The 54974-nt window shown below is 68.2% G+C and carries 59 protein-coding genes and 1 pseudogene (2 of these 60 running past the window's edge); 41 read left to right on the top strand and 19 right to left on the bottom strand.

Annotation, left to right across the window (positions count from 1 at the left end; translation table 11 throughout):
- Positions 1 to 85: the 3' portion of a lipid-transfer protein gene (locus K3U93_RS08500; protein ID WP_083010017.1), read on the top strand. 1106 nt of this gene lie to the left of the window's left edge; 85 of the gene's 1191 nt are visible here — the last part of the coding sequence; its start codon lies beyond the left edge, outside the window; the stop codon is at positions 83 to 85.
- 7 nt (positions 86 to 92) lie between these two features.
- A complete protein-coding gene (locus K3U93_RS08505; RefSeq protein WP_083010018.1) occupies positions 93 to 1331 on the top strand; it encodes an acyl-CoA dehydrogenase family protein in 1239 nt (412 codons plus the stop codon).
- Positions 1332 to 1429: 98 nt separating this feature from the next.
- On the opposite strand, the gene mntR is transcribed toward K3U93_RS08505, so the two are convergent.
- Complete coding sequence (mntR, locus tag K3U93_RS08510; RefSeq protein WP_071510210.1) at positions 1430 to 2134, bottom strand: manganese-binding transcriptional regulator MntR; 705 nt, start codon at positions 2132 to 2134, stop codon at positions 1430 to 1432.
- A gap of 184 nt (positions 2135 to 2318) precedes the next feature.
- Here mntR and K3U93_RS08515 point away from each other — a divergent pair, with 184 nt between their 5' ends.
- From K3U93_RS08515 to K3U93_RS08535, 5 genes are all read left to right on the top strand, one after another.
- A complete protein-coding gene (locus tag K3U93_RS08515) occupies positions 2319 to 3299 on the top strand; it encodes a bifunctional riboflavin kinase/FAD synthetase (RefSeq protein ID WP_071510209.1) in 981 nt (326 codons plus the stop codon).
- Between the two features lie 118 nt (positions 3300 to 3417).
- A complete protein-coding gene (rpsO, locus tag K3U93_RS08520; protein ID WP_071510208.1) occupies positions 3418 to 3687 on the top strand; it encodes a 30S ribosomal protein S15 in 270 nt (89 codons plus the stop codon).
- 381 nt (positions 3688 to 4068) lie between these two features.
- Entirely contained in the window at positions 4069 to 6378 is a 2310-nt protein-coding gene (locus tag K3U93_RS08525) for a polyribonucleotide nucleotidyltransferase (RefSeq protein ID WP_083010019.1), read from the top strand.
- Entirely contained in the window at positions 6356 to 7705 is a 1350-nt protein-coding gene (locus tag K3U93_RS08530) for a M16 family metallopeptidase (protein ID WP_083010020.1), read from the top strand. The genes K3U93_RS08525 and K3U93_RS08530 overlap by 23 nt, the downstream gene beginning before the upstream one ends.
- A 4-nt stretch (positions 7706 to 7709) precedes the next feature.
- Positions 7710 to 8729, top strand: a complete 1020-nt coding sequence (locus K3U93_RS08535) for a nitronate monooxygenase (protein WP_071510205.1) — start codon at positions 7710 to 7712, stop codon at positions 8727 to 8729.
- Here the strand turns inward: K3U93_RS08535 and ald are convergent.
- Positions 8726 to 9841, bottom strand: a complete 1116-nt coding sequence (gene ald, locus K3U93_RS08540) for an alanine dehydrogenase (RefSeq protein ID WP_071510204.1) — start codon at positions 9839 to 9841, stop codon at positions 8726 to 8728. The genes K3U93_RS08535 and ald overlap by 4 nt on opposite strands.
- Before the next feature lie 86 nt (positions 9842 to 9927).
- Here ald and K3U93_RS08545 point away from each other — a divergent pair, with 86 nt between their 5' ends.
- The 3 genes from K3U93_RS08545 to K3U93_RS08555 are packed head-to-tail and all read left to right on the top strand — an operon-like array spanning position 9928 to position 13677.
- Positions 9928 to 10845 carry a metal-dependent hydrolase gene (locus K3U93_RS08545; RefSeq protein WP_071510203.1) on the top strand — a complete coding sequence of 306 codons (918 nt, stop codon included), beginning with the start codon at positions 9928 to 9930 and terminating at the stop codon, positions 10843 to 10845.
- Between the two features lie 4 nt (positions 10846 to 10849).
- Positions 10850 to 12598 (top strand): SDR family oxidoreductase, encoded by a 1749-nt coding sequence (locus tag K3U93_RS08550; protein ID WP_071510202.1) that lies wholly within the window; start codon positions 10850 to 10852, stop codon positions 12596 to 12598.
- Between the two features lie 2 nt (positions 12599 to 12600).
- Complete coding sequence (locus tag K3U93_RS08555) at positions 12601 to 13677, top strand: PDR/VanB family oxidoreductase (RefSeq protein ID WP_071510201.1); 1077 nt, start codon at positions 12601 to 12603, stop codon at positions 13675 to 13677.
- Here K3U93_RS08555 and K3U93_RS08560 read toward each other — a convergent pair.
- Together K3U93_RS08560 and K3U93_RS08565 are read right to left on the bottom strand one after the other, a co-directional pair.
- On the bottom strand, positions 13664 to 14176 hold the full coding sequence (locus K3U93_RS08560; protein ID WP_071510200.1) for a GNAT family N-acetyltransferase: 513 nt from the start codon (positions 14174 to 14176) through the stop codon (positions 13664 to 13666). The genes K3U93_RS08555 and K3U93_RS08560 overlap by 14 nt on opposite strands.
- A 10-nt stretch (positions 14177 to 14186) precedes the next feature.
- Complete coding sequence (locus K3U93_RS08565) at positions 14187 to 14750, bottom strand: TetR/AcrR family transcriptional regulator (RefSeq protein WP_230981662.1); 564 nt, start codon at positions 14748 to 14750, stop codon at positions 14187 to 14189.
- A 160-nt stretch (positions 14751 to 14910) separates the two neighbouring features.
- Here K3U93_RS08565 and K3U93_RS08570 point away from each other — a divergent pair, with 160 nt between their 5' ends.
- Together K3U93_RS08570 and K3U93_RS08575 are read left to right on the top strand one after the other, a co-directional pair.
- A complete protein-coding gene (locus K3U93_RS08570) occupies positions 14911 to 15933 on the top strand; it encodes an aromatic ring-hydroxylating dioxygenase subunit alpha (RefSeq protein WP_071510198.1) in 1023 nt (340 codons plus the stop codon).
- A gap of 6 nt (positions 15934 to 15939) precedes the next feature.
- Positions 15940 to 17028, top strand: coding sequence for an NAD(P)H-dependent amine dehydrogenase family protein (locus K3U93_RS08575; protein ID WP_071510197.1), 1089 nt, complete (start codon positions 15940 to 15942; stop codon positions 17026 to 17028).
- A 7-nt stretch (positions 17029 to 17035) separates the two neighbouring features.
- Here the strand turns inward: K3U93_RS08575 and K3U93_RS08580 are convergent.
- From K3U93_RS08580 to K3U93_RS08590, 3 genes and pseudogenes are all read right to left on the bottom strand, one after another.
- A pseudogene (locus tag K3U93_RS08580) lies at positions 17036 to 17350 on the bottom strand (DUF222 domain-containing protein); the annotation flags it as partial.
- Between the two features lie 90 nt (positions 17351 to 17440).
- On the bottom strand, positions 17441 to 17776 hold the full coding sequence (locus K3U93_RS08585) for a hypothetical protein (RefSeq protein WP_071510195.1): 336 nt from the start codon (positions 17774 to 17776) through the stop codon (positions 17441 to 17443).
- Complete coding sequence (locus K3U93_RS08590) at positions 17773 to 18084, bottom strand: hypothetical protein (RefSeq protein ID WP_083010021.1); 312 nt, start codon at positions 18082 to 18084, stop codon at positions 17773 to 17775. The genes K3U93_RS08585 and K3U93_RS08590 overlap by 4 nt, the downstream gene beginning before the upstream one ends.
- A gap of 280 nt (positions 18085 to 18364) precedes the next feature.
- Between K3U93_RS08590 and K3U93_RS08595 the strand changes: the two genes are divergently transcribed.
- The 4 genes from K3U93_RS08595 (at position 18365) to K3U93_RS08610 (ending at position 20351) form a co-directional block, all read left to right on the top strand.
- Positions 18365 to 18601, top strand: coding sequence for a UPF0158 family protein (locus K3U93_RS08595; protein WP_139796830.1), 237 nt, complete (start codon positions 18365 to 18367; stop codon positions 18599 to 18601).
- A 100-nt stretch (positions 18602 to 18701) separates the two neighbouring features.
- Positions 18702 to 19436: a 4-hydroxy-tetrahydrodipicolinate reductase gene (gene dapB, locus K3U93_RS08600; RefSeq protein WP_083010023.1), complete on the top strand. Its 735-nt coding sequence runs from the start codon at positions 18702 to 18704 to the stop codon at positions 19434 to 19436.
- Positions 19433 to 19903, top strand: a complete 471-nt coding sequence (locus K3U93_RS08605; protein WP_071509089.1) for a hypothetical protein — start codon at positions 19433 to 19435, stop codon at positions 19901 to 19903. Before dapB ends, K3U93_RS08605 begins: the two co-directional genes overlap by 4 nt.
- Positions 19896 to 20351: a flavodoxin family protein gene (locus K3U93_RS08610; RefSeq protein WP_071509088.1), complete on the top strand. Its 456-nt coding sequence runs from the start codon at positions 19896 to 19898 to the stop codon at positions 20349 to 20351. The genes K3U93_RS08605 and K3U93_RS08610 overlap by 8 nt, the downstream gene beginning before the upstream one ends.
- Positions 20352 to 20429: 78 nt before the next feature.
- On the opposite strand, the gene K3U93_RS08615 is transcribed toward K3U93_RS08610, so the two are convergent.
- Positions 20430 to 20912, bottom strand: a complete 483-nt coding sequence (locus K3U93_RS08615) for a MarR family winged helix-turn-helix transcriptional regulator (protein WP_083010024.1) — start codon at positions 20910 to 20912, stop codon at positions 20430 to 20432.
- Between the two features lie 97 nt (positions 20913 to 21009).
- On the opposite strand from K3U93_RS08615, the gene K3U93_RS08620 reads away from it, so the two are divergent.
- Positions 21010 to 21633 (top strand): NADPH-dependent F420 reductase, encoded by a 624-nt coding sequence (locus K3U93_RS08620; RefSeq protein WP_083010025.1) that lies wholly within the window; start codon positions 21010 to 21012, stop codon positions 21631 to 21633.
- A gap of 168 nt (positions 21634 to 21801) precedes the next feature.
- On the opposite strand, the gene K3U93_RS08625 is transcribed toward K3U93_RS08620, so the two are convergent.
- Positions 21802 to 22554, bottom strand: a complete 753-nt coding sequence (locus K3U93_RS08625; RefSeq protein ID WP_420915409.1) for a thioesterase family protein — start codon at positions 22552 to 22554, stop codon at positions 21802 to 21804.
- A gap of 220 nt (positions 22555 to 22774) precedes the next feature.
- Between K3U93_RS08625 and K3U93_RS08630 the strand changes: the two genes are divergently transcribed.
- Both K3U93_RS08630 and K3U93_RS08635 read left to right on the top strand, forming a co-directional pair.
- Positions 22775 to 23176: a nitroreductase family deazaflavin-dependent oxidoreductase gene (locus K3U93_RS08630; RefSeq protein WP_071509084.1), complete on the top strand. Its 402-nt coding sequence runs from the start codon at positions 22775 to 22777 to the stop codon at positions 23174 to 23176.
- Between the two features lie 615 nt (positions 23177 to 23791).
- Entirely contained in the window at positions 23792 to 24928 is a 1137-nt protein-coding gene (locus K3U93_RS08635; RefSeq protein WP_139796832.1) for a hypothetical protein, read from the top strand.
- A gap of 297 nt (positions 24929 to 25225) precedes the next feature.
- Here K3U93_RS08635 and K3U93_RS08640 read toward each other — a convergent pair whose 3' ends face one another.
- Positions 25226 to 25555 (bottom strand): PE-PGRS family protein, encoded by a 330-nt coding sequence (locus tag K3U93_RS08640; protein ID WP_083010028.1) that lies wholly within the window; start codon positions 25553 to 25555, stop codon positions 25226 to 25228.
- Positions 25556 to 25700: 145 nt separating this feature from the next.
- On the opposite strand from K3U93_RS08640, the gene K3U93_RS08645 reads away from it, so the two are divergent.
- From K3U93_RS08645 to K3U93_RS08655, 3 genes are read left to right on the top strand one after another with little or no spacing between them, the layout of a single operon-like run.
- Entirely contained in the window at positions 25701 to 26465 is a 765-nt protein-coding gene (locus K3U93_RS08645) for an SDR family oxidoreductase (protein ID WP_083010029.1), read from the top strand.
- A complete protein-coding gene (locus K3U93_RS08650) occupies positions 26462 to 27640 on the top strand; it encodes an acyl-CoA dehydrogenase family protein (RefSeq protein ID WP_083010030.1) in 1179 nt (392 codons plus the stop codon). Before K3U93_RS08645 ends, K3U93_RS08650 begins: the two co-directional genes overlap by 4 nt.
- Entirely contained in the window at positions 27637 to 28725 is a 1089-nt protein-coding gene (locus tag K3U93_RS08655) for an acyl-CoA dehydrogenase family protein (protein WP_083010031.1), read from the top strand. The genes K3U93_RS08650 and K3U93_RS08655 overlap by 4 nt, the downstream gene beginning before the upstream one ends.
- Before the next feature lie 67 nt (positions 28726 to 28792).
- On the opposite strand, the gene K3U93_RS08660 is transcribed toward K3U93_RS08655, so the two are convergent.
- Positions 28793 to 29533 (bottom strand): dienelactone hydrolase family protein, encoded by a 741-nt coding sequence (locus tag K3U93_RS08660; protein ID WP_071509078.1) that lies wholly within the window; start codon positions 29531 to 29533, stop codon positions 28793 to 28795.
- Between the two features lie 154 nt (positions 29534 to 29687).
- Here K3U93_RS08660 and K3U93_RS08665 point away from each other — a divergent pair, with 154 nt between their 5' ends.
- The 9 genes from K3U93_RS08665 to K3U93_RS08705 all read left to right on the top strand — a co-directional run bounded on the left by K3U93_RS08665 (position 29688) and on the right by K3U93_RS08705 (position 39043).
- Positions 29688 to 30488 carry a thymidylate synthase gene (locus K3U93_RS08665; RefSeq protein ID WP_071509077.1) on the top strand — a complete coding sequence of 267 codons (801 nt, stop codon included), beginning with the start codon at positions 29688 to 29690 and terminating at the stop codon, positions 30486 to 30488.
- Positions 30485 to 30970, top strand: coding sequence for a dihydrofolate reductase (locus K3U93_RS08670; RefSeq protein ID WP_071509076.1), 486 nt, complete (start codon positions 30485 to 30487; stop codon positions 30968 to 30970). The genes K3U93_RS08665 and K3U93_RS08670 overlap by 4 nt, the downstream gene beginning before the upstream one ends.
- Positions 30971 to 31063: 93 nt before the next feature.
- A complete protein-coding gene (locus K3U93_RS08675) occupies positions 31064 to 31741 on the top strand; it encodes a DivIVA domain-containing protein (RefSeq protein ID WP_083010032.1) in 678 nt (225 codons plus the stop codon).
- A 51-nt stretch (positions 31742 to 31792) separates the two neighbouring features.
- Complete coding sequence (locus tag K3U93_RS08680) at positions 31793 to 33022, top strand: winged helix-turn-helix domain-containing protein (RefSeq protein WP_083010067.1); 1230 nt, start codon at positions 31793 to 31795, stop codon at positions 33020 to 33022.
- Positions 33022 to 34422, top strand: coding sequence for a class I SAM-dependent DNA methyltransferase (locus K3U93_RS08685; protein ID WP_083010033.1), 1401 nt, complete (start codon positions 33022 to 33024; stop codon positions 34420 to 34422). The genes K3U93_RS08680 and K3U93_RS08685 overlap by 1 nt, the downstream gene beginning before the upstream one ends.
- The gene (locus tag K3U93_RS08690; protein WP_083010034.1) at positions 34419 to 35468 is read left to right on the top strand and encodes a restriction endonuclease subunit S; all 1050 of its coding nucleotides are present in this window, start codon (positions 34419 to 34421) and stop codon (positions 35466 to 35468) included. Before K3U93_RS08685 ends, K3U93_RS08690 begins: the two co-directional genes overlap by 4 nt.
- A 92-nt stretch (positions 35469 to 35560) precedes the next feature.
- Positions 35561 to 36313, top strand: a complete 753-nt coding sequence (gene thyX, locus K3U93_RS08695; protein ID WP_083010035.1) for an FAD-dependent thymidylate synthase — start codon at positions 35561 to 35563, stop codon at positions 36311 to 36313.
- Between the two features lie 123 nt (positions 36314 to 36436).
- Positions 36437 to 37339: a 4-hydroxy-tetrahydrodipicolinate synthase gene (gene dapA / locus K3U93_RS08700; RefSeq protein WP_083010068.1), complete on the top strand. Its 903-nt coding sequence runs from the start codon at positions 36437 to 36439 to the stop codon at positions 37337 to 37339.
- Positions 37340 to 37357: 18 nt separating this feature from the next.
- Complete coding sequence (locus K3U93_RS08705) at positions 37358 to 39043, top strand: ribonuclease J (protein WP_083010036.1); 1686 nt, start codon at positions 37358 to 37360, stop codon at positions 39041 to 39043.
- Positions 39044 to 39053: 10 nt separating this feature from the next.
- Here the strand turns inward: K3U93_RS08705 and K3U93_RS08710 are convergent, their stop codons facing one another.
- Genes K3U93_RS08710 through K3U93_RS08720 form a run of 3 tightly spaced genes read right to left on the bottom strand, consistent with a single transcriptional unit; the run spans position 39054 to position 41077 of the window.
- Complete coding sequence (locus K3U93_RS08710) at positions 39054 to 39926, bottom strand: SAM-dependent methyltransferase (protein WP_071509071.1); 873 nt, start codon at positions 39924 to 39926, stop codon at positions 39054 to 39056.
- Between the two features lie 3 nt (positions 39927 to 39929).
- Positions 39930 to 40763 (bottom strand): mycofactocin-coupled SDR family oxidoreductase, encoded by an 834-nt coding sequence (locus tag K3U93_RS08715; RefSeq protein ID WP_083010037.1) that lies wholly within the window; start codon positions 40761 to 40763, stop codon positions 39930 to 39932.
- A complete protein-coding gene (locus K3U93_RS08720; RefSeq protein WP_083010038.1) occupies positions 40763 to 41077 on the bottom strand; it encodes a putative quinol monooxygenase in 315 nt (104 codons plus the stop codon). Before K3U93_RS08720 ends, K3U93_RS08715 begins: the two co-directional genes overlap by 1 nt.
- 144 nt (positions 41078 to 41221) lie before the next feature.
- Between K3U93_RS08720 and K3U93_RS08725 the strand changes: the two genes are divergently transcribed.
- Positions 41222 to 43720, top strand: coding sequence for an FtsK/SpoIIIE family DNA translocase (locus tag K3U93_RS08725; RefSeq protein WP_083010039.1), 2499 nt, complete (start codon positions 41222 to 41224; stop codon positions 43718 to 43720).
- Positions 43721 to 43788: 68 nt separating this feature from the next.
- Here K3U93_RS08725 and K3U93_RS08730 read toward each other — a convergent pair whose 3' ends face one another.
- On the bottom strand, positions 43789 to 44328 hold the full coding sequence (locus K3U93_RS08730; protein WP_071509067.1) for an amino-acid N-acetyltransferase: 540 nt from the start codon (positions 44326 to 44328) through the stop codon (positions 43789 to 43791).
- Positions 44329 to 44393: 65 nt separating this feature from the next.
- On the opposite strand from K3U93_RS08730, the gene pgsA reads away from it, so the two are divergent.
- The 4 genes from pgsA (at position 44394) to pspM (ending at position 47198) form a co-directional block, all read left to right on the top strand.
- On the top strand, positions 44394 to 44966 hold the full coding sequence (pgsA, locus tag K3U93_RS08735) for a CDP-diacylglycerol--glycerol-3-phosphate 3-phosphatidyltransferase (RefSeq protein ID WP_071509090.1): 573 nt from the start codon (positions 44394 to 44396) through the stop codon (positions 44964 to 44966).
- Positions 44967 to 45070: 104 nt separating this feature from the next.
- A complete protein-coding gene (gene clgR, locus K3U93_RS08740; protein ID WP_071509066.1) occupies positions 45071 to 45409 on the top strand; it encodes a transcriptional regulator ClgR in 339 nt (112 codons plus the stop codon).
- A gap of 136 nt (positions 45410 to 45545) precedes the next feature.
- Positions 45546 to 46367, top strand: coding sequence for a phage shock protein PspA (pspA, locus tag K3U93_RS08745; protein ID WP_083010040.1), 822 nt, complete (start codon positions 45546 to 45548; stop codon positions 46365 to 46367).
- 18 nt (positions 46368 to 46385) lie between these two features.
- On the top strand, positions 46386 to 47198 hold the full coding sequence (gene pspM / locus K3U93_RS08750; protein WP_071509064.1) for a phage shock envelope stress response protein PspM: 813 nt from the start codon (positions 46386 to 46388) through the stop codon (positions 47196 to 47198).
- A gap of 14 nt (positions 47199 to 47212) precedes the next feature.
- Here pspM and K3U93_RS08755 read toward each other — a convergent pair whose 3' ends face one another.
- A complete protein-coding gene (locus K3U93_RS08755) occupies positions 47213 to 47608 on the bottom strand; it encodes a DUF5313 domain-containing protein (protein WP_071509063.1) in 396 nt (131 codons plus the stop codon).
- A 13-nt stretch (positions 47609 to 47621) separates the two neighbouring features.
- The gene (locus K3U93_RS08760; protein WP_071509062.1) at positions 47622 to 48053 is read right to left on the bottom strand and encodes a limonene-1,2-epoxide hydrolase; all 432 of its coding nucleotides are present in this window, start codon (positions 48051 to 48053) and stop codon (positions 47622 to 47624) included.
- 52 nt (positions 48054 to 48105) lie between these two features.
- On the opposite strand from K3U93_RS08760, the gene K3U93_RS08765 reads away from it, so the two are divergent.
- Positions 48106 to 49272, top strand: coding sequence for a glycosyltransferase (locus tag K3U93_RS08765; RefSeq protein ID WP_083010041.1), 1167 nt, complete (start codon positions 48106 to 48108; stop codon positions 49270 to 49272).
- A 22-nt stretch (positions 49273 to 49294) separates the two neighbouring features.
- The gene (locus tag K3U93_RS08770) at positions 49295 to 49489 is read left to right on the top strand and encodes a DUF3046 domain-containing protein (RefSeq protein WP_420915384.1); all 195 of its coding nucleotides are present in this window, start codon (positions 49295 to 49297) and stop codon (positions 49487 to 49489) included.
- An 84-nt stretch (positions 49490 to 49573) separates the two neighbouring features.
- On the opposite strand, the gene K3U93_RS08775 is transcribed toward K3U93_RS08770, so the two are convergent.
- On the bottom strand, positions 49574 to 50224 hold the full coding sequence (locus K3U93_RS08775; protein ID WP_083010043.1) for a (2Fe-2S)-binding protein: 651 nt from the start codon (positions 50222 to 50224) through the stop codon (positions 49574 to 49576).
- 185 nt (positions 50225 to 50409) lie between these two features.
- Between K3U93_RS08775 and recA the strand changes: the two genes are divergently transcribed.
- The gene (recA, locus tag K3U93_RS08780) at positions 50410 to 52770 is read left to right on the top strand and encodes an intein-containing recombinase RecA (protein WP_083010044.1); all 2361 of its coding nucleotides are present in this window, start codon (positions 50410 to 50412) and stop codon (positions 52768 to 52770) included.
- Positions 52742 to 53257 (top strand): recombination regulator RecX, encoded by a 516-nt coding sequence (recX, locus tag K3U93_RS08785; protein WP_083010045.1) that lies wholly within the window; start codon positions 52742 to 52744, stop codon positions 53255 to 53257. Before recA ends, recX begins: the two co-directional genes overlap by 29 nt.
- Positions 53258 to 53260: 3 nt before the next feature.
- Here the strand turns inward: recX and K3U93_RS08790 are convergent, their stop codons facing one another.
- Positions 53261 to 54127 (bottom strand): SDR family oxidoreductase, encoded by an 867-nt coding sequence (locus tag K3U93_RS08790; protein ID WP_083010046.1) that lies wholly within the window; start codon positions 54125 to 54127, stop codon positions 53261 to 53263.
- Between the two features lie 120 nt (positions 54128 to 54247).
- On the opposite strand from K3U93_RS08790, the gene K3U93_RS08795 reads away from it, so the two are divergent.
- Positions 54248 to 54974, top strand: partial view of an Lrp/AsnC family transcriptional regulator gene (locus K3U93_RS08795; protein ID WP_176219919.1) — the 5' portion only. The gene runs 320 nt beyond the window's last position; only the first 727 of its 1047 coding nucleotides appear in the window; its start codon is at positions 54248 to 54250; its stop codon lies off the right edge, out of view.

A 54974-nucleotide genomic window follows, 5' to 3' on the forward strand; every position in this document is an offset into this window, starting at 1 on the left:
CGACAACGTCACCGCCGCGCTGCAGCACAACATCGGGCTGGGCGGCGCCGCCGTCGTGACCGCGTACCAGCGGGCCGAGCGCTAAGGGCGCCATGTTCGAATGGTCCGACACCGACCTGATGGTTCGGGACGCGGTTCGCCAGTTCGTCGACAAGGAGATCCGTCCGCACCTGGACGAGCTGGAAACCGGTGCGCTGTCGCCCTATCCGATCGTCCGCAAGCTGTTCGCCCAGTTCGGTCTCGACGCGCTGGCCGCCGAGTCGGTCGCAAAGATGCTCGACCGCGAACGAAGTGGGCAGAACGAAAAGCAAGGAGACACAGGCGATTTCGGGGGTATGGGCGCCCAGGCGTCGATGGTCGCGGTGCTGGTCTCCGAAATCGCCGCCGTCAGCATCGGGTTGCTGAGCACCGCGTCGGTCAGCCTCGGCCTGGGCGCGGCGACCATCGCGAGCCGCGGCACGCTGGCCCAGAAGGAACGCTGGCTGCCCGACCTGATGACGCTGAAAAAGATCGCGGCGTGGGCGATCACCGAGCCGGACTCGGGCTCGGACGCGTTCGGCGGCATGAAGACCCACGTCAAGCGCGACGGTGCGGACTACATCCTCAACGGGCAGAAGACGTTCATCACCAACGGGCCCGACGCCGACGTGCTGGTGGTCTACGCCAAGCTCGCCGACGACGGGCACCCCGCCCTGGACCCCCGCAACCGCCCGGTGCTGGTCTTCGTGCTGGACGCCGGCATGCCGGGCCTGACGCAGGGCAAGCCGTTCAAGAAGATGGGCATGATGTCCTCGCCGACGGGCGAATTGTTCTTCGACAACGTGCGGCTGACCCCCGACCGCCTGCTCGGCGAGAACGAACGGCACGCCGACGGCGACGGCCGCGACAGCGCCCGGGCCAATTTCGCGGCCGAGCGGATCGGGATCGCGATGATGGCGCTGGGCATCATCAACGAATGCCACCGGCTGTGTGTGGATTATGCGAAGACCCGCACGCTGTGGGGCCGCAACATCGGGCAGTTCCAGCTGATCCAGCTCAAGCTGGCCAAGATGGAAATCGCGCGAATGAACGTGCAGAACATGGTGTTTGCGACCATCGAGCGTCAGCGGGCCGGTAAACCGCTGACGCTGGCCGAGGCCTCGGCGATCAAGCTGTACTCCTCGGAGGCGGCCACCGACGTCGCGATGGAGGCCGTGCAGCTGTTCGGCGGCAACGGCTACATGGCCGAGTACCGGGTGGAGCAGCTGGCCCGCGACGCCAAGTCGCTGATGATCTACGCCGGCAGCAACGAGGTGCAGGTCACCCACATCGCCAAAGGCCTGCTGGGCTAGGCACCAAGCGGCAGCGCCGAGCGTGCTCTCAGGGCGAAAAAAGGTGCGAAATCTCGCCCTGACGTCACGCTCGGCGAAAGAAGGCGGCGAACGAAAGGCTAGGCCACGACCCAGATCGCCCGGGCGGCCGGGCTGCCCAGATCGACGGTGTTCTCGGTGCCGTCGGCGGATTCGATTGCCACCGAGATCATTCCGGCGAACTCCCGGCGGGTCAGCACCCGTAGCCGGGAGTCGAGATTGATCCCGACGCTGTCGAAGTAGCGCAGCATCTCCGGGTCGGCGTCGGAGATTCGGGCCACCGTCCCGGTGTCCCCGTCGCCGCATGACCACAGCTGACGCGCCGGCGGTGTGGGCACCCGCCCGTCGGAGGCCGGGATCGGGTCACCGTGCGGGTCGCGCCGCGGGAACCCCAGCTTGGCGTCGATGCGGGCCACCAGGCGATCCGACACCGCGTGCTCGAGCACCTCGGCCTCGTCGTGAACCTCGTCCCAGCCGTAGCCGAGCTCATTGACCAGGAACGTCTCCAGCAGCCGGTGCCGGCGCACCATCTCTAGTGCCGCCCGGCGGCCCGCCTCGGTCAGGGTCACGGCGCCGTACTTCTCGTGGTCGACCAGGCCCTGTTCGGCGAGCTTGCGAATCGACTCCGACGCCGTGCTGGCCGACACCCCGATCTTCTGGGCCAGCATCTTGGTGCTGACCTTCGCGGTGTTCCCGTCCGTGGACCACTCCTGGGCATTCCAGATGACCTTCAGATAGTCCTGGCCGACCGCGGTGATACCGCCAGGCTCGTCGTCAGCCCTCACAAGCAGAAAGTTTAGGCAAACCTACGTGGATCCGCTGCGCTGCCCGGCCTCGAGTCTGCGGTGAGGGTGCGCCCAAGCGGACAAGTACGACGCCAGGCGCAGTTTCGGCGCCCTCAGCGCAGGCTCGACGCCCGCGGGATTGCCGGCACGCCGTGTCGCCCCTGCGCGCCGTAGGCTTGCGGTCGTGCAGCGGTGGCGCGGCCAGGACGAAATTCCCACGGACTGGGGCAGATGCGTGCTCACCATCGGGGTGTTCGATGGTGTGCATCGCGGCCATGCCGAGCTGATCGCGCATGCGGTGAAGGCCGGCCGCGCGCGCAACGTGCCAACCGTGCTGATGACGTTCGACCCGCACCCGATGGAAGTGGTCTATCCCGGCAGTCACCCGGCGCAGCTGACGACGCTGACGCGGCGCGCCGAGCTCGTCGAGGAAATGGGCATCGACGTCTTCCTGGTGATGCCGTTCACCACCGATTTCATGAAGCTCACCCCGGACCGCTACATCCACGAGCTGCTGGTGGAAAACCTGCATGTGGTGGAGGTCGTGGTGGGGGAGAACTTCACCTTCGGCAAGAAGGCGGCCGGCAACGTCGACAACCTGCGGCGCGCCGGCGAGCGGTTCGGGTTCGCGGTGGAGGCGATGTCGCTGCTGTCCGAGCATCACAGCAACGAGACCGTGGCGTTCTCCTCCACGTACATCCGCTCCTGCGTGGACGCCGGCGACGTGGTGGCGGCCGCGGAGGCGCTGGGCCGCCCGCATCGCGTCGAAGGCGTGGTGGTCCGGGGTTACGGGCGAGGCGCCGAGTTGGGCTTCCCCACCGCCAACGTGGCGCCGCCGATGTATTCGGCCATTCCGGCCGACGGCATCTACGCGGCCTGGTTCACCGTGCTCGGGCACGGTCAGGGGGCGGGGGCCCCCGGGGCGATCGTCCCGGGGGAGCGCTACCAGGCCGCGGTGTCCGTCGGCACCAACCCGACCTTCTCCGGACGCACCCGCACCGTCGAGGCGTTCGTCCTGGATACCGCCGCCGACCTGTACGGACAGCACGTGGCGGTGGACTTCGTCGCGCGCATCCGCGGCCAGCGCAAGTTCGATTCGGTGAAGGATCTCGTCGCCGCGATGGGTGTGGACACCGACCGGGCGCGTGCCCTGCTTACCGACTGACGATTCGGGTGGCGCACGGCCCGGCTGCTAAACTGCCGGACGACATCGGCGCGTGCTGCGGTTCGCGGTGGCCGCGCGTGGACACTCATGATCGCGGACCAATCGATGGAGACATTTCGTGGCGCTGACAGCCGAGCAGAAAAAGGAAATTCTGGGCCAATACGGCCTGCACGACACCGACACCGGGTCCCCGGAGGCCCAGGTCGCGCTTCTGACCCGGCGGATCGCCGACCTCACCGAGCACCTCAAGGTGCACAAGCACGACCACCACTCGCGGCGGGGGTTGCTGTTGCTGGTGGGGCGCCGGCGCAGGCTGCTCAAGTACGTGTCCCAGATCGACGTGGAGCGTTATCGCTCGCTCGTCGAGCGGCTGGGTCTGCGTCGCTGAGCTACCCGACAAACCCCTCGCTAGCAGGCCGAGTTCGCCCGTGTAGAGTGGGGGCGTTCTGGGTCGGTTTCGACCCGAGCAAACGGTGCGGTACGCGCAGATCCGCGCGTGCCGTTCCAGCGTGTCACGCGCATGTCGCGAGGGAGCGGCCCAGTCTGCATCGGGCGGTCTTCGGTAGTGGCGGCCGGGCTCTCCGGATCTGGGGCAGGTCGGCCGCTTCGATCGATGGCCGTAGCCGCATTCAGGCATTTAGCTCTAAGGAGCCCATGGGCAAGCTCTCAGGGTGACTCACGGACCCGTCGGGGCCGGTGGGTTGTCCCGCGAAGTTGCGCGTGACGACGCAAAAAAGCTGAATAACCGAGAGAGGCCGTACGGACACCCATGTCTGTAGCTGAAATTGAAGAGGGCGTGTTCGAGGCAACCGCCGTTATCGACAACGGGAGCTTCGGCACCCGGACCATCCGTTTCGAGACCGGCCGCCTGGCCCTGCAGGCCGCCGGCGCCGTCGTCGCCTATCTGGACGACGAGAACATGCTGCTGTCGGCGACCACCGCCAGCAAGAACCCCAAGGAGCACTTCGACTTCTTCCCGCTGACCGTCGACGTCGAGGAGCGGATGTATGCCGCCGGCCGCATCCCCGGTTCGTTCTTCCGCCGCGAGGGCCGGCCGTCGACCGACGCGATCCTGACCTGCCGGCTCATCGACCGCCCGCTGCGCCCGTCGTTCGTCGACGGCCTGCGCAACGAGATCCAGGTCGTGGTGACGATCCTGAGCCTGGATCCCAATGACCTGTATGACGTGCTGGCGATCAACGCCGCGTCGGCGTCCACCCAGCTGGCTGGTCTGCCGTTCTCGGGACCGATCGGTGGTGTGCGGGTCGCGCTGATCGAGGGCACCTGGGTGGCATTCCCGACCGTGGAGCAGCTCGAGCGTGCCGTCTTCGACATGGTGGTGGCCGGCCGCATAGTCGGCGACGCCGACAAAAAAGACATCGCGATCATGATGGTCGAAGCCGAGGCCACCGAAAACGTCATCGCGCTCGTCGAGGGGGGAGCCCAGGCGCCGACGGAAAGCGTTGTGGCCCAAGGGCTGGAGGCGGCCAAGCCGTTCATCGCGGAGCTGTGCAGGGCACAGCAGGAGCTGGCCGACGCGACCGGAAAATCGGGGAAGCCAACCGCCGAATACCCGACGTTCCCCGAGTACGGCGAGGACGTGTACTACTCGGTGTCCTCGTTGGCCACCGACGAGCTGGCCGCCGCCCTGACCATCGGCGGCAAGGCCGAACGCAACGACCGCACCGACGAGCTCAAGGCCCAGGTGCTCGCGCGGCTCACTGGGGACTCTGCAACCTACGCGGGCCGTGAGAAAGAGGTCGGCGCCGCGTTCCGCTCGCTGACCAAGAAGCTGGTCCGCCAGCGCATCCTGACCGACCATTTCCGCATCGACGGCCGCGGCATCACCGACATCCGCGCGTTGTCGGCCGAGGTCGCCGTCGTCCCGCGCGCGCACGGCAGCGCGCTGTTCGAGCGCGGCGAGACCCAGATCCTCGGCGTCACCACGCTGGACATGGTCAAGATGGCCCAGCAGATCGACTCGCTGGGTCCGGAAACCACGAAACGGTATATGCACCACTACAACTTCCCGCCGTTCTCCACCGGCGAGACCGGCCGGGTCGGCTCGCCCAAGCGGCGTGAGATCGGGCACGGCGCGCTGGCCGAGCGGGCCCTGGTGCCGGTGCTGCCGAGCGTCGAGGAGTTCCCGTACGCCATCCGACAGGTGTCCGAGGCGCTGGGCTCCAACGGCTCGACGTCGATGGGGTCGGTGTGCGCGTCCACGCTGGCGCTGTTCAACGCCGGAGTGCCCCTCAAGGCGCCGGTGGCCGGCATCGCGATGGGCCTGGTGTCCGACGACATAGAAGTTGAGGCCGGCAAGACCGAGCGCCGCTTCGTCACCCTGACCGATATCCTCGGCGCCGAGGACGCGTTCGGCGACATGGACTTCAAGGTCGCCGGCACCAAGGACTTCGTCACCGCGCTGCAGCTCGACACCAAGCTGGACGGCATCCCCTCCCAGGTTCTGGCGGGCGCCCTCGCGCAGGCCAAGGATGCCCGGCTGACCATCCTGGAGGTCATGGCCGAGGCCATCGACGCGCCCGACGAGATGAGCCCGTACGCGCCGCGGGTGACCACCATCAAGGTCCCGGTGGACAAGATCGGTGAGGTCATCGGCCCGAAGGGCAAGGTGATCAACTCGATCACCGAGGAGACCGGGGCGCAGATCTCCATCGAGGACGACGGCACCGTGTTCGTCGGCGCCACCGACGGCCCCTCGGCGCAGGCGGCGATCGACAAGATCAACGCCATCGCCAATCCGCAGCTGCCGACGGTGGGCGAGCGGTTCCTCGGAACCGTGGTCAAGACAACGGATTTCGGTGCGTTCGTGTCGCTGCTGCCCGGTCGTGACGGTCTGGTGCACATTTCCAAGCTCGGCAAGGGCAAGCGCATCGCGAAGGTCGAGGACGTCGTGCACGTCGGCGACAAGCTGCAGGTCGAGATCGCCGATATCGACAAGCGGGGCAAGATCTCTCTGGTCCTGGTGGCCGACGACGATTCAGCAGACAGCTCGGCCCCCGCCGATGCCGGGGCTCCCCAGGAGGCCGCACCAGCCGATGCCGCGACGGCCAACAGCTGATCCCGCGCTGCGGCGGGGGCTACGGACCGCCGAAGCCCAATCCCCGGCCGCACTGCGCCGCACCACCCTGCCGGGCGGCCTGCGGGTGGTCACCGAATACCTGCCCGCGGTGCGCTCCGCGTCGGTCGGGGTCTGGGTGGGCGTCGGATCGCGCGACGAGGGTGCCACCGTGGCCGGGGCGGCGCACTTCCTCGAGCACCTGCTGTTCAAGTCGACCCCGACCCGCACGGCCGTGGGCATCGCGCAGGCGATGGACGCCGTCGGCGGGGAGTTAAACGCGTTCACCGCCAGGGAGCACACCTGCTACTACGCGCACGTGCTCGACAGCGACCTGGAGCTGGCCGTCGACCTGGTCGCCGACGTGGTGCTCAACGGTCGCTGCGCCGCCGGCGACGTCGAGCTGGAGCGCGACGTGGTGCTCGAGGAGATCGCGATGCGCGACGACGACCCCGAGGACGCGCTGGGCGACATGTTCCTGGCGGCGCTGTTCGGCGACCACCCGGTGGGCCGCCCGGTGATCGGCACCGCGCGGTCGGTGTCGGCGATGACGCGGGCGCAGCTGCACTCGTTTCACGTGCGGCGCTACACGCCGGAACGGATGGTCGTCGCGGTGGCCGGCAACGTCGACCACGACGAGGTGGTCGCGCTGGTGCGCGAGCATTTCGGGTCGCGTCTGGTGCGCGGACGGCAGCCCGCCGCCCCCCGCAAGGGCGCCGGGCGGGTGCCCGGCCACCCCGGACTGGCGCTGGTCCACCGGGACGCCGAGCAGACCCACGTGTCGTTGGGCGTGCGCACCCCCGGGCGCGGCTGGGAGCATCGCTGGGCGCTGTCGGTGCTGCACACCGCGCTGGGCGGCGGCCTGAGTTCCCGGCTGTTCCAAGAGGTTCGCGAGCTGCGCGGGCTGGCCTACTCGGTCTACTCGACGCTGGACATCTTCGCCGACAGCGGCGCGCTGTCGGTGTACGCCGCGTGCCTGCCGGAGCGTTTCGCCGAGGTCATGCGGGTGACCGGTGAGGTGCTGCAGGCGGTGGCGCGCGACGGCCTCACCGAGGCCGAATGCCGCATCGCCAAGGGCTCGTTGCGCGGCGGGCTCGTCCTGGGCCTAGAGGATTCCAGCTCCCGGATGAGCCGCCTCGGCCGCAGCGAATTGAACTACGGCAAACACCGCAGCATCGAGCACACCCTGCGGCAAATCGACGGGGTGACCGTCGAGGAGGTCAACGCCGTGGCCCGCCGGCTGCTGGGCAAGCCCTACGGCGCCGCCGTTCTGGGTCCGTACACCTCGAAACGATCACTGCCCCAACAACTTCGGGCGATGGTACATTAGCCGGATGGTACTGGGCTTCTGGGACATCATGGTGCCCATCGTGGGTGCGCCGATGGCCGGCGGCCCCGGCACCCCGGCGTTGGCCGCCGCGGTGTCCAACGCGGGCGGGCTCGGTTTCATCCCCGCCGGATACATCAGCGCGGAGCGGTTCGCCGACGACATCGCCGCCGCCCGCGCCATGACCACCGGCCCGCTGGGTGTCAACCTGCTTGTGCCCCAACCCAGTGTCGCCGACTGGGTGGCACTGGACTACTACGCGGACGAACTCGAAGGCATCGCCGAGTACTACCAGGTCGAGGTCGGCCGGCCCGAGTACGGCGACGACGACGACTGGGAACGCAAGCTCGAGGTGGTGGCCGACGTGCGCCCGGAGCTGGTCTCCTTCACCTTCGGTGTGCCGTCGCCCGATGTCCTTCGGCGGTTGAGCGCGCTGGGCCTGTTGGTGATGGTCACGGTGACGTCGGCCTACGAGGCCGGGGTGGCCATCGCCGCCGGCGCCGACAGCCTGGTGGTCCAGGGTCCCGGCGCCGGCGGGCACCGCGGCACCTTCGCGCCCGACATGGAACCCGGCACCGAGTCGCTGCGCGATCTGCTCGCCCGGATCCGCAGCGCACACGACGTCCCACTCGTCGCGGCCGGGGGTTTGGGCACCGCCGAGGATGTCGCGGGCGTGCTGGACAGGGGGGCGGTGGCCGCCCAGGTCGGCACGGCGCTGTTGCTCAGCGACGAGGCGGGCACCAACCCCGCGCACCGCGCCGCCATGAAGAATCAGCTCTTCGCCAACACCATCGTCACGCGCGCGTTCTCGGGCCGGTACGGGCGGGGCCTGGAGAACGAGTTCATCCGCCTGCTCGACAACGTGGCGCCGCTGGGCTACCCGGAGGTCAACCAGATGACGTCGCCGATACGGGCGGCGGCGGCCAACCTGGAGGACCCCAACGGGATGACGCTCTGGGCCGGAACATCGTTCCGGAAGGCGCAATCCGGGCCGGCGGCCGACATCATCGCCGGCCTCACCGGTTAGGCCAACACGCTGGCCGGGTCGGTGCACGGCAGGCCGAGGTCGGCGGCCACCCGTTCGGACAGCAGCGCCCCGTCGTGCGTCGAAAGCCCATGGGCCAGAGCGGGATCCGACCGGCATGCCGCTCGCCAGCCGTGGTCGGCGAGTTTGAGCACGTACGGCATCGTCGCGTTGGTCAGCGCGAAGGTCGACGTCTTCGGCACCGCGCTGGGCATGTTCGCCACGCAGTAGAACAGGGTGTCGTGCACGGCGAACGTCGGGTGATCGTGGGTGGTGGGCCGGGAGTCCTCGAAGCAGCCGCCCTGGTCGATGGAGATGTCCACCAGCACCGCGCCCGGCTTCATCTGTGCGACAAGCGAATTCGAGATGAGTGTGGGAGCCTTGGCGCCGGGCACCAGGACGGCGCCGATCACCAGGTCGGCGCGCTTGACGGCGCCTTCGAGCTCGTACGCCGACGAGTAGCGGGTGCCGATCCGGCCGCCGAACTCCGCGTCGAGCAGCCGCAGCTTGTTGATGTTGACGTCGAGCACCATGACGGACGCCCCCATGCCGCCGGCGACGCGGGCGGCGTTGTAGCCGGCGGTGCCGGCGCCGATCACCACGACGTCGGCGGCCTTGACGCCCGGCACCCCGCCCATCAGCACGCCGCGCCCGCCTTGGGTCCGCATCAGGTGATAGGCCCCGACCTGGGCGGAGAGCCGGCCGGCGACCTCGCTCATCGGGGCCAGCAGCGGCAGCGTGCCGTCGGCGGCCTGGACGGTCTCATACGCGATCGACGTTGCGCCGGAGGCCAATAGCGCATCGGTGCACGCGCGGGAAGCGGCCAGGTGCAGGTAGGTGAACAGGATTTGGCGGCGTCGCAGGAGGCCGTACTCGGCGGGTATCGGTTCCTTGACCTTGAGCAGCAGGTCGGCCTCGGCCCACACCTGTTCGGCCGTGCCGGTCAGCTGGGCGCCCGCCGCCTTGAACTCCGCATCGGCGATCGCCGACCCTTCCCCGGCGCCGGCCTGGACGAGCACCTCGTGGCCGCGGTGGGTCAGTTCGGCGACGCCGGCGGGGGTGATGGCCACCCTGAATTCGCTGTTCTTGGTCTCGGTGGGAATGCCGACGCGCATGCCTCAAGTGTGAAGAAAGTTCGGCAGGCCGGCAAACGTGCGACCGCGTTCTATACTGGCCAGCGGTCGAAGGGTAGGGGGCCACGATGTTCACCGTCGACGATCAGGCAGCGGGTCCGCATTCGAGGCTAGGGGCGTCCCTGGACCACGAGCGTTTGGTCCTCGAGGCCCGCGACGTCGACTTCGACTGGTCGAAATTGCCCTTTCACTATGTGCCCGGTGAGCCGTTCGTCACCCACATGCTCAACGTCCTGCACCTGCTGCTGCCCGCGGGCGAGGAGTTTTTCGTCGACGTGTTCAAGAAGGCGCTGCCGCTGATCAAGGACGATCAGCTGCGGCTGGACGTGCAGGGATTCATCGGCCAGGAGGCCCTGCATTCCCAGGCACACTCGAAAGTGCTCGCCCACTTCGCCGCCCGGGGCGTCGACCTGACCCCGTACACCGACCAGATCGGGTGGCTGTTCGAGAAGCTGCTGGGCCCCAGGCCCGGCTGGGGCCCGCGACGGCAGCACAGCTGGCTGCTCGAGCAGGTTTCGTTCGTGTCGGCCATCGAGCACTACACCGCCATCCTGGGCGAGTGGGTGCTGAACTCGCCGGCCCACGACGCCATCGGCACCGACCCGGTGATGCTGGACATGCTGCGCTGGCACGGCGCCGAAGAGGTCGAGCACAAGGCCGTCGCGTTCGACACCATGAAGCACCTCCGCGCCGGCTATTGGCGGCGGGCGCGCGCCCAGCTGGTCGTGGGGCCGGCCATGCTGCTGCTGTGGATCCGCGGGGTGCGATTCCTGTACTCGGTGGACCCGTACCTGCCGCCGGGGACCAAGCCGCGCTGGCGCGACTACTTCACGGCGGCGCGCCGGGGCTTGGTGCCCGGCCCGATGAAATTCGTGCGGGGCGTCGGTGCCTACTACCGGCCGGGTTTCCACCCGTCGCAGCTGGGCGGGCTGGGGCTGGCCGTCGACTACCTGGCCGTCTCACCCGCCGCGCGCGCCTCGCACTGAGCCCATGACCGTCACGTCCCGCATCACCGCCTCCGACGGCGTCACCCTGGCCGTCCACCGCTACACCGAGATCGATCCGGCGCGCCCGACCATCCTGGCCATTCACGGCTGGCCGGACAACCACCACGTCTGGGACGGCGTGGCCTCGGAACTCGGTGAGCGCTACAACTTTGTGGCCTACGACGTGCGCGGGGCCGGTGAATCATCTTGTCCGGCAAAGCGATCCGGGTACGCCTTCGTGCAGCTGGTGTCCGACCTCGGCGCGGTCATCGACGGCCTGGGCGTCGAGCGGGTTCACTTGCTGGCCCACGACTGGGGCTCGATCCAAGCCTGGGCGGCGGTCACCGACGATTCGGTGATGGGCAAAGTCGCGTCGTTCACGTCGATTTCGGGCCCGCACCTGCAGTACGCGGGCGCCTTCCTGCGGTCGGCGCGCAGCCCCCGGGCCGTGGCTCAGGTCGCTCGGCAGCTGCTGGCGTCGGGCTATATCGGTTTCTTCCTGTGCCCGGTTGTGCCCGAACTGGCATTTCGCTCGGGGCTCGGTGCGAAAGTCGTTGAGGCGTTTGAACGCATCGGCCGGTCGAGCACCCGCAGCCGGCGCGGCGCGATCCCGCGCTCGGTCGCCGACTATGTCAACGGGCTCAACCTGTACCGGGCGAACATGCCCGCGCCGTTTTTATCGCCGGGCCCCCAGCCGCCGGGAACCACCGTTGCCGTTCAGGTTCTGGTGCCGCGCCGGGACATCTTCGTGACGCCCGCGCTGCAACGGTTCACCGGCGCGATTCCCGCCGGCGGCAGGGTGATTCCCATCGAGGGCGGGCACTGGGTGGTGACGTCGCGTCCCGACGTCATCGCGCGGCTGACCGGCGAGTGGGTCGATCAAAACGCCGGCGCCGCTTCGAGCCCGTCGGCGGCCCGCGGCGGTCCGCGGGAGGTGCGGGGCAAACTCGCGCTGGTCACCGGGGCGGGTGCGGGCATCGGCCGGGCCACCGCGGTGGAACTGGCCCGGCGCGGCGCCCGCAAGGTGGCGATCGTCGATCGCGACCTCGCCGCGGCCAACGAAACCGCGGATGCCGTTCGTGCCGCGTGCGCCGAGGCCGCGGTGTACCGGGTCGACGTCAGCGACGAAAAGGCGATGAATGACCTTGCCGCGCAAGTGCTTAACGAGCACGGCGTGGTCGACATCCTGGTGAACAACGCCGGCATCGGGATGGCGGGCCGCTTCCTGGAAACCAGCCCCGCGAACTGGGACGACATCATGGGCGTCAACGTCCGCGGCGTCATCGCCGGCAGCAGGGCGTTCGGCGCGCAGATGGTCGAGCGCGGCGAGGGCGGAACGATCATCAACGTGGCGTCGGCGGCGGCGTACATGCCATCGAAATCCATGGTCGCCTACAGCACCACCAAGGCGGCGGTGCTCGGTTTCAGCGAATCGCTGCGCGCCGACCTCGCCGATGAGGGCATCACCGTCACCGCGGTGTGCCCCGGATTCGTCAACACCAACATCGCCAAAAGCACCGTCTACGCCGGGATGTCGGCCGAACGGCAGGACCGGGCCCGGCAGAAGGCCGACGCGGCCTACCGGCGCCGCAACTACCCGCCGGAGGCCGTGGCCACCGCGATCGTCAAGGCCGTCAAGACCGGCCCGGCCGTGCTGCCGATCGCCGCCGAGTCCAGGATCGGCTACGCGATGCGGCGCATCAGTCCGTCGGCGCTTCGGCTGTTGGCGCGCTTGGACATTCGGCAGACGTAGGAATGCGGGACGGTATCTGGGATTCCAGGCCCGCCGACCTGTACGGGCGGCGCGAACGCGATCGCCTCGGCGCGGTGCTGTGGGGCATCCGCGTGTTGTTCGACGGATTCGCCTCGACCTCGCGGTGGCAGCCGTCGCGGGTAAAGTCGGTGCGGCGCACGCAATCCGCGGTGATCACCAAGCGCGAGCTCGTCGCCCCCGATGTGGTCGCGTTGACGCTGGCCGCCCCGGACGGCGGATTGCTGCCGTCCTGGTCGCCCGGCGGGCACATCGACGTCCAGCTGCCCTCGGGCCGGCGCCGGCAGTACTCGCTGTGCGGTCCGCCCGGGCGGCGCACCGACTACCGCATCGCCATCCGCCGGATCGCCGACGGCGGCGGCGGTTCCGTCGAGATGCACGCCGCTTTCGGGGTGGGGGACACGTTATCGTTCGAAGGCCCGCGCAACGCGTTCCATCTCGGCACGGCCGAGCGCGACGTGCTGTTCGTCATCGGCGGCATCGGCGTGACGCCCATCCTACCGATGATCCGGGTGGCGGAGCAGCGCGGAATCGGTTGGCGCGCAGTCTATGCCGGTCGCAGCCGGGAGTACATGCCGTTCCTGGACGAGGTGGTGTCGGTGGCCCCCGACCGGGTGACCGTGTGGGCCGACGACGAGCGCGGCCGCATCGCCACCGTGGACGAACTGCTCGCCGGCGCCGGTCCGACGACGGCCGTCTACGTGTGCGGGCCGACCGCCATGCTGGAAGCCGTGCGGGTGGCCCGCGACGAACACGCCGACGCGCCACTGCATTACGAACGGTTCAGCCCGCCGCCGGTGGTCGACGGGGTTCGGTTCGAGCTGGAACTGGCGCGGTCGCGGCGAGTGCTCAGCGTCCCGGCGAATCGGTCCGCGCTCGACGTCATGCTCGACCGGGATCCGACGACCCCCTACTCGTGCCGGCAGGGCTTCTGCGGGACCTGCAAGGTGAAAGTCCTTGCGGGGCAGGTCGATTACCGGAGCCGCACCGCGGTGGGCGATGACGAAATGCTGGTCTGTGTGTCGCGGGCGAACGGCGACCGGATCGTCATCGACGCCTGAGCCGGTAGCCGACGTGGGCCACCTTCACACCGGGAAGCGGCTCCCAATCGAGCGTGCGGCCGTCGAGCCGGAAGTTGTTCTTCTCGTAGAAGTGGCGCGCCTTGGCGTTCCTTTCGGCGCACCACAAGGTCACGTCGCCGCAAGGGCGTGAGCTCAGTGCCGCGTCGAGCAGGCGGCCGCCGATGCCGTGCCGCTGGTTTTCCTCCGCGATGTAGAGGGCGTCGATCTGGAGGTCGTCGGGGGTCGCATCGTCGGGCCCGAAGATGGCCACGCCCAGCGTCTGGCCGCCGGCCTCGGCGATCCACATGCTCCAGCCGCGGCGACTCAGGGTTCGCGGGTAGATCTCGGCGACCCACCGTTTCGGCGGACCGAGGATGTCGAGCAAGGGCGGCGCCAGTATTCCGGCCCAGGACCGTCGCCAAACCGGATAGTGCATCTCCGCGATGTTGGCGAAATCGTCCGGCTTGGCTGCGCGGATCCGGATGTCGCTGGCCTCCACACGTTCAAGGCTAAGGCCGTCGCTCCAGGTAGGCGGCCAACGCGTTGGTCAAACCCCGCCGCGCCATGTCGAGGTCGGCGTAGGAGCCCAGCTGGCGTTCGGACACCAGGCCGCGCATGGCGCCGGGGATGAGGGCGGCCACCTCGCGCACCCGGTCCGGGTCGACGTCGAGGCCGGCGAAGGCGTGCTGGCACGTCTCCAGCCAGCTCTTGCCCCAGGAGAACAGCTCGGCGGCGGTGCGCGGGTAGAGGCGTTCGAGCTCGTCGGGGTTTCGGGGCAGCGCCGCCCGCAGGTTTTCGATCGCGCGCGAGTCCGCCGATGCCAGGCCCAGATAGAGGGTGTCGATGATGGCCGCGACGCGCTCGCGCAACGGCGCGTCCGGTCGTGCCGGCGTGGTGAAGGTGGCGGCGCGCCGCTCGGCGGTGCGGTGCAGCACCGCGGCCCAGAAGCCGTCGGTGTCGCCGAATTGGTACTGCACCGCGCCCCAGGTGGCGCCGATCTCCTTGGCGATCCGGTTGGCCGACACCGAGCCCGGCTCGCCGGAGGCCAGCGACTTCAGCGCGGCCTCGAGCATGTTTTCGCGCGTCGCGTGGCCACGCCGGTTGGGGCGCCGGCCGCCGACCTTGGCTTCGGTCACCCGCCGAGCCTACCATTTTCATAGACGGTACTGTTATTTCTTGGCGGCCGCGCCTATCATTCCTACCCGAGGAGGACAGCTCAGATGGCAGGGCTCGATGGCTAAGCCGCCGTTGTCGATGAAACCGACCGGATGGTTCCAGGTCGCCTGGTCCGACGAGATCGGCGTCGGCGACGTCCACACGATGACCTACTTCGGCGAGGAGATGGTCGCCTGGCGGGCCGAGTCCGGCGGGCTCACCGTGATGAACGCCTACTGCGAACACCTCGGCGCGCACCTGGGTTACGGCGGCAAGGTCGTCGGCGAGGTGCTGCAGTGTCCGTTCCACGGCTGGCAGTGGAGCCAGCAGGGCCGCAACGTCTGCATCCCGTATCAGGATCGGCCCAACCGCGGCCGGCGCATTCGCACCTACCCCGTGGTGGAGCGCAACGAGTCGGTCTACGTCTGGCACGACGCGCAGCGGCGCGAGCCGTTCTTCGACGCACCGGACGTGTTCGCCGCATTTGCCGACGGCAGCGGCGCCGACGGCTACTACCCGCAGCAGCGATTGTTCCGCGCGGGCCTGGAACTGCACCCGCAGTACGTGCTCGAAAACGGCGTGGACTTCGCGCATTTCAAGTACGTGCACAACACCCCGATCGTGCCGGTGTTCACCCGCCACGACTTCGCCGAGCCGGTGTCCTTCGTCGACTTCACCATCACGTTCGAGGGCGACGACGGCCAGCGGATCGAGGACGTCAACAGCGGCGTGCAGGCCATCAACGGCGGCCTGGGGATCGCGGTGACCAAGAGCTGGGGCATGGTCGACAACCGCACCATCTCGGCGATCACACCGGTCGACGAGTCCACCTCCGACGTCCGGTTCATGGTCTACATCGGGCGGAGGCCGGGCAAGGATCCGGCCCGCGCGGCGACCAAGGCGGCCGAATTCGGGCGGGAAGTGATCCGACAGTTCGAGCAGGACATCGAAATCTGGCGACACCAGCGCTATTCGGACCCACCCGCGCTGGCCACTTCCGAGTATGAGGGCTTCACCGCGATTCGCACGTGGGCCAAGCAGTTCTATCCCGACGGCATCGGTGGCAGCGCCGCCGAGGTGTACGCATCGCAGAAAGGCTGACCCGCAATGAATGCACCCGCTCGACCCGTCCGCGTCTTCCAGGTCGCGACCGGAAATGTCGGCAAGGAGATGATCAAGCGGATCGCCACGCGGCCCGACCTGGAACTCGTTGGCGTGCACTGCTATTCGCCGGAAAAGATCGGCCGCGACGCCGGCGAGCTCGCCGGTCTGGCTCCCAACGGGGTGACCGCGACCGGCACCGTCGAGGAGATCATCGCGGCCCGTCCGGACGTGCTGACGTTTCACGGCGTGTTTCCCGACGAGGACCTCTACGCCAAAGTGCTTGAGGCGGGCATCAATATCGTCACCACCGCCGACTGGATCACCGGCTGGCACCGCGACAAGAACCACCCGCACCCGTCGGGCAAGCCGGTGACCCGGCTGCTGGCTGAGGCCTGCGAGAAGGGCGGCGCGACCTTCTACGGCACCGGAATGAACCCGGGGCTGAACCAGATCCTCGGCGTGGTGTGCTCGGCCGATGTCGCCGAGATCGAGAACGTCACCACCATCGAGTCGGTCGACGTGTCGTGCCACCACTCGCGCGACACCTGGATCGAGGTGGGCTACGGCCAGCCGGTCGACGACCCGGAGGTCCCATCGAAGCTGGAGAAGTACACCCGCGTCTTCGCCGACAGCGTGCTGATGATGGCCGACTGCTTCGACCTGCCCCTCGACGAGGTCACGTTCAGCTACGAGCTGGGCGCCTGCACCAAAGACGTCGACCTGGGCTGGTACACGCTGCCCAAAGGCTCGCTGGGCGGCAACTACATCAAGTATCAGGGCATGGTCGACGGCGTTCCGCGCGTCGAGACGCACCTGGAGTGGCAGATGACGCCGCACACCGACCCGAGCTGGAACATCAAGGGCTGCTACATCACCCAGATCAAGGGCGACCCGTGCGTCTACAACAAGCACATGATCTTCCCCAAGCCCGGCGTGGACCTGTCGAATCCCGACAATTTCGCCTCGATCGGCATGACCGTGACCGGTCTGCCCGCCCTCAACGCGATCACGTCGGTGGTGGTGGCGCCCCCGGGACTCATCACCAGCGCCGACCTGCCGCTGCGCGGCTTCGCCGGGCGGTTCAAAAAGTAGGCGCGGGTCAAGGCGCTTCATCGTCGTCGAAGAGCCGTTCCGGGTGGTGATAGTCATTGGTGCGCGCGCCGCGGTCGAGGTGCGGCGGCGGTATCCACTCGGTGCGGCCGTTGGGGAGTTTCCTTGTCTTCCAGCCTTGTTCGGCCAGCTTGTGGTTGGGTATGCAGGTCAAGGCGAGGTTGTTGATGTCGGTCTTGCCGCCCGTCACCGCTCGGCCCGCGCCCGAGGTCAGCTCCTGCGTGGTCGACACGATGACGGTCACCGGCAATCCGTTGTGCTGGCCCAATTTCGGATCGCCTAACTGACCGCGGACTAAGGCGTTGGCCGAAGGTCAGAAATTGCACACCTGCGGCGCGATCAATCCCTGCGGCCGGGGGCAACGCGGCCTCGACCCCGACAACGAGGATCTCGACTAGGGATCCGGCTGTTCGCCCGGATAGTGATCGTGAGGGCCGATAGAGACGATCTGTATCGAGCCGTCGTCGCAACGCACCCAGTACATGCGCCAAGCCTGCGGCGTCTTGTTTTCCACATACGAGTTCCAGATCGTGGCCCCGCCGGGGCCCGGTAAGTGCTCCATCTGATGGGTGCAGAAAGACGGGTATGACGGCCCGGCCTGGCGCATAATGCGGATGGCCCGCTGCGCCTTCTTGAACTTATCCTTCAGCCGCCGAGTGTCACGGGCGCGATGCAACCAGGCATCCACGGACGGGCTCAGCCATACGGTCTCGGCCTCGTTTTCGTTCACTCGTCGCTGAGTAGCCAGTCGCTAGATACCCGTTCGCCTCTGCTGAACTCCTGTAGGCCCGCTCTGGTGTCGGCGTATAGCTGCGGGTTGAGAAGAATCGCTCGTTCTGACTCGTGCAATTGGTCTAACGGCACCAAGCGAATCGTGCCGTTTTCCTCAACAATGCGCACGTATTTTTGATGCGGTTCCCTGGCGGTCAGGTGCAACCGCGAGTCCGCGTCGGACTCCACGATCTCGGACTCCGACTCGTAGCTGATCACTGCAGCCATCGAAGCACTCACCTCTCGCAAAACCTGCAGTTCTGTCACCGTCAACTGTAGATGTAACGGCAGCTCTTAGAGACCCACCGGCCCGTAGGATTTGCAAAAACAATACGGCCGCTGCAAATGTGCTGGTCAGAGGCCATTCCGCGTGCTATTCGTTCCCGTCTCTCATCGTTACATTGCGACGATTAGCCTTCTCTTCGCTGGTGAGGGGGCCGGAGTTGCCGCGGCAGCCCTACTACCTGCCGGCTCTGCGGGATCGAACCATGCCCGAAATTCTATTGTCGGCCGCCGACATCGGCCACGGGATATGGGGCCCCTGTGGATGAACGCCGAACTGTGGACAACCGGCATCCCGCCGGCTACGGATTCCTCGTTACGGTTGCGGGCATGGGTGAGTGGGACGCAAACGCGGTGCAGGCGCCGGTTCAAAGACGTCCTCTCGCGCTGGCCCGACGAGCTGGAGCGCTACTACCAGTTCTCCGGCGAGCGCCAGCGTGGCCGCGCCCGGGCCTGGCTCGCGGAGGCGGGCTATCGACCGGCCGGCTCCGTCAAGTCCTGAACCGACCCGGCCGAGCGTGCGCAAAATGCCACCACCAGCGGCGTGTCGGCGTACAAACACGCACGCTCGCGCAAAAGAGGGGCCGCAGTAGGCTTCACGAATGCGGGTAGGCGTGCTGGGAGCCAAGGGCAAGGTGGGGTCGACGATGGTAGCGGCGGTGCAGGCCGCCGAGGACCTGACGCTGTCCGCGAAGGTGGACGCCGGTGATCCGCTGGGCCTGCTGACCGAGGGCGACACCGAAGTGGTCATCGACTTCACCCACCCCGACGTGGTGATGGACAACTTAAAGTTCCTCATAGACAACGGGATTCACGCCGTGGTCGGCACCACCGGCTTCACCGAAGAGCGCCTCGACAAGGTGGGGTCGTGGCTGGCAGGCACGAACACAAGCGTGCTGATCGCGCCGAACTTCGCCATCGGCGCGGTGCTGTCGATGCACTTCGCCAAGCAGGCCGCGCCCTTCTTCGACTCGGCCGAGGTCATCGAGCTGCATCACCCGCACAAGGCCGACGCCCCGTCGGGCACCGCGGCCCGCACCGCGAAGCTGATCGCCGAGGCGCGAAAAGACTTGCCGCCCAACCCCGATGCCACCAGCACCAGCCTGCCCGGCGCCCGCGGCGCCGACGTCGACGGCATCCCGGTGCATTCGGTGCGGTTGGCCGGACTGGTCGCCCACCAGGAGATCCTGTTCGGCACCGAGGGCGAGACGCTGACCATCCGCCACGACAGCCTTGACCGCACGTCGTTCGTGCCGGGCGTGTTGTTGGCCGTGCGCCGCATCAAGGAACGCCCCGGCCTCACGGTGGGTCTGGAGCCCCTGCTCGACCTGCGATGAACGGCACCCTGCGCATCCAATTGCTCATCGCGTTCATGTGCGTGGCGATGCTGGCGTACTTCGTGCTGCTGGGCCGCCTGGCTATCGCGATGATCGCCTCGGGCCGGGCCGCCGCCGTCGGCCTGGGGCTGGCGCTGTTGATCATGCCCATCATCGGGCTGTGGGCGATGATCGCGACCCTACGGGCCGGATTCGCTCACCAGAGGCTGGCACGCCTGATCGCCGACGACGGAATGGAACTCGACACCAGCGCGCTTCCGCGACGGCCGTCGGGCCGCATCGAGCGGGACGCCGCCGACGCGCTGTTCGTCGCCGTGCGTACCGAGGTGGAAGCCCAACCCGACGACTGGCGACGCTGGTACCGGCTGGCCCGAGCCTACGACTACGCGGGTGATCGCCGGCGCGCGCGGGAGGCCATGAAGACGGCCGTGGAACTGTGCCGGCACTGCGGGGGCGCAGATGGCTAAGACGCTGCTGATCGTGCATCACACGCCAAGCCCCCACTGCCAGGAGCTGTTTGAGGCGGTGGTGGCCGGGGCGACCGACCCTGAGATCGAGGGTGTTGAGGTTGTCCGGCGACCGGCTCTCACGGTGTCCCCGGTCGAGATGCTTGAGGCCGACGGTTACCTATTGGGCACTCCGGCGAACCTCGGGTATATCAGCGGTGCGCTCAAGCTGGCGTTCGACCAGTCGTACTACCAGATCCTCGACTCCACCCGGGGCCGACCGTATGGGCTGTGGCTCCACGGCAACGAAGGCACTGAGGGAGCAGAGCGCGCAGTCGACGGGATCACCGCCGGACTTGGCTGGGTGAAGGCGGCGGAGTACGTGGTCGTATCTGGCAAGCCCGCCAAAGCCGACCTTGAGGCTTGCTGGAACCTTGGCGCGACGGTCGCCGCCCAGCTGATGGAGTGAATCGCTCGGCCATCTGGTGGTCTGCGCGGCCACGATCAGCATCCGGGCGCCACAGGCCATGCTCACGGCTGACGAAGGCTATGAGGGCTCGTCTTCGGCGGGAGAGTCGTCGTCTTTGGCCAGGTGGCGCAGGACTCGTTCGTTGAGGGCGGCGAGCATCTCGAGCTCAGCCGGGGTGAGCAGGTCGATGAAGTTCCGGCGGACGTCCTCCACGTGCCCGGGCGCCGCCTTCTCGATGGCGACGCGGCCCGCCGGTAGCAGGCAGACCATGGTGCTGCGGGCATCGTCGGGGTTGGGCTCGCGGCAGATCAGCCCGTCCTTCTGCATGCGCCGCACCTGGTGGGAGACGCGGCTCTTCTCCCAGCCCAGCGTGTTGCACAGGTCGCGGGCGGGCATGCGGTCCGCGTCGTGACCCGAGAGCACCGCGAGGATCTCGTAGTCGGCCCCCGATAGGCCCGATTCCTGCAGGCCCCGGTTCAGGTGCACGTCGAGCTGATGATGCGCGTGCTGGAAGGCCCGCCAGGCGCGGTCTTCACGAGGGTTCAGCCAGTTCGGTTCCATTAGCCTCGATGTTATCCGATTGGTTGACTCATCAACAAACTCTGATTAAGGTGGACACATCAACCTTTTCGATCGTTAGTTTAAGACGGGACACCTCATGAGCAGCATCAGCATCATCGGCACCGGGAACATGGCCCGCGTCATCGGCGCGCTGGCGATAGCGGGCGGAAACGCCGTCGAGGTCATCGGCCGCGATCGGTCCAAGGCCGCTGACCTCGCCAAGGACCTCGGCGGCGGCACCACGACGGGAGAGTTCGGCGCCGTCCCGGCCGGGGACATCGTCATCGTTTCCCTGTTGTACGCCAACGTCGTTCCGGTCGTCGCCCAGTACGGAGAGGCCCTCGCGGGCAAGGTCATCGTCGACATCAGCAACCCCTTCAATGCCGCAGCCGACGGGATGGCCATCCCCGATGGCACCTCGATCGCACAGCAAGTTGCCAAGGCCGCCCCGGCCAGCGCCAGCGTGGTGAAGGCCTTCAACACCATCTTCGGTGTCGTCCTGGCTCAGGGCCGCCCGCTCGACGTCTTCATCGCCGGCGACGACGCGCGCGCCAAGGTGGACCTGGCGGAGTTCATCGCGAGCCTCAAACTGCGCCCGCTCGACGTCGGCAGCCTGAACATGGCGCACTGGCTCGAAGGAACGGGCCTGGTCATGATGGGCCTCGCCCGCCACGGGGTGGGGAACTTCGACTTCGCCCTCGGCGCCGCCGTCCCCGCCTGAGCCGCACCGCCCCCGGTCCAAGCCATGAACGAGCGGGGGCCGCCTTGCGCCCGGCAATGGTCTACCCCGAGAGGATGAAGCTTGGTTTCGCAATAAACCGAGCAAGAGCGACCTGGAGGCGTGCTGGGAGCTTGGGGCAAGGCCGCCGCTCAGTTGATGGGATACCGCCTACAGATAAGCCGGCTTGAATGCCTCGGCGGGTTGGGCAAGGGCCAGCGCCGAGCTGGTGCCTAGCGGCCCGTGCCGGTCGAACAGTGTTGCGGCGCCGGTGGCGACGCCCGCCGTGCCGTAGTGGCTGTGGGCTGCCAGCCCGAGGTATTCACCGTCCGGCAGCCGGCTCGCGGTGACGGTGTAGTCGGCGTTGATGTAGCGCAATCCGCCAGTGCCCCAATGCGTGAGCGAGCTGGTGATATCACCGACGAATGCCAGGCGAGTGAACGGTGTGAGCGGATGGCCCTGCACCATCGGGCGAAACAGCCGCGTCCACGCGAACTTCTGGGAGTGTGACTGTTCCCACTCGGTCATGCCGCGACTTCCCCGGGAGTCGGTGCCGTAGCCCCAGATGAAAAACGGTATGTCCGTGGGGAACTCGTCGGAGCCGGTGGGGAGCGGCGGCATCTGCACCGGGGCGGACCATACCTGTCCGTCGGGATGTTCGCCTCGTCGCAGGAACAGCGCGCTGGCCCGCGCGACGGCCTTTTCGTTCTGCACCAGCGTGCTATCGATGAGCTTGATGCGCCGGCCTTCTCGCTGCACCGAAATCTGAATCTGCACCGGTTCGAGCAAAACGGGACGCAACAGGTCAACGGTAATGCGGGCGGGCTGAAAGTCGGGATCGATACCCGATCGCTCGATCCCGAAAGCCAGCAGGCCCCCGACGATCTGGCCACCCATTGCGGCGCCCCAGGGCCCTCGCGTCATCGCGCCCGGCAGATACGAGTCGCCGTCGGCAGTGAAGAACGCCTCGGACGTGCTGCCGAAGTCGTCGATCGTCACCGCTATCACGATAGGACACCGGTGGTGGGGCCGGGCGAGCCGGCAAGGGCGGTCGCTGCGTGTGGCCTTTCGTTGGCTCAAGTCCCTGCGACACTGGACTAAGGTCCCTGGCCGGGCGCCTGGTGGCGGAGCAGACTCGCTATCCATGCCCACTTACAAGGATCCGCGCGTTCGAGACTCGGTCCGCCGCTTCAACAAGCACGTGACCAACCCGGCCATGATGGCCCTAGCAGGCCGCCGTCACTGGTATGCGGCGGTGATCCGGCACACCGGTCGCAGTTCGGGCAAGCAATACTCCACCCCGGTGGTCGCGCTCAAGGTGTCCGACGGAATTGTGGTGCCGCTGCCGTACGGCTCCGGCGTCGACTGGCTACGCAACGTGCTTGCCGCCGGGTCCGCGACAATCACGGCCAAGGGGCGGACCTACAGCGTCGCGCAGCCGCAGGTCGTCGACGCGGCCACCGCCGAACCGCAGCTCCCGGCGCGGTGGCGGTGGATCCTGCACGCGGCCAACGTCGACAGCTACGTCAAATTCTCGCTGGCCTGAGCGGGGTGTGTCGGGACGCAGGCGTCCGGTGATCGAAATTGCTGTCGCCACAACCTATTCCGGACAACGGAGGATACCTTGCGATACCGACGGCTTGATCGGACCCTGTCGATTTACACACCGGCAGTTGGGTTTTCGTTAGCAACGTGGCCTCGGTTTTCGGCGGTTGTTTGGGGGGTGCTTGTCGTCGACTTGTTGGTGAACTCCGGACGACGCCACGCTTTCTTGCGTGCGTGAGCCTGGCGACGGGTCTGTGGGTTTGTGTAGGGGCGTTTGCCGGTGGTACCGCATTAGGGATGGCAAACATATGTCAAGGGCCGTCGTCGGGTAGTTGCGGTTTGAACTAAAATTCGGGGGGGGGGGTAACTCTAGGCTATTCAAAATCCTTATGAACATTGGTTCCATCATTTTTTAAAGTTTGCGAGATTCGATGTTTACGGGCTGAACTTGACCTGGTTTGCCTCAACTCGCCCGAAACTCGGGTTGTTCTCAGCTACTTTCTGACCATCCGATTTGGACAACCGATCAAAGGAGATGGTCGTGGACCTCGCAGCCCGCCCCCACATCACCGCTGGAGTCGCCCTGGCCAGCGCGGCTGTCATCGCGGCAGCCCCCATGGCCCAGCACCTGCCCGACCCGCACCTAGCCCAACAACTGCGTCAGGTGAGCGTGTCAAACATTCAGCTCACCGGCGCCGCTGACAGCGTGGTCGACCTGCTCGCCGGCGTGGAAAGCGAACTCGCCTCCCTCGCACGCGGATCAGCCGCGGCCGCGGTACCTGCGGCCGCGCTCACCGACTTCCTCAACCCCGCCGCACTACCTCTCCCCATCGCGACATGGGTCAACACCTTCCAGACGGCGGGCACCAACCTGCAGACGATCTACAACACCTTCAGCAAGCTGCCTTTCCCGCTCTTACAGCAAGTCGCCGCAAACGGGGTCTCCTACGCAGACCTCTATGTTGGGGCATACCAAAGCGCCGCGCAGGGCGCTGTCACGTACTTCACCGGCACCGCCCCGGGCTATTTCGGGCCGACTATCCAAACGATGCTCGGCGATCTCGCTTCGAGTAACGTCGCGGGCGCGATCGACCAGGTGTACCAACTGTTCGAGACTCCGTTCATAATGATCGGGGACCCACTCGAGGGAATCTTGAAAATTCCCGGCTATGTCGCAACAAATTTCGCGGCGTTCCTCACCAAGCTACTCACCACTGGTGTGGCGAATTTCGGTCGCTACGGCCTCCTCAGCCTACCTGCTGCAGTCGAGCAAGGGTTCGGGACAAGTCTGCAGGCGGTTGTCAACTCGTGGGGTGCCGGGGATCCGTTGGGCGCGGTGACTAACCTCCTCAATGTTCCTGGCGCAACAGTGAACGCTTTCCTCAACGGCTTTGGTCCGGCTGACGCAGGCCTGCTCAGTACTCAGTATTCGGGCTTCGTTAACCAGCTCTTCGTAAGTTTGCCCAAGGCCATCGCGAAAGCAATGGTCGCTCCCGGCGCGGCTAATATCACCGCCAACGGCAACGTCGGGTTCGCAGCTCTGCAAACCGCGTTCCAGGGCTTTGTGAACCAGCTGACCAACGGCTGGCCGTCTCTGACTCCTATTGTCACCAGCGTTAGTGGTGGATTGACATCCCTGCTGCAAAGCATCCCGTCGGTGCTGTCGAATTTGCCGTCGATGTTGAGCAACTTTGGTGGCTTGTTGGCAAGCAATATCGGGTTGTTGATCTCCAACCTGCTCAAGTTGCTCTGAGTCCATGGTGGTCGCCGATGCGAGCCGGTGACCGCCAACGGCGATGGCCCCCTTACGCGCGAAGGGGGCCATCGTTATTGGTATAGCTTCTTTGGCATGAAAGTGGTTCTCGCCGAAAGGCTTTCGGCGATCAGACTTCTTCGTTCTTGTGCGTCGTGGAGCTAACCGGATCGTGGCGGACGCACAGGGCCATGGGTGCAATCGCCATCGCGGGCCGATGCTGCCGCGCCCCGCAATTCAACCCACAGACTCCCGGGCCTGGGTCACCAGGCCTCCGGGAGGCTGAGGGCCGAAATGTTATCCGTGGCCGGAGCCGCAACCGACGCCCGGTAGACAGCCCTGGCCGCCCGGCACGCCGCCGGGACCGGCGAACTGGCCACCCGAGCCGCAGCCGACGCCCGGGACGCAGCCCTGACCGCCTGGGCCGCCGCCGCGCCCGTTGTTCTGGCCTCCGGAGCCGCAGTTGCCGTTGTTGTCGCAACCGCTGCCGCCCGGGTCGTCCTTGAAGATCACATGCGTGGGCGAGGGGCCCGTCGCCGCTGGCCCAGCCGCGAAAACGTCAGCTCCGGCCGTCGGTGCGGCGGCAATCGCCGCAGCAACAGCGCCAGCCACCACCAATGGTTTCATGAGGGTCAATTTCGCTAACATGCGACTCGCATACCACGCACACACGTGTACAAAACATCGTGAACAAAATTCCGGGTGCCACCGATGTCCTCCGCTGCCCCTCCGTCAGCATGGTCCGGCCACCAACACAACAGAAGGCATGCCAATGACCGCACTGGATCTGACCGGCCGCACCGCGATCATCACCGGCGCCTCGCGCGGGATCGGGCTGGCAATCTCGCAGCAGCTGGCCGCAGCCGGCGCCAACGTGGTGCTCACCGCCCGCAAACAGGAAGCGGCGGAGGCGGCCGCGGCACAGGTCGGTGAGAAGGCTCTCGGCGTCGGCGCGCACGCGGTCGACGAGGACGCTGCGCGGCGCTGCGTGGACCTCACGCTGGAGCGCTTCGGCGGCATCGACATCCTGGTCAACAACGCGGGAACCAATCCGGCGTACGGTCCGCTGATCGATCAGGACCACGCCCGCTTCGCCAAGATTTTCGACGTCAACCTGTGGGCCCCACTGCTGTGGACGTCACTCGTCGTCAAGTCGTGGATGGGCGAGCACGGCGGCGCGATCGTCAACAACGCCTCCCTCGGCGGCCTGCACCAATCGCCGGCCATGGGTTTGTACAACGCCACCAAGGCCGCGCTGATCCACGTCACCAAGCAACTGGCGCTGGAACTTTCACCGGGCATCCGGGTCAACGCCATCGCCCCGGGGGTGGTGCGCACCAGATTGGCCGAGGCGCTGTGGAAGGACCACGAGGATCCGCTGGCGTCATCGATCGCGCTCGGACGCATCGGTGAGCCCATCGATGTGGCGAACGCGGTCGTCTTCCTGGTGTCCGACGCGGCGAGCTGGATCACCGGCGAGACGATGGTCATCGACGGCGGCCTGCTGCTCGGCCCCGCGCAGGGATTTCGGCAATGAGCCCCGACCTGGACGCGCGGGTGCGGGCGCTGCTGGACGAGCACGACCCGGCGACCACCGACCCGCGGGATTTCCTTGGCGCGCAATACGACTCGGGCCTGGCCTGGGTGTACCTGCCGCAGGGCTTCGGCGGGCTGGGCCTGCCGCGGAAGGCCCAGGAGCGCGTCGACACCCGGCTGGCCGCCGCGGGCGCGCCGGTGGGCGGCACCGTCAAGAACTTCATCGGGATGGGCATGGCGGCGCCGACGATCACGGCGTTCGGGACCGACGAGCAGAAGCGAAAGTTCCTGCGCCCATTGTTCACCGGTGAGCACGTCTACTGCCAGCTGTTCAGCGAGCCGGGTGCGGGATCGGACCTGGCCGGGGTGGCCACCCGGGCGGTCCGCGACGGCGACGACTGGATTGTCAACGGCCAGAAGGTGTGGACGTCGATGGCCCAGCACGCGCAGATGGCCATCCTGGTCGCCCGCACCGACCCGACGGTGCCCAAACACGCTGGGCTGACGTACTTTCTGTGCGACATGACGCAGCCCGGCGTCGACGTCCGCCCACTGCGGCAGATCACCGGCGAGGCGGAGTTCAACGAGGTGTTCCTCACCGACGTGCGGGTGCCCGACGCGAACCGGCTCGGCCCGGTGGGCGGTGGCTGGCGCGTCGCGACCACCACGCTCAACAACGAGCGGGTCGCGATCGGCTCTCGCCCCGGCGTTCCGCGGGAGGGCGGGATCATCGGCAAGGTCACCGACGCCTGGCGCGGCGAGCCGGGTCTGCGCAACCCCGCGATGCACGACGAGCTCATGCGGCTGTGGGTCGACGCGGAGGTCCTGCGGCTCGCCGGTGAGCGGCTGCGGCAACAGGCCGTGGCGGGTCAGCCCGGGCCCGAGGGCGCCGGCATGAAGATCGCCTTCGCCTCGCTGGCGCAAGCCATTTCGGGCTTCGAGCTGGAGCTGTATGCCGAATCCGGGCTGCACTACGACGATTGGACCATGCGCAGGACCGAAGTCGTCGACCTGATCGGGCGTGAGCCGGGATACCGCTACCTGCGGGCGCGCGGCAACTCGATCGAGGGCGGCACCTCGGAGATCTTGCGCAACACCATCTCCGAGCGGATCCTCGGCCTGCCGGGCGAACACCGTGTCGACAAGGACGTGCCCTGGAAGGACCTGAACCGGTGAGCGACCTGCTGTACTCCGACACCGAAGAGGCGCTGCGCGACAGCGTTCGCCACCTGTTCGCCGAGCGCTGCCCGCCGGAATCGGTGGTGCGAGCCTACGATGCGGTGCCACAAGACTTTTCGGATGTCTGGCGGACCCTGGCCGCCGAGCTCGGGGTGGCCGGGCTGCTGGTGCCCGAGTCGCTCGGCGGCGCCGGCGCGGGTGCCCGCGAGGCCGCGGTCGTCATGGAGGAGATCGGCCGGTCCGTCGCGCCAATGCCGTTCTTGTCCAGCGCGGTGCTGGCCACGGTCGCGCTACTGCGTGCCGGCGACACCGAAACCGTGCCGGCGCTGGCCCAAGGGGCGGTGACCGCGGCGCTGGTGGTGCCGCTGTCCACCGCGCCGGGCGATCCGATCGCGGGGGTCAGCGCCGGCGCCGACGGCCTGACCGGCGTGGTCACCAGCGTCGCGGGCGCAGGCGAAGCCGACGTGCTGGTGGTGCCGGTCGCGGGCCCGGACGGGCTTGAGCTGCACACGGTCTCGCGAACGGCGGCCGGTGTCGAGGTGACGCCGGTGCTCGCCCTGGACATGACGAGACCCCTTGCGACCGTGCGGTTTTCGGGGGCGGTCTCGTCGCGGGTCGGCCCGGCGGATGCGGCCGTGGCCGAGGCGCTTGAGGCGGGCGCGGCGCTGCTGGCCTCCGAGCAGCTCGGTGTGGCGCGGTGGTGTTTCGACACCACGCTGGCCTATGTCAAGCAGCGCAAGCAGTTTGGCCGCGCGATCGGCTCGTATCAGGCGATCAAGCACCGGCTGGCGGACCTGTGGTTTGAGGTCGGCGCGGCGGCGGCCGCGGCCCGCTATGCCGCCGACACGTGCGCCCGGGGCGACGACGCGGGCATCGCCGCGGCCATCGCGCAGGCCTACTGCGGCGGCGTCGCCGTGCACGCCGCCGAGGAGTGCATACAGCTGCACGGCGGCATCGGCATGACCTGGGAATATCCCGCGCACCTGTACCTCAAGCGGGCCAAGAGCGACCAGCTGGCCCTCGGCACCGCCTACCGCCACCGGGCGCGGCTGGCCGAGCTGGTCGACCTGCCGGTTTCCTGACGGCGAGCAGACGCAGACTCGCATAGCGCCGCGCGAAATCGTGCGATTCTGTGTCTGTTCGGCACCACTAAAGCGCGAGCGCCGAGCCGAAGGTGTCCACCATCGCCGCCCAGTGCCGCTCGGCCGCGGCCTCGTCGTAGGGCGCGTTGTCCGGGACCGCGAACCCATGCGCCGCCGAGTACCACTCGATGGTGTGCCGCACGCCGGCCGTCGTCAGCGCCTTCTCGAGCGCTTCGGCGTGATCGGGCGTGAACGACGCGTCGTTCTCGGCGCCGCCGATGTAGACCGTCGCGCTCATCCGATCGGCCAGCAGGTGCGGACTGTCCGCGGTGTCGGTCACCAGGCCGCCGCCGTGAAAGGACGCCACGGCCGCGACGCGGTCCGGAAGACGGCCCGCCACCACCACCGACGTCCGCCCGCCCATGCAGTAGCCGCACACGCCGAATCGCTCCCCGGCCACCTCGGGGCGCGGGGCCAGATAGTCGAAGAAGGCGGCGGCGTCGCTGGCCATCCTGTCCGGGGTGATGCTGCCGATCATGGAAAACAGCCGATTGCGCTCGGACGCGTCGGTGAACGCGGTGGCCATGTCGAACGGGGCCCAGTCGCCGCTGCGGTAGTACACGTCGGGGAGCAGCACGGCGTAGCCGAATCCGGCCAGCTTGGCGGCCATTTGCTCGAAGGTGTCGCGCACCCCGCCGGCGTCGGGGTACATGATCACGCCGGGCCAGGGGCCGGATCCCTCGGGGGTGAATAGGCGGACGGGGCAGGAGCCGTCGGGAGTGGTGACGGTGTCGGTGATTGTCGGCATGGCCTCCGTTGTACTCCTGGCGATCGCCGCTAGATTTTTTGGCGGCGACCCGCCGCGCCCGGCTTCGCCGTGCTTGCGATCGCACGCTAGATTTTTGGCGGCGACCCGCGGCGCCCGGCTTCGCCGCGCTTGCGATCGCCGCTAAGCTGGCCGCGTGCCGATCGCGACGCCCTACGAGGACCTGCTGCGCCTGGTGCTCGAGACGGGTGCGGCCAAGTCGGACCGCACCGGCACCGGCACCCGCAGCCTGTTCGGCCAGCAGATGCGCTACGACCTGTCGGCCGGCTTCCCGCTGCTCACCACCAAGAAGGTGCATTTCAAGTCGGTGGTCTACGAGCTGCTGTGGTTCCTGCGCGGCGACTCCAACGTCGCCTGGCTGCACGAACACGGCGTCACCATCTGGGACGAATGGGCAAGCGACACCGGCGATCTCGGTCCAGTCTACGGTGTGCAGTGGCGGTCCTGGCCCACCCCGTCGGGCGAGCACGTCGACCAGATCAGCGCCGCGCTGGAGCTGCTGCGCACCGACCCGAACTCCCGACGCATCATCGTGTCGGCATGGAACGTCGGCGACATCCCGCGGATGGCGCTGCCGCCGTGCCACGCATTCTTCCAGTTCTACGTGGCCGACGGGCGGCTGAGCTGCCAGCTCTACCAGCGCAGCGCCGACCTGTTCCTCGGCGTCCCGTTCAACATCGCCAGCTACGCGCTACTCACCCACATGATTGCCGCCCAGGCCGGACTGGGCGTCGGCGAGTTCGTCTGGACCGGCGGGGACTGCCACATCTACGACAACCACGTCGAACAGGTGCGCCTGCAGCTCGCACGCGAGCCCCGACCGTACCCGGAACTAGCCCTGGCCCACAGGGATTCGATCTTCGACTACACCTACGACGACGTCGTGGTGAAGAACTACGATCCGCACCCGGCGATCAAAGCCCCCGTCGCTGTATGACGCGCATGGGCCTGGTCTGGGCTCAGTCGACGTCCGGCGTCATCGGCCGCGGCGGCGACATCCCGTGGCGGGTGCCTGAGGACCTGGCCCGGTTCAAACAGTTGACCATGGGCCACACGGTGGTCATGGGCCGGCGGACCTGGGAGTCGTTGCCGGCCGGCGTTCGGCCGCTGCCGGGCCGCCGAAATATCGTGCTGTCCCGGCAGACTGACTACCTGGCCGATGGGGCAGAGGTGGTCGATTCGCTCGAGGGGGCCCTGACCGAGCGCGAGATGTGGGTGATCGGCGGCGCGCAGATCTACGTGCTCGCGCTGCCGTACGCGACCCGCTGCGAGGTCACCGAGGTAGACATCGATTTGCCGCGCGACGACGACGACGCGCTGGCCCCGGTGCTCGACGAGACGTGGCTGGGTGAGACGGGGGAGTGGCAGGTGAGCCGCTCGGGGCTGCGGTACCGGTTTCACAGCTACCGTCGGCCGTAGGAGCGCGTGCGCTCGTCTCCGCGCCGGCGCCATGAAACCTGACATACTCGGTAATCGGGGTCTATCGGCGTTTCCAGGAGGGGAAAATTGGCAGTGATCACCGAACCCGCAAAGACCTTCACTCGCATGTTCAGGGGCTACGATCCCGCCGCGGTCGATGCCCATATCGAGATGCTGACCGCCAAGCAGCAGTTGTTGGTCGACGACGTAGAAAGCCTAAGGGCCCGGCTAAAGGAATCCGGTGATGAGGCGGCCGCGTTGCGGAAGGAGGTCGCCGTCCTCACCGATACCTCACCCTCGCCCCACGCGATGCAGCAGCGGATGGCGAAGATGTTGCGGCGCGCGGTCGACGAGGTTTCCGAGATGCAGGCCGAGGCGCGCGCGGAGGCGGAGGCGCTGATCGCCGCCGCCGAGGCCGAGATCGAGGCCGAGCGGCGAAAGCACCAAGAGCAGTTGGCGGACATGGAGGCGCAGCGAAAAGCGCTGGAAGCCGAATATCGGGAAACCAAGGAAAAGCTCGAGGCCGAGCTGGCCAGGATGCGCGAAGACGCCGACCGGGCGCGTGAGCAACTCCTCGCCGAAGCAAGGCAGAAGGCCGATCATGACCGTGAACGCGCCGAGCGGGCGGTCGACGAGGCGAATCGGCACCGAATCAAGGTCTTGGAGCAGCTGATGACCGTATACCGCGACCTGGAAGCGGTTCCGGCCGCCCTCGAATCGGCATACCAAGGACAGAAGAGCCCGTCGGAGGAGAAAGTTGGTACGGGATAAGCGTCGCCGCTGAGGGCGGGGGCGCGACCCGGTATTCTCTGCGCCGTGTCCATTCGGACCCCCAGGTTGACCGCCGCGCAAGCGCGGCGGATAGCCGTTGCGGCCCAAGGGTTTAACGAGCCCAAACCGGCCGGGCCGATCACCCGTTCGCATCTCAAGCGGCTGATCTCGAGAATCCAAGTGCTGCAACTGGATTCGGTATCCGTGGCGGTGCGCGCCCACTACGCGCCGGTGTTCAGCCGGCTCGGCCCGTACGACCGCGACGTGCTGGACCGCGCCGCCTGGGACCACACCGCTCGCGCACCGCGGCTGCTGGTCGAATACTGGGCGCACGAGGCCGCGCTGATGGCCGTCGACGACTGGCCGCTGCTGCGCTGGCGGATGCGCCAGTACACCCACGGCCGCTGGGGCACCCACATCGTCAGGGCCAACCCGGAGCTTGCCGACAAGATCGTCGCCGCCGTCGCCGAACTCGGGCCCAGCACCGCCGGGCAGATCGAGGCGCATCTGGCCGCCGAGCCGCGTGGGCCGAGGGGAAGCTGGTGGGGCAGCCGCAGCGACACCAAGTGGGTCGCCGAGGCGCTGTTCGCCTCCGGTGTGCTCACCACCGCCACCCGGGTGGGCTTCGCCCGGCACTACGACCTGGTGGAGCGGGTGTTGCCGCCGAGCGTGCTGGCCCGCGAGGTCGACGACGACGAGGCCGTCCGCGAGCTCACGCTGCGGGCCGCCACCGCGCTGGGTGTGGGCACCGAGGCCGACATCCGCGACTACTTCCGGCTGTCGGCCCAGCAGGTCAAGCCCGCCATCGCCGACCTGCTGGCCGCCGGGGAGGTCGAGCGGGTCGACGTCGACGGCTGGCCCGCGCCGGCGTATCTGCGGGCCGGCCGGGCGGTGCCACGCCGGGATCGCGGCACCGCGCTGCTGTGTCCGTTTGACCCGTTGATCTTCTTCCGGCCCCGGGTCGAGCGGCTGTTCGATTTCCACTACCGCATCGAGATCTACACCCCGGCGGCCAAACGCCAGTACGGCTACTACGTGTGGCCGCTGCTGCTGGACGGCCAGTTGGTCGCGCGGGTCGACCTCAAGGCCGACCGGGCCACCAACACGTTGCGCGTTGTGGGCGCCTTCGGGGAGCCGGACCAGCCGAAAGCGCGCGTTGCCGCGGCGCTTTCCGGCGAACTGGAGTCGATGGCGTCGTGGCTGGGGCTAGGCGATGTCACCGTGTCGAGCCGGGGCGATCTGGCCGCCGAGCTCCGCGCGGCCGTCAAGCGGGCCGGCTGATGACGCCGTCGACGACGAAAGAGCTCAAGGCCACGCTCTGGAAGGCGGCGAACAAGCTGCGCGGCTCGCTGTCGGCCGGCCAGTACAAGGACGTCGTCCTCGGTTTGGTGTTCCTCAAATACGCCTCCGAGAAGCACTGGAAGTCGTTGGCGGACAATGCCAAAGCCGACGACATCGGTCGGCTGATCGACGACGCGACGGATGCCGTGATGGCGGCCAACCCCGCGCTGGCCGGAACGTTGCCACGACTCTACGGAAGTCTTGACCAGCGCCGGCTCGGCGAGCTCATCGAGCTGCTCGACAACGCGCGACTCGGCGAGGGTGGCCACCGCGCGCGGGACCTGATGGGCGAGGTATACGAGTACTTCCTGGGCAATTTCGCCCGCGCGGAGGGACGGCGGGGCGGCGAATTCTTCACCCCGCCCAGCGTCGTGCGGGTGATCGTCGAGGTCCTCGAACCGTCGAGCGGGCGGGTGTACGACCCGTGCTGCGGATCGGGCGGAATGTTCGTGCGGACCGAACAATTCGTCGCCGAGCGCGACGGCGATCCCGCCGAAGTCACGATCTACGGGCAGGAGAGCGTCGAGCAGACCTGGCGGATGGCGAAGATGAACCTCGCGATCCACGGCATCGACAACGCGGGTCTCGCCCGGGGCGACACGTTCGCCAACGACCGCCACGCCGGCATCCAGATGGACTACGTGATGGCCAATCCTCCGTTCAACATTAGGGATTGGGCCCGCGACGAACGAGACCCGCGCTGGCGCTTCGGCGTTCCGCCCGCCACCAACGCGAACTACGCCTGGATCCAGCACATCCTGTCCAAGCTGGCACCGGGCGGCAAGGCCGGCGTGGTGATGGCCAACGGCTCGATGTCGTCGAATACGGGCGGAGAGGGCGATATTCGCGCGCGGATCGTCGAGGCGGACCTGGTGTCGTGCATGGTCGCCCTGCCCGGACAGCTGTTTCGCAGCACCGGAATTCCGGTGTGCCTGTGGTTCTTCGCCACCGACAAGGCCGGCCGGTCGGGCCAGGTGTTGTTCATCGACGCCCGCCGGCTCGGTCACCTGGTCACCCGCGCCGAGCGCGCGCTGACGAACGAGGACGTCGTCCGCATCGGCGACACCTACCACGCGTGGTGCGCATCGGACTCTGCCGTCGCGAAAGGCCTTGCTTACCAGGATATTCCGGGGTTCTGCAAATCCGCGTCGCTGGACGACATCGCGGCGGCGGGCTACACGCTCACGCCGGGGCGGTACGTGGGTGCGCCCGACGGCGAGGACGACGGGGAGCCGGCCGGGGCGAAGATCGCGCGGCTGACCGACGACCTGCTCGCGGCCCTCGACGAATCCGCGCGATTGGAAAAGGTTGTGCGCGACCAGGTGGGGCGCCTGCGGTGAAGGTCAAACTCGGTGACCATCTGGACTTCCGCAACGGCAGCGGCTTGCCCGGACGAGTGTCGGACGGGCGCTTTCGCGTCTACGGCGCCAACGGGCCGATCGGCTATGCCGCACAACACAACGCGAGCGGACCGCTGATCGTCGTCGGGCGCGTCGGATCGCATTGCGGCAGCGTGCGGTACAGCGAGTCCGATGTCTGGGTCACCGACAACGCGCTGGTGTGCCGGGCCAAGGACCCGCACGAGACGCGGTATTGGTACTACGCGCTGCACACCTGTGGACTGGGCGATCACCATGCCGGATCGGGACAGCCGCTGCTCAATCAGCGAATTCTCCGCGACGTTCCCGTCTGGACCGTCGCGGCCGGTGAACGCCGGCGGATTGCCGAGTTGCTCGGGGCCCTCGACGACAAAATAGCCGCCAACGAACGCGTGATCGAGGCCGCCGAGGCCCTGATGATCGTCGTCGTCGAGTCGGTCTCCGATGACGCGCCACTGTCCAGCCTGGCGAGCCGGTCGACGGCATGTGCGCACCCCGACGAATTCGACGACGTCGTCGCCCACTTCAGCCTTCCGGCGTTCGACGACGGCACACGACCCCGGCTCGTCGCCGGTGGCTCGGTGAAGAGCGGCAAATTCCACCTGTCGGAGCCGTGCGTCTTGTTCGCGAAGCTGAATCCCCGAATCCCGCGCATCTGGAACGTGGCCACCCTGCCGTCCCAAATGGCGTTGGCCAGCACGGAATTCGTCGTGCTGAGGCCGGCCGGCGTCGACACGTCGGCACTATGGTCGGCGCTGCGCCAACGTGACGTCCTGGAAACGCTGCAGCAGCGGGCCGGCGGGACCTCGGGGAGTCATCAGCGGATCCAACCGCGTGACCTACTCGAGGTCCGGGTCCGCGACGTCCGGCGGTTGACCCCCGCGGCCTCGCAGGAAATCACCGGCCTGGGCGCCCTGTGCCACGCGCGACGCGCCGAATCCGCGCGTTTGTCCGCCCTCCGCGACGCCCTGATCCCGCCGCTGATCTCGGGCAAGGTTCGTATATAGCGCGGCGCTCTATGTGGGCCCCGGGACTGGCCCGCCGGGCCGAACTCGTCTGATGGCACGCCGCGCGCCGTCGCCGCGTTAAAGTGAGCGCCGTGGCCCAGACCGCGCCGCTACGCGTGCAATTGATCGCCAAGACCGAGTTCCTGGCGCCGCCGGACGTGCCGTGGACCACCGACGCCGACGGCGGCCCCGCGCTGGTCGAGTTCGCCGGCCGGGCCTGCTACCAGAGCTGGTCGAAGCCCAATCCCAAGACCGCGACCAACGCCGGCTACATCAAGCACATCATCGACGTCGGCCACTTCTCGGTGCTCGAGCACGCGAGCGTGTCGTTCTACATCACCGGCATCTCGCGATCGTGCACCCATGAGCTGATCCGGCATCGGCACTTCTCCTACTCGCAGTTGTCGCAGCGCTACGTGCCGGAAAACGACTCGCGGGTCGTCGTGCCGCCGGGCATGGACGACGACCCCGAACTGCGGCAAATCCTCACCGCGGCGGCCGATGCCAGCCGCGCCACCTACGCCGAGCTGCTGGCCAAGCTGGAAGCCAAGTTCGCCGGCGAGCCCAGCGCGGTGTTGAGGCGCAAGCAGGCCCGTCAGGCCGCCCGCGCGGTGCTGCCCAACGCCACCGAGACCCGCATCGTCGTGACCGGCAACTACCGGGCGTGGCGGCACTTCATCGCCATGCGGGCCAGCGAGCACGCCGACGTGGAAATCCGGCGACTGGCCATCGAGTGCCTGCGCCAGCTCGCCGGCATGGCACCCGCGGTGTTCGCCGACTTCGAAATCTCCAGGCTGGCCGACGGCACCGAGGTCGCCACCAGCCCGTTGGCCACCGAGGCCTAAGGCGCGCCCCGGCGCCCTCGCGAGCGTGCGCAGATGTACAGCCCACGCGGCGTGTCGCTGGACAAACACGCACACTCGCGGAGGTGCTCAGTGCCCTTGGGGGCGCCAGGTAACCTGAAGACCGTGACTACGGTCGGATTCGACGTCCCCGCACGGTTGGGAACCCTGCTGACGGCGATGGTGACACCCTTTGGCGCCGACGGCTCCCTTGACACGACCGGCGCCGCGCAACTGGCGAACCACCTGGTGGACGCCGGGTGCGACGGCCTGGTGGTCTCGGGGACCACCGGCGAGTCGCCGACCACCACCGACGACGAGAAACGCGAGCTGCTGCGCGTGGTGCTGGAGGCGGTGGGTGACCGGGCCCGCGTCATCGCCGGCGCCGGCACCTACGACACCGCCCACAGCGTCCGGCTGGCCAAGGCCGCCGCGGCCGAGGGCGCGCACGGGCTGCTGGTGGTCACGCCGTACTACTCGAAGCCGCCGCAGACCGGGCTGATCGCGCATTTCACCGCCGTCGCCGACGCGACCGCGCTGCCGGTGCTGCTCTACGACATCCCCGGGCGTTCGGTCGTGCCGATCGAAACCGGCACCATCCGCGCGCTGGCCAAGCACCCCAACATCGTCGGCGTCAAGGACGCCAAGGGCGACCTGCACAGCGGCGGCCAGATCATGGCCGAAACCGGTCTGGCCTACTACTCCGGCGACGACGCGCTGAACCTGCCGTGGCTGGCGATGGGCGCCACCGGCTTCATCAGCGTCATTTCTCATCTGGCGGCGGGCCAGCTGCGAGAGTTGTTGTCCGCCTTCGGTTCCGGCGACATCGCCACCGCCCGGAAGATCAACGTCAACCTCGGCCCGCTCTGCAACGCGATGGCGCGCGTGGGCGGGGTGACCATGTCCAAGGCGGGTCTGCGCCTACAGGGTGTCGACGCCGGTGACCCCCGGTTGCCGCAGATGCCGGCGACGCCCGAGCAGATCGATGCGCTGGCCGCCGACATGCGCGCGGCCTCCGCGCTTCGGTGACCCAAGGCTGAGCCACACGTGAACGAAGACCTCGTCCCACCCGGTCCGCTGACTCCGGGTGGCCTGCGGGTCACCGCGCTGGGTGGCATCGGCGAAATCGGCCGCAATATGACGGTTTTCGAGCACCTGGGCCGGTTGCTGATCATCGACTGCGGGGTGATGTTTCCCACGCACGACGAGCCCGGCGTCGACCTCATCCTGCCGGACCTGCGCCACATCGAGGACCGGCTCGACGACATCGAGGCGTTGGTGCTAACCCACGCGCACGAGGACCACATCGGGGCGATTCCGTTCCTGCTCAGGCTGCGGCCCGACATCCCGGTCGTCGGTTCGACGTTCACCCTGGCGCTGGTCGCCGCGAAATGCCGCGAATACACCATCAACCCGGTGTTCGTCGAGGTCGCCGAGGGTCAGCGGAGCACGCACGGCGTGTTCGAGTGTCAGTATTTCGCGGTCAACCACTCCATCCCGGACGCGCTGGCCATCGCAATCCGCACCGGCGCGGGAACCGTCTTGCACACCGGTGACATCAAGCTCGACCAGCTTCCGCTCGACGGCCGGCCCACCGACCTGCCCGGCATGTCCCGGCTGGGCTCACAATATGGAGCCGGCGTGGACCTGTTCCTGTGCGACTCGACCAACTCCGAGATCCCCGGCGTCGGGCCCTCGGAAAGCGAGGTGGGCCCCGCGCTGCACCGGCTGATCCGGGGCGCCGACGGCCGCGTCATCGTGGCATGCTTCGCCTCCAACGTGGACCGGGTGCAGCAGACCATCGACGCCGCGGTGGCATTGGGCCGGCGGGTGTCGTTCGTCGGGCGGTCGATGGTGCGCAACATGGGCATCGCCCGGGAGCTGGGCTTCCTGCGCGTGGACGATTCCGACCTGATCGACATCTCCGCCGCCGAGATGATGGCGCCCGAGCGGGTGGTGCTGATCACCACCGGCACCCAGGGCGAGCCGATGTCGGCGCTCTCGCGCATGTCGCGCGGCGAGCACCGCAGCATCACCCTGACGTCGGAGGATCTGATCATCCTGTCGTCGTCGCTGATACCGGGCAACGAGGAGGCGGTCTATGGAGTCATCGACTCGCTGGCCAAGATCGGGGCCCGTGTCGTCACCAATCAACAGGTGCGCGTTCATGTTTCCGGTCATGCCTACGCGGGCGAGCTGCTATTCCTCTACAACGGGGTGCGGCCGCGCAACGTGATGCCGGTCCACGGCACCTGGCGGATGCTGCGCGCCAACGCCAAGCTGGCGGCGCGTGCCGGTGTGCCGGAGGAGTCAATCCTGTTGGCCGAGAACGGCGTCAGCGTCGACCTGGTCGCCGGCAAGGCGTCGATCGCCGGGGCGGTGCCGGTCGGTAAGATGTTCGTCGACGGCCTGATCACCGGCGATGTCGGCGACATCACCCTGGGCGAACGGCTCATCCTGTCGTCGGGTTTCGTCGCGGTGACCGTGGTGGTCAAGCGCGGCACCGGCCGCCCGGCGGCCGCGCCACACCTGTATTCACGCGGTTTCTCCGAGGATCCCAAGGCGCTCGAGCCCGCCGTGCGCGAGGTCGAGGCGGAGCTGGAGCAGCTGGCCGCCGCCGACGTCACCGATCCGATCCGGATCGCCCAGGGCGTGCGCCGCACCGTCGGCAAGTGGGTGGGCGAAACCTATCGCCGGCAGCCGATGATCGTGCCGACGGTCATCGAGGTTTAAGTCTTTTCCGCTAGGTCTTTTCCGCGTAGGCCGACCATTCCAGCTGGGAGGCCTTGAGTTTGCGGCCGGTGGGCTCCACGTAGCGCTGGACAAGTTCGTCGGGACCGGCCTGTTCCACCAGCCGCCAGCCGTATTCGGCGATGAACCCCGCGACCTCCTCGGGTTGCAGGCCGAAATGCCATAGTTGCCGGCGCTGGCGGACGCTGCGGTACAGCGTGCGGGTGCCGTACCGATTCGTCCCGTCGATGAAATCCCTGCGGACGTAGGTGAACACCAACCGGCTGCCCGGCGCGGCCGCCCGCAGCCCCTCCAGGGTCCGCCGAACCGTTTCCTCGGTGAGGTATTGGGTCACGCCCTCACAGATGAAAAAGGCCCGGTAATCGGTGTGATAGCCGTGCTCGGCCAGCGAGGTGAGCAGGTCGTCGCGCTCGAGGTCCAACGCCACCAGCCGAACCGACAGCGGCGGGCCGCCCAGCACGCGTCGGACCGTCTCGGCCTTCCTGGCGATGTTGACCGGCAGGTCCACCTCGAAGACCGGGATGCGGATCCGCCGGGTCAGCAGGTAGGGCCGGGTGTCCAATCCGGCGCCGAGGATGACGACCGCGTCGATGTCGGCCAGCGCCTCGCCGAGCTTGTCGGCGATGAAACGCTTGCGGCAGGCCAGGTTTGCCCACAGCCCGCGGCCCGACCACTCCGATCCGCGGATCATCAGGTTGCGAACCGTCGCCGAGCGGGTCGCGGCGACCAGCCAGCGCAGCGGGGCCGGCAGAAACAGCTCCGCGAGGTCGTCGTCGACCAGGCGGCGCCCGGGTGCCTCGTTTTGTTCGACGGCCGCCAACACCATCGGGCCAAAGGCGGTCTGTGCAACGGGATTTCGCGGCATGAGCTACTTCTTGTTCACAAAGCCCGCGTCGACCGGCAACGCGACGCCGGTGAGGTAGCGGGCCTGGTCGGACACCAGCCACGCCACCGCGTTGGCGATGTCGTCGGGCTGGAGAACCTGCACCGGCAGCGCGTTGCCCATGTCCGGCGGCGAATCGGACTCGGCCACTAGCTGGGCGAGCCACTGCCGGGTGAACTCGTTGTTGATCATCGGGGTGTCGACGCCGGACGGATGTATCGAGTTGACCCGGATATTTTGCCGCGCAAGCAAATTGGCGTATACCCGCATCAACCCGACCACCCCGTGTTTGGCGGCGGTGTAGCCGATGGAGCCGGCATCGGCGCTGCCGATGCCGGCCAGTCCCGCGGCCGAGCTGATCAGCACGATCGATCCGCCGGCGCCCTGCGCGATCATGGTCGGTATCGCCGCCTCCACGGTGTGGAAAACGCCGGTGAGGTTGACGTCGATGACGTCGCGCCAGCCGTCGCCGCCGGATTGCATGGGGGCGATACCGGCGTTGGCCACGACGATGTCGAGCCTGCCGAACTCATCCAGGCCCGCCCGCAACGCGGCCGCCAGCGACGCGGGATCGCGCACGTCGCCCCGCGCGGCCACGATGCGGGAGCCGGTGTCCTCGACGAGCTTCACCGTGGCCGCCAGGTCATCCGGCGTCGCCAGGGGATAGGGGACGCTGGCGATCTGTTCGCACAGGTCGACCGCGATGATGCTCGCGCCGTCGGCGGCCAGCCGGACCGCGTGCGCTCGTCCCTGGCCACGCGCCGCACCGGTGACGAGGGCGACCCGGCCGCTGAGTGGGCCTTCCGGTGGCCGGTCCATTACGGACGTAGCCGTCCTTTGTCCGCATCGCCGGCGGGCACCGGCTGCAGCATCTTGATGTCGGGCGCCCCGGCCAGGTGCTCGCCGGCCGCCTCGAACAGCTTCCCGATCGCGGGCGCGGTGCTGTGCACCTTGAGCGCGTCCTCATCGGCCCATTGCTCGACGAACACGAAGGTCTCGCCCGTTTGGTGCAGCGAATACAGCTGGCAGCCGGGTTCGTCGTGCACCTCTTCGACCGCGCGCGTCAGGATGTCGCGGACGGTGTCGACCGATTCGGGCTTGACGGTCATGGTGGCGACGACGACGACGGGCATGCTGGGGCCTCCTGGGAGCTCCGAAGGTGTTTGATCACCGGTTGCCACCCTACTCACGCATCCCCGCGACCGGTTGCCCCCAAGGCGGGCGTTACCAGTGTGGCGGGTGGTGTAGATGGTGTCTTTGCGACTACCCTTGCCGTCATGGCTAGTAAGACCGTCGCCCGCTCCGGATCCCGAACGAGCAGGTCAAAGGCCGCGTCCAGAGGTGCGCGGCCGGCGGCGCCCCGCAGGAGGGTGGGCAGGCCCGCCAAACGGCGCAACCGGTCGCTGCTGGTCGCCGCCGGGCTCGCCTGCGGCCGGGCCGTGCGCGGCACCTGGCTGATGGCGGCGCGGGGCACCGGCGGCGCGGCCCGGTCGATCGGCCGGGCCCGCGACATGGCCCGCGACATCGAGCCCGGGCATCGTCGCGACGGCATCGCGCTGGTCCTGCTCGGCCTGTCCGTCGTGGTCGCCGCCAGCTCGTGGTTCGACGCCGCCCGGCCGATCGGCGCGTGGGTCGACACGGTGTTGCGGACCTTCATCGGCTCGGCCGTCCTGGCGCTCCCGCTGGTCACCGCCGCGGTGGCGGTGGTGCTGATGCGCACCCAGCCCAACCCCAACGCGCGGCCCCGGCTGGTCCTGGGCGCCAGCCTGATCGCCCTTTCGGTCCTCGGCCTGCGCCACCTGTGGTCGGGCTCGCCGGAAGATCCTGAGGCACGGCGCCGCGCCGCGGGGTTTATCGGCTTTGCCATCGGCGGGCCGCTGTCGGACGGGCTGACGGCCTGGATCGCGGCGCCGCTGTTGTTCATCGGCGCGATGTTCGGGCTGCTGCTGCTGACCGGGACCACGATCCGCGAGGTGCCCGACGCGGTGCGCGCCATGTTCGGCACCCGGCCGTTCGGACGTGAATACGCCGACGGGGCTGCCTACGATTACGGGGACGAATTCGACGACGACGCCGACGTCGATGCGCGCGAAGACTTTTCCGACGGTTACTACGACGACGCGGCTTTCCACCCCGATCACGAGCCGCCGGCCTGGCCGTCCGCCGATGCCGCCCAGGCCGCCTTCGAGGACGACATTCCCACCATTCCGGAACCCGCCGCCCGCGGCCGCCGCCGCGCGTCCCGCAAGCAGGACACCCAAGCCCTGGACCGGGTCGTCGAGGGTCCCTACACGCTGCCACCGATGAGCCTGCTGGTCGCCGGGGACCCGCCCAAGAAGCGCAGCGCCGCCAACAACCAGATGGCCGACGCCATCAGCGAGGTGCTCAACCAGTTCAAGGTCGACGCCGCCGTCACCGGCTGCACCCGAGGACCCACCGTCACCCGCTACGAGGTCGAGCTGGGGCCCGGCGTCAAGGTGGAGAAGATCACCGCGCTGCAGCGCAACATCGCCTATGCGGTGGCCACCGAGAGCGTGCGCATGTTGGCGCCGATCCCCGGCAAGTCCGCCGTCGGCATCGAGGTGCCCAATACCGACCGGGAGATGGTGCGGCTGGCCGACGTGCTGACCGCGCCGTCGACCCGCCGCGACCACCACCCGCTGGTGATCGGGCTGGGCAAGGACATCGAGGGCGACTTCATCTCGGCCAACCTGGCCAAGATGCCGCACCTGCTGGTCGCCGGCTCCACCGGGTCGGGCAAGTCCAGCTTCGTCAACTCCATGCTGGTGTCGCTGCTGACAAGGGCGACCCCGGAGGAGGTCAGGATGATCCTGATCGACCCGAAGATGGTGGAACTCACGCCGTACGAAGGCATTCCGCACCTGATCACCCCGATCATCACCCAGCCGAAGAAGGCCGCGGCCGCGCTGGCGTGGCTGGTCGAGGAGATGGAGCAGCGCTACCAGGACATGCAGGCGTCGCGGGTGCGCCACATCGACGACTTCAACGCCAAGGTGCGTTCCGGGGACATCACCGCGCCCCTGGGCAGCCAGCGCGAGTACCGGCCCTACCCGTACGTCGTGGCGATCGTCGACGAGCTGGCCGACCTGATGATGACCGCCCCGCGTGACGTCGAGGACGCCATCGTGCGGATCACCCAGAAGGCCCGCGCCGCCGGCATTCATCTGGTGCTGGCCACCCAGCGCCCGTCGGTCGACGTCGTCACCGGGCTGATCAAGACCAACGTGCCGTCCCGGCTGGCGTTCGCCACGTCGTCGCTCACCGACAGCCGGGTGATCCTGGACCAGCAGGGCGCCGAGAAGCTGATCGGGATGGGCGACGGCCTGTTTTTGCCGATGGGCGCGGGCAAGCCGCTGCGGCTGCAGGGGGCGTTCATCACCGACGAGGAGATCCAGGCCGTCGTCGCGGCGTGCAAGGACCAGGCCGAACCCGAGTACACCGAGGGCGTCACCACCGCCAAGACCACCAGCGAACGCGCCGATGTCGACCCCGACATCGGCGACGACATGGACGTGTTCCTGCAAGCCGTCGAGCTGGTGGTGTCCAGCCAGTTCGGCTCCACCTCGATGCTGCAGCGCAAGCTGCGGGTCGGCTTCGCCAAGGCCGGCCGGCTGATGGACCTGATGGAGACCCGCGGCATCGTCGGGCCGTCCGAAGGGTCCAAGGCGCGCGAGGTGCTGGTCAAGCCCGACGAGCTGGCCGCGACGCTGGCCGCGATCCGCGGCTCGGACTCCGACGGCGGGGCCGCCGAGTAGCCCGGCGAACAGACACAGAATCGCATTGCTCGGGCCTCGCGAATGCGAGTCTGTGTCTGCTCGCGGGCTTAAAGCACCAGCAGCATGCGGGAGTTGCCCAGAATGTTGGGCTTGACGTAGCTGAGGTCCAGGAATTCGGCGACACCGATGTCGTAGGAGCGGCACATCTCCTCGTACACCTCGGCGGTGACCGGGGTGCCCTCGATCTCGGTGAACCCGTGCTTGCCGAAGAACTCGGTCTCGAAGGTCAACACGAACACCCGCTCCAGCTGCAGCTCACGGGCGACGTCCAACAGCCGGTTGACGATCGCGTGGCCGATGCCGTGGCCGGTCATCGACGGGTCGACGGCGACGGTGCGGATCTCGCCGAGGTCGGCCCACAACACGTGCAGCGCCCCGCACCCGACTACTTTGCCCGGGATGTCGGGGTGTTCGGCCACCCAGAATTCCTGGACGGCCTCGTAGAGCGTCACCAGGTTCTTTTCCAGCAGGATCTTTCCCGCGTAGGTGTCGACGAGTCGTTTGATCGCGGGAACGTCCGGCGTTCGCGCGCGCCGGACCACCGGCAGGCTATCCCGTGAATGGGTCACGGCTAACAGTATCGGCATCCGCGGTGGGTGCGCTGGTCAACCGTTATTCTGATGCCGTGCCGGGGCAGCCTCAAACGGGTCCGATGGCGGACCGCGCCCGTATCGCCAACCTCGCCAATGTCCTGACGTTATCGCGGCTGGTGTTGGTCCCGGTCTTCCTGCTCGCCCTGTTCACCGGGGATGGCCACCAAATCGCCGGCCGCATAGTGGCTTTCGTGATTTTCACGGTTGCCTGCCTCACCGACCGGTTCGACGGTCTGCTGGCCCGGAATTATGGGATGGCCACCGAATTCGGTGCGTTCGTCGATCCGGTCGCGGACAAGGCCCTGATCGGGTCGGCGCTGATCGGCCTGTCGATGCTCGGCGACCTGCCGTGGTGGGTCACGGTGGTGATCATGAGCCGCGAGGTGATCGTCACGCTGTTGCGGTTGGCGGTGATACGGCGCGGCGTCATTCCGGCGAGCTGGGGCGGCAAGCTCAAGACCGTGGTCCAGGCGGTGGCGATCGGATTGTTCGTGTTGCCCTGGGCGAGTGAGCCGGGACCGTTCCTGGTGGCGGCGTCCGTCGTGATGGGGGTCGCGATCGTGCTCACCGTGGTCACCGGCATCGACTATGTGATCGGGACCATCAGGGAAGTGCGCCAGACGACCGGCTGACCCGGGAACCAACCCCACCGTCGCCGGCGTTCACCTAATGAGTGCCTGCTGACTTGGGGTTATTTTTCGTGCTGGGCAGGGCTGACTGGACGAAGGAGAGCGGGATGCCGCCATTGGTGCGCGAGGTCATCGGCGACGTGTTGCGCCGGGCTCGGATGTCACAGGGCAGGACGCTTCGGCAGGTGTCGGATTCGGCGCGGGTGAGCCTCGGATATCTCTCGGAGGTGGAGCGCGGCCGCAAGGAGCCCTCCAGTGAGCTGCTCAATGCGATCTGCGACGCGTTGGACGTCCCGCTCTCGGCCGTCCTCACCGACGCCGGCGAGCGGATGGCGAGCGAGGAACGCGCCGCTTACGCCGCGCCGACCGGCGGGGCCAGCGCGACCACCATCGACGCCGCCACCAAGGTCGTCATCCCGCCGGTGGCGTCGCTGGCGGTGGCCTGAGAGCGCCGCGGGTGCCGGGCGATCCGATCCAGCGCAGGGGTGGGGCGATCGGCGCCAACCCATTAAATTGAGCGGCAGGGTGAGCGCAGAGCAGGGGCCCGTCCGGCCCCACAAGAAGCGAAGGCGGAGCTAATCCATGGCCAATCCGTTCGTCAAAGCGTGGAAGTACGTCATGGCGCTGTTCAACGCGAAGATCGACGAGCACGCCGACCCCAAGGTGCAGATCCAGCAGGCCATCGAGGAAGCCCAGCGCACCCACCAGGCGCTGACCCAACAGGCCGCCCAAGTGATCGGCAACCAGCGCCAGCTGGAGATGCGGCTCAACCGGCAGCTGGCGGACATCGAAAAGCTGCAGGTCAACGTGCGTCAGGCGCTGACGTTGGCCGACCAGGCCACCGCCGCCGGCGACGCCGCCAAGGCCGCCGAATACAACAACGCCGCCGAGGCGTTCGCGGCCCAGTTGGTGACCGCCGAGCAGGGCGTCGAGGACCTCAAGACGCTGCACGACCAGGCGCTGTCCGCCGCGGCCCAGGCCAAGAAGGCCGTCGAGCAGAACGCGATGGTGCTGCAGCAGAAGATCGCCGAACGCACCAAGCTGCTCAGCCAGCTCGAGCAGGCCAAGATGCAGGAACAGGTCAGCGCCTCGCTGCGGTCGATGAGCGAGATCGCCGCCCCGGGCAACACCCCGAGCCTCGATGAGGTCCGCGACAAGATCGAGCGCCGCTACGCCAACGCGATCGGTGCGGCCGAGCTCGCCCAGGGTTCCGTGCAGGGCCGCATGATCGAGGTCGAGCAGGCCGGCATCCAGATGGCCGGTCATTCCCGGCTGGAGCAGATCCGCGCGTCGATGCGTGGCGAGGCCCTGCCGACGGGCGGGACGCCCGCCGCGCCCGGGGCCACCCCCGCGCCCGCCGAGGCCGCCGGTGGCCAAGTCGCCGAGAAGCCCCTTGGCCAGTAACGCCGCGGACGGTCTGACATGGCGGTGAAAGCGACCCACCGCGGGCCGTGGCGAGCGGCGCTGGAGCGGGGAGTCGGCACCGCCGCCGCGGTGTCCGAGCTGGTGGCCCAAAAGATCAGCGCCGCCACCGATCCGCGTGCCCGGCTGTTGCGCCGCCGCCGTCGCGCGCTGCGGTGGGGCCTGATATTTGCCGCCGGGTGTGTGTTTTGGGCGGTGGTGACGGCGCTGCTGGCGGCCTGGGGCTGGTTCGCGTTGCTGCTGGAGATCACCGGCCTGATCGCGGTGGTGCAGGCGATTCCGGCGACGTTGTTGCTGCTTCGCTACCGCTGGCTGCGATCGGAGCCGCTGCCGGCGCCCCGGCCCGTCAACGCCCGCCGGCTGCCGCCGCCCGGCTCGGCGGCGCGACCCGCGATGTCGGCGCTGGGCGCCTCCGAACGCGGATTCTTCTCCTTGCTGGGCGTGATCGAGCGCGGCTCGATGCTGCCGACCGCCGAAATCCGCGACCTGACCGCGGCGGCCAGCAAGACCTCGGCGGCGATGGCGGCCACCGCCGCCGAGGTGGTGTCGATGGAACGGGCGGCGCGGTATGCCGAATCGTCGCGGTCGTATCTGGTGCCCACCATCAACGCGTTCACCGCGCAGTTGAGTGCCGGCGTTCGTCAGTACAACGAAATGGTCACCGCCGCAGCGCAATTGGTGTCCTCGGCCAACGGCGATAGCGGGCTGGCGGCATCCCAGCAGCGCTACCGCACCGAGTTGGTCGGCGCCACCGATCGCCTGCTCGGTTGGGCGCAGGCGTTCGACGAACTCGGCGGATTGTCGGGGGCCTGACTCGTCGCGCCGACTCAGTCGGACCGCGGGCCGTAGCGCTCGATGTATGCCTGGTGGATGTGGGCATCACGCTTGCGGGCGAGTTCGTCGACCAGGTTCGGGTCGAGACCGTGCACGGCCAGCATGTGCCGGCGCCACACCTTGTTCAGCGCGTGCGAAAAGTAGACGAACGGAATGAGAATGGGCAGCGTCATGCTCAGGTGGACGTCCACCGTCGTCGGTATCAACCAGAACGGGGCCAACACCAGCACCGCGGGCACGGCGACGCGGATCATCATCCGGCGGGCGGCGCCCTTGCCGGCCAAGTCATTGCGCACCCAATCCCGCATCGAGTCGGGCAGCCGCCCGCCGGCGCAATAGCGGACGAATTGCAGGGCGTTGGGCTTCGTGCGGGGTGTGTCGGCGCTCATGGACGTCTCCCGGCTAAAACGTCGCCTTGAGCGACGGCACCACCAGCGCCGCCACACCGCGTGCGGTCGCCTTGACCATGTCGAAGAAGTCGAAGTAGTCCCGCCACAGCGTGATCTTTCCGTCGTGGACCTCGAACACGCCGCAGACCCAGAACTGAAGCCGCAGCGGGCCGACGATGAGCGCGTCGGTGCGTTCGGTGAGCACCGCGGCGCCGTCGGCCGCGATGCGATGGATCTTCACCTCGAAGGCGGCGCGGCCCTCCATCCGGCGGAAGAGCTTGATCGCCCGGGCGCGACCGTGGATCGTCGGCAGCCCGACGTTCTCGTAGACGAGGTTGTCGTCCAATGTCGCTTCCGCGGTTTCGAAGTCGTCGTCCTGCAGGGCATTCAGAAAATTCTCGACCGTGCGGGTGTTCGCAACGGCTGTGCCAGTCAGCTCGGTCATGTTGCCAGCGTAGGCCAGCCCGGCGGCCCGGCGCTGTGGCAGGGTAGGGCCGGTGCGCGTCGCCGTGGTCGCCGGGCCAGATCCCGGGCACTCGTTTCCCGCGATCGCGCTGTGCCAACGCTTCGCCGAGGCGGGCGACGAGCCCACGTTGCTCACCGGTGGCGAATGGGTCGACGCCGCCCGCGCCGCCGGCATTGCCGCCGTCGAGCTGGACGGGCTGGTGGCCACCGACGACGACGTCGATGCCGGGGCCAGAATCCACCGGCGCGCGGCGCGGATGGCCGTGCTCAACGTGCCGGCGCTGCGCGATCTGGCGCCCGACCTGGTGGTGTCCGATGTCATCACCGCGGGCGGCGGCATGGCCGCCGAGCTGTTGGGGATCCCGTGGGTCGAGCTCAGCCCGCACCCGCTGTACCTGCCGTCGAAGGGCTTGCCGCCGATCGGCAGCGGGCTGGCGGCGGGCACGGGCCTCCGTGGCCGGCTGCGGGACGCCGTGATGCGGGCGCTGACGGCGCGGTCCTGGCGGGCCGGCCTGCGGCAGCGCGCGGCCGTGCGGACCGAGATCGGGCTGCCGGCCCGCGACCCGGGTCCGCTGCGGCGGTTGATCGCCACGCTGCCCGCCCTCGAGGTCCCCCGACCGGACTGGCCGGCCGAGGCCGTCGTCGTGGGCCCGTTGCACTTCGAGCCGACCGATCGGGTGCTGGAGGTTCCGCCCGGCTCGGGGCCGGTGGTGGTTATCGCCCCGTCGACCGCGCTGACCGGGACCTCGGGGTTGGCCGAGGTCGCGCTGGGGTGCCTGATACCGGGGGAGACGCTGCCGGCGGGGTCGCGCCTGGTGGTGTCGCGGCTGGGCGGGGCGGAGCTGGCGGTGCCGCCGTGGGCGGCGGTAGGGCTGGGGCGGCAGGCCGAGCTGTTGGCGCACGCCGACGTGGTGATCTGCGGTGGCGGTCACGGGATGGTGGCCAAGGCGTTGCTGGCCGGGGTGCCGCTGGTGGTCGTTCCCGGCGGCGGGGATCAGTGGGAGATGGCCAATCGGGTGGCGCGGCAGGGGAGCGCGCGGCTGATCCGGCCGCTGACCGCCGGTGCGCTGGTGGCCGCGGTGGGCGAGGTGTTGTCGTCGCCGCGGTACCGGGAGGCCGCGCAAGCCGCCGCCGCCAGCGTCGCCGAGGTCGCCGATCCGGTGCGGGTGTGCCACGAGGCGCTGGCTTTGGCGGGGTGATTCGCTCGGTATGTTGGCTGGCGTGCGGCTGACGGAGTTCAACGAGCGGATCGTTCTGCGGTTCGGCGCCGTGTACGGCGCATCGGTGCTGGTGGACCACGTGCTGAGCGGCTTCGGCGGCCGGACCGCCGCGCAGGCGATCGAGGACGGCGTCGAGCCCCGCGACGTCTGGCGGGCGCTGTGCGCCGACTTCGACGTGCCCCGCGACCAGTGGTGAGGGTCGCTCAATCGCGAGACTGCAACTACCGACGCCGTCTCTTGGCCGATGCGTCGGTAGTTGCAGTCTCGCGGGGCTTTTAGGCTAAAGCGGGCAATCGCCGCATGTGCCGCCGTCGGGCAGGCGGTAGAAGAGGCAGCAGCTGCGGCGCCGGAAGCCCAGGTTCGGGCCGGTGATCACGCCGGATCCGGCCAACGCGCCGGTGTCCAGCAGCGAGTCGGTGACCTCGACGATTGGCCGGCGCAGGTCGGGCCGGGCCGTAAGCAACGCCCGGGACGCGCCGACCAGTGCCGAGGCGATGTTGCCGGCCAGCAGGCCGGGCGCCAGCTTGACCCGCAGGCCGGCGGCCAGGGGTTCCATGTGTTGTCGCACGACGATGCGGTACAGCACGTCCGGAGCGGGCGAATCGAGGGGTTCTCCGACGGGTTCGGGCAGTCGTAGCTGTGCCCCGCCGTCGGCGCGCTGCAGGTCCTTGAGGTCGGGAACGACGCCGTGGCCCAGGGCGCACGCGAGCATGGGTGACCAGAGCCGGGTGGCGTGGCCGAGGTGAACCAGTGAGGCGGCGATCCGCAGGTCCGTGGTGTGGTAGCGCCGGGCGGTGGCGTCGACCAAATCGGCGAATCCATCGGCGTAGCACCGCCCCACCGGATGCCATCCGGCCGCGTCACCGCCCACGGTTATCGCGAAAAACCCTCCGTAGGAAGGTGTTTCGGCCAGTTCGGCGGAGATGTCCATGTGTTCGCTGGCCCGGCCCTTCGGAGCTGATATTGCACGCGCGCGGCGTGTCCACTTGAATCGAACAGGTGTTCGGCTACTGTGGTGAGCGTTCGGAGATGTCGACTTGTCGGTGGCCATCTCTAGTGTCACGGCCAACCGACCGATACCGGTCACCGAACACATCGAACTATAGGAGAGGCACCATGGCACAAGCCCCCGACCGCGAGAAGGCCCTCGAACTGGCGATGGCCCAGATCGAGAAGAGTTACGGCAAAGGCTCGGTGATGCGTCTCGGCGACGAGATGCGTCAGCCGATCTCGGTCATCCCGACCGGGTCCATCGCGCTGGACGTGGCCCTGGGCATCGGCGGCCTGCCGCGCGGCCGGGTCGTGGAGATCTACGGCCCGGAGTCCTCGGGTAAGACCACCGTCGCGCTGCACGCGGTGGCCAACGCCCAGGCCGCCGGCGGCGTCGCGGCGTTCATCGACGCCGAGCACGCCCTGGATCCGGATTACGCCAAGAAACTCGGCGTCGACACCGATTCCCTGTTGGTCAGCCAGCCCGACACCGGTGAACAGGCCCTGGAGATCGCCGACATGCTGATCCGCTCCGGCGCGCTGGACATTCTGGTCATCGACTCGGTGGCGGCCCTGGTGCCGCGCGCGGAACTCGAGGGCGAGATGGGGGATAGCCACGTCGGGCTGCAGGCCCGGCTGATGAGCCAGGCGCTGCGGAAAATGACCGGCGCGCTGAACAATTCGGGAACCACCGCGATCTTCATCAACCAGCTCCGCGAAAAAATCGGCGTGATGTTCGGCAGTCCCGAAACGACAACGGGCGGAAAGGCTTTGAAGTTCTACGCGTCGGTGCGCATGGACGTGCGCCGGATCGAGACGCTCAAGGACGGCACCAATGCGGTGGGCAACCGCACCCGGCTCAAGGTCGTCAAGAACAAGTGCCTCGCCGAAGGCACTCGGATCTTCGATCCGATCACCGGTACGACCCATCGCATCGAGGATGTTGTCGATGGGCGAAAGCAAATCCATGTCGTGGCCGCGGCCAAGGACGGAACGCTGCATGCGCGCCCCGTGGTGTCCTGGTTCGACCAGGGAACGCAGGATGTGATCGGATTGCGGATCGCCGGCGGCGCAACCGTGTGGGCGACGCCCGATCACAAGGTGCTGACGGAGTACGGCTGGCGTCAGGCCGGAGAACTCCGCAAGGGAGACCGGGTGGCGCAGCCACGGCGCTTCAATGGATTCGGTAGTAGTGCGCCGATTCCGGCGGATCATGCACGGTTGCTTGGCTATCTGATCGGGGATGGCTACGTGGGGGGTAAGACTCCGGTCAACTTCATCAACGTTCAGCAGCCCCTCATTGATGACGTGACGCGAATCGCGGCGACGCTTGGTTGTGTGGCCCATCCACAGGGGCCTATGTCGCTTGCGATCGCTCATCGACCCGGTGAGCGCAACGGTGTCCTCGACCTTTGCCGGCGGTCAGGTATTCACGGCAAGCTCGCATGGGAGAAGACGATTCCGAACTGGTTCTTCGAGCCGGATGTCGCTGCCGATGTAGTCGGGAATCTGCTCTTCGGTCTGTTTGAGAGCGACGGCTGGGTGAGTCGGGAACAGACCGGGGCGCTTCGCGTCGGTTACGCGACGACCTCCGAACAGCTCGCACACCAGATTCATTGGCTGCTACTGCGATTCGGCATCGTGAGCTCCGTTCGAGATTACGATCCGACCCAAAGGCGGCCGAGCATCATCAACGGTCGACGGGTCCAGGCCAAGCGCCAAGTGTTCGAGGTCCGGGTCTCGGGCATGGAGAACGTCACGGCGTTCGCGGAATCGGTTCCCATGTGGGGCCCGCGGGGCATCGCCCTTACCCAGGCGATCCCAGAGGCTATGCAGGGGCGCCGGCGTGGATCGCAGGCGACGTATCTCTCCGCGGAGATGGCCGATGCGGTGCTGAACTACCTCGACGAGCGCGGCGTGACCGCACGGGAGGCGGCAGCCATGATCGGCGCGGGTTCTGGGGACCCTCGCGGTGGGATGAAGCAGGTTCTGGGCGCCAGCCGTCTCCGTCGGGATCGTGTGCAGGTGCTCGCGGATGCCCTGGATGACAAGTTCCTGCATGGTGTGTTGGCGGAAGAGCTCCGGTACTCGGTGATCCGAGAGGTGTTGCCAATGCGGCGGGTGCGGACGTTCGACCTCGAGGTCGAGGAGCTGCATAACCTTGTCGCGGAGGGGATTGTCGTGCATAACTGCGCGCCCCCCTTCAAACAGGCCGAGTTCGACATTCTCTACGGCCGGGGCATCAGCAGGGAAGGCTCGCTGATCGACATGGGCGTGGACCAGGGCTTCATCCGCAAGTCCGGTTCGTGGTTCACCTACGAGGGCGAGCAGCTCGGACAGGGCAAGGAGAACGTCCGCAACTTCCTGATGGAAAACGCCGACGTGGCCAACGAGATCGAGAAGAAGATCAAGGAAAAGCTTGGCATTGGCGCGGTCGTGACCGATGACCCCTCCGGTGATGTCCTGCCCGCCCCCGTCGATTTCTGAGCCCTCCCGCGAAGAGCAGGCGCGGGCGTTGTGCCTGCGCCTGCTCACCGCGAGAGCGCGCACCCGGGCCGAGCTGTCCGGACAGCTGGCCAAGCGTGGATACCCCGACGATGTCAGCGCCCGGGTGCTCGACCGGCTCGCCGACGTCGGCCTGGTGGATGACACCGACTTCGCCGAGCAGTGGGTGCGGTCCCGGCGGGCAAACGCCGGAAAAGGCAAGCGCGCCTTGGCCGCCGAACTGCACACCAAGGGCGTCGACAACGACGTGATCACCGCGGTGCTGGGTGGGATCGACGCCGGTGCCGAACGCGACCGCGCCGAGCGGCTGGTGCGGGCCAAGCTGCGGCGGGAGAACCTTGACGGTGATCAGACGCGGGTGGCGCGTCGGCTGGTCGCGATGCTGGCGCGGCGCGGGTACAGCCAGGGCATGGCCTACGACGTGGTCAGCGCCGAGCTTGGGTTGGAGCTCGACCGCCGCCGCACGTAGCGGTCACCGGAACGCGGCCGCGTTCTGCTCCGCCCACCGATCGAACGAAATCGGTTGGCGGCCAAGGATCGACGCCACGTTGCCGGTGAGCGAGGCCTGTTCTCCCGCCCGGATTGCGCGAAAAATCTCCAGGCGGGCCTCGATCAAGGCTTCCGGAACGCCTCGGGCCGCCTGCTGCCGTCGTTCCTGCTCGTCGGGGATCGCCTCGAAGCGCAGTTGCCGTCCGATGGCCGAACCGACCTTTGCGGTCATGTCGGCGAAGCTCAGCGCTTTTGGCCCGGTGATGGGCAACGACTGTCCCATGTAGCGCGGGCTCGTCATCGCCTCGACCGCCACGGCGGCGATGTCCTCGGAATGGATGAACGGGATCCTGCCGTCGCCGGCGCAGCAGCGGACGGTCCCGTCGGTCTTGATCGATGCCGCCCACGCCAAGAAGTTGTCCATGAATCCAGACGGTTGCACGAAGACGAACCCGACCCCGCTGCCGCGGATCGCGGCTTCACCCTCGCGGTGCCACACGCCGGTCCCGACGCCCGACCCCACGTCCAGGGTGGACAGCTTCACCACTCGTCGCACCCCCGCGGATTTCGCGACGTCCACGGCGGATTTGTCCCTGTCCGCGAGATCCGGGCCCGCCGTCACCAGGAACATCACGTCGACGCCCTCGACCGCGCGGGCCAGCGATGCCGGGTCGGCGAAGTCTCCGACCCGCACGTCGACAAGGCCGCCATAGCGCTCGGCGGCCTTCCCCGCGTCGCGCACGAAGACCCGGGGGTGCTCACCGCGCCCGAGCAGCCCGTCGGCGACCCGGCCGCCGACGTTGCCGGTGGCCCCGGTCACGAGATAGGTGGTGCTGCCCGAGTCGTGCATTGGCGTTTCCTTTCGCTGGTCGCTGGTCGCTGGGCCTGTGCCGACCAGACTGGGACCAGAGACGGTAAAGCGCTACAGAAGCCCTCAATATCGGCGGAAACCGCCGCAATAATGGGCTATATGACAGAAACGCTCAGAGACGTGCCGCCGGTCTTGGATGCGGTCGATCGCCGGCTGATGCACGCCCTGGGCGTCGACGCCCGGGCGCCGTTTCGTCTGCTCGCATCGGTCCTCGGGGTATCCGAACAGACCGCGGCCCGGCGATATCACCGGCTGTGCGAGGCCGGCGTGCTGCGTGTCCTGATGCTGCCGGCGCCGGATCCCGTCGATCGCGGGCAGCTGGTGCGCCTGGAGGTGCAGCCACAGGCCGTTCGTGCGATCGCGGACGTCCTGGCGCGCCGGCCCGACGTCTCCTACGTGCGGCTGATGAACGCGGGCGCCGAGATCCTGTTCGGCGTGCGCGCCCGGGCCCGGTCGGACCGTGACGCGCTGCTGTTCGATCAGCTGCCGCGCGCGGGCCGCATACTGCGCACGACGGTGTATTCGCTGCTGCAGCATTTCCGGACGCCGGGCGAAGCCGATTGGGCCGGATTCGGTGACCGGCTCAGCCCCGAGCAGCGGCGGCGGCTACAGCCCGAGCGTCCGCAGGAGCCGTCGATGCGCGTCGGGCCGTCGGATCACGCGATCGTCGAGGAGCTCGCCGTCGACGGCCGGGCGACCTGCGCGCGGCTGGCCCGAGTCAGTGGCATGTCCGAGTCGGCGGTGGCCCGCCGCCTCGAGCTGTTGACCCGCAGCGGAGCCCTGTACGGCGACGTCGACATCGCGCCGGAGTTGCTGGGCTACCCCG

The sequence above is a fragment of the Mycobacterium malmoense genome (assembly GCF_019645855.1).
In the GTDB taxonomy this organism is placed as follows: Bacteria; Actinomycetota; Actinomycetes; order Mycobacteriales; family Mycobacteriaceae; genus Mycobacterium; species Mycobacterium malmoense.

Excerpts from the sequence above, each read along its gene's own strand:
- K3U93_RS08625 (WP_420915409.1), bottom strand. The coding sequence starts at position 22,554 with ATGACGCGAGGGCCCTGGGGCGCCGCAATGGGTGGCCAGATCGTCGGG.
- K3U93_RS08635 (WP_139796832.1), top strand. The coding sequence starts at position 23,792 with ATGGCCCAGCACCTGCCCGACCCGCACCTAGCCCAACAACTGCGTCAG.
- K3U93_RS08630 (WP_071509084.1), top strand. The coding sequence starts at position 22,775 with ATGCCCACTTACAAGGATCCGCGCGTTCGAGACTCGGTCCGCCGCTTC.
- K3U93_RS08555 (WP_071510201.1), top strand. The coding sequence starts at position 12,601 with ATGCGGGACGGTATCTGGGATTCCAGGCCCGCCGACCTGTACGGGCGG.
- K3U93_RS08505 (WP_083010018.1), top strand. The coding sequence starts at position 93 with ATGTTCGAATGGTCCGACACCGACCTGATGGTTCGGGACGCGGTTCGC.
- K3U93_RS08605 (WP_071509089.1), top strand. The coding sequence starts at position 19,433 with ATGAACGGCACCCTGCGCATCCAATTGCTCATCGCGTTCATGTGCGTG.
- K3U93_RS08730 (WP_071509067.1), bottom strand. The coding sequence starts at position 44,328 with ATGCCGATACTGTTAGCCGTGACCCATTCACGGGATAGCCTGCCGGTG.
- K3U93_RS08660 (WP_071509078.1), bottom strand. The coding sequence starts at position 29,533 with ATGCCGACAATCACCGACACCGTCACCACTCCCGACGGCTCCTGCCCC.
- pspM (WP_071509064.1), top strand. The coding sequence starts at position 46,386 with ATGGCGGTGAAAGCGACCCACCGCGGGCCGTGGCGAGCGGCGCTGGAG.
- K3U93_RS08565 (WP_230981662.1), bottom strand. The coding sequence starts at position 14,750 with ATGCTCGAGGCCGCGCTGAAGTCGCTGGCCTCCGGCGAGCCGGGCTCG.
- recX (WP_083010045.1), top strand. The coding sequence starts at position 52,742 with ATGTCCTGCCCGCCCCCGTCGATTTCTGAGCCCTCCCGCGAAGAGCAG.
- K3U93_RS08650 (WP_083010030.1), top strand. The coding sequence starts at position 26,462 with ATGAGCCCCGACCTGGACGCGCGGGTGCGGGCGCTGCTGGACGAGCAC.
- K3U93_RS08530 (WP_083010020.1), top strand. The coding sequence starts at position 6,356 with ATGCCGCGACGGCCAACAGCTGATCCCGCGCTGCGGCGGGGGCTACGG.
- clgR (WP_071509066.1), top strand. The coding sequence starts at position 45,071 with ATGCCGCCATTGGTGCGCGAGGTCATCGGCGACGTGTTGCGCCGGGCT.
- pgsA (WP_071509090.1), top strand. The coding sequence starts at position 44,394 with ATGGCGGACCGCGCCCGTATCGCCAACCTCGCCAATGTCCTGACGTTA.
- K3U93_RS08760 (WP_071509062.1), bottom strand. The coding sequence starts at position 48,053 with ATGACCGAGCTGACTGGCACAGCCGTTGCGAACACCCGCACGGTCGAG.
- K3U93_RS08595 (WP_139796830.1), top strand. The coding sequence starts at position 18,365 with ATGAACGCCGAACTGTGGACAACCGGCATCCCGCCGGCTACGGATTCC.
- K3U93_RS08615 (WP_083010024.1), bottom strand. The coding sequence starts at position 20,912 with ATGGAACCGAACTGGCTGAACCCTCGTGAAGACCGCGCCTGGCGGGCC.
- K3U93_RS08645 (WP_083010029.1), top strand. The coding sequence starts at position 25,701 with ATGACCGCACTGGATCTGACCGGCCGCACCGCGATCATCACCGGCGCC.
- K3U93_RS08755 (WP_071509063.1), bottom strand. The coding sequence starts at position 47,608 with ATGAGCGCCGACACACCCCGCACGAAGCCCAACGCCCTGCAATTCGTC.
- K3U93_RS08550 (WP_071510202.1), top strand. The coding sequence starts at position 10,850 with ATGACCGTCACGTCCCGCATCACCGCCTCCGACGGCGTCACCCTGGCC.
- ald (WP_071510204.1), bottom strand. The coding sequence starts at position 9,841 with ATGCGCGTCGGCATTCCCACCGAGACCAAGAACAGCGAATTCAGGGTG.
- K3U93_RS08535 (WP_071510205.1), top strand. The coding sequence starts at position 7,710 with ATGGTACTGGGCTTCTGGGACATCATGGTGCCCATCGTGGGTGCGCCG.
- K3U93_RS08570 (WP_071510198.1), top strand. The coding sequence starts at position 14,911 with ATGGCTAAGCCGCCGTTGTCGATGAAACCGACCGGATGGTTCCAGGTC.
- K3U93_RS08575 (WP_071510197.1), top strand. The coding sequence starts at position 15,940 with ATGAATGCACCCGCTCGACCCGTCCGCGTCTTCCAGGTCGCGACCGGA.
- pspA (WP_083010040.1), top strand. The coding sequence starts at position 45,546 with ATGGCCAATCCGTTCGTCAAAGCGTGGAAGTACGTCATGGCGCTGTTC.
- K3U93_RS08685 (WP_083010033.1), top strand. The coding sequence starts at position 33,022 with ATGACGCCGTCGACGACGAAAGAGCTCAAGGCCACGCTCTGGAAGGCG.
- recA (WP_083010044.1), top strand. The coding sequence starts at position 50,410 with ATGGCACAAGCCCCCGACCGCGAGAAGGCCCTCGAACTGGCGATGGCC.
- K3U93_RS08790 (WP_083010046.1), bottom strand. The coding sequence starts at position 54,127 with ATGCACGACTCGGGCAGCACCACCTATCTCGTGACCGGGGCCACCGGC.
- K3U93_RS08620 (WP_083010025.1), top strand. The coding sequence starts at position 21,010 with ATGAGCAGCATCAGCATCATCGGCACCGGGAACATGGCCCGCGTCATC.
- K3U93_RS08610 (WP_071509088.1), top strand. The coding sequence starts at position 19,896 with ATGGCTAAGACGCTGCTGATCGTGCATCACACGCCAAGCCCCCACTGC.
- K3U93_RS08545 (WP_071510203.1), top strand. The coding sequence starts at position 9,928 with ATGTTCACCGTCGACGATCAGGCAGCGGGTCCGCATTCGAGGCTAGGG.
- K3U93_RS08670 (WP_071509076.1), top strand. The coding sequence starts at position 30,485 with ATGACGCGCATGGGCCTGGTCTGGGCTCAGTCGACGTCCGGCGTCATC.
- K3U93_RS08715 (WP_083010037.1), bottom strand. The coding sequence starts at position 40,763 with ATGGACCGGCCACCGGAAGGCCCACTCAGCGGCCGGGTCGCCCTCGTC.
- K3U93_RS08525 (WP_083010019.1), top strand. The coding sequence starts at position 4,069 with ATGTCTGTAGCTGAAATTGAAGAGGGCGTGTTCGAGGCAACCGCCGTT.
- K3U93_RS08710 (WP_071509071.1), bottom strand. The coding sequence starts at position 39,926 with ATGCCGCGAAATCCCGTTGCACAGACCGCCTTTGGCCCGATGGTGTTG.
- K3U93_RS08775 (WP_083010043.1), bottom strand. The coding sequence starts at position 50,224 with ATGGACATCTCCGCCGAACTGGCCGAAACACCTTCCTACGGAGGGTTT.
- K3U93_RS08720 (WP_083010038.1), bottom strand. The coding sequence starts at position 41,077 with ATGCCCGTCGTCGTCGTCGCCACCATGACCGTCAAGCCCGAATCGGTC.
- dapB (WP_083010023.1), top strand. The coding sequence starts at position 18,702 with ATGCGGGTAGGCGTGCTGGGAGCCAAGGGCAAGGTGGGGTCGACGATG.
- K3U93_RS08725 (WP_083010039.1), top strand. The coding sequence starts at position 41,222 with ATGGCTAGTAAGACCGTCGCCCGCTCCGGATCCCGAACGAGCAGGTCA.
- K3U93_RS08640 (WP_083010028.1), bottom strand. The coding sequence starts at position 25,555 with ATGAAACCATTGGTGGTGGCTGGCGCTGTTGCTGCGGCGATTGCCGCC.